Origin of the sequence: Arthrobacter rhombi, assembly GCF_039526245.1 — a bacterium.
Classification (GTDB): Bacteria; Actinomycetota; Actinomycetes; order Actinomycetales; family Micrococcaceae; genus Arthrobacter_H; species Arthrobacter_H rhombi.
In genome coordinates this window covers 177,735-222,885 of sequence record NZ_BAAAIV010000004.1, presented here as the reverse complement: position 1 = coordinate 222,885, position 45,151 = coordinate 177,735, and the positions used below count along the sequence as shown (strand labels likewise).

The window sequence follows — 45,151 nt, the reverse complement described above, 5'->3', positions numbered from 1 at the left end:
CATGGCGCGGACCGGGGTCCCTGGTTTTTGCGGGCGGCTACAGGCCCAGCGTGGCGAACTTGGCGGCCCGGCGCTGGCGCCGCGCCCCGGCGGGCACCGCAGCGGCCACGGAGAGCTCGTACTCGATGGCCGCCGCCAGGTCGGCGCAGAACCCCCGGGGATCCACTGCCGCCTCGCGCACCTCGGGGACGATGTGGTCCACCAACCCGATCCGGTGCAGCGACGCCACGTTCACGCCCTGCTCGGCGGCCAGTTGCGGGGCGTGCGCGGCGTCCCGGTACACGATGGCGCTGGCACCCTCGGGCGGCAACGGGGACAGCCAGGCGTTCTCCGCGGCGATCACCCGGTCGGCGGGCAGCAGGGCCAACGCGCCGCCGCCGGAGCCCTGGCCCAACAGGACCGCGACGCTGGGGGCGGCCAACCCGATCAGGCTGTTCAGCGAGCGGGCGATCTCCCCGGCCAGGCCGCCTTCCTCGGCCTCGGGGGAGAGGTCGGCGCCGGCGGTGTCGATGACGGTCAGCAACGGCAGTTGCAGCTCCTCGGCCAGCTGCATGCCCCGGCGTGCCTCGCGTAGCGACCCGGGTCCCATCTCGGGTCCGCCATGCCGCGGCCGCTGGTGGCCCAACACGATGCAGGATTGCGTTCCGAACCGGGCCAGGGCCAGCCCCAGGCCGGGATCGTTCTCGCCCTGGCCGGTGCCGTTCAAGGGCAGGGCATCATCCGCCCCGGCGGCCAGGAGCCAGCGCAGGTCGGGACGGCGGGGGAGCCGGGAGATCTCGATCGACTCCCAGGCATCCCGCGTCCCGGGAACCGCGCCCACGCTGGCCGGAACCGGAAGGTTCCCCGCCGGCTGGGCGGGCAACAGGATCCGCAGGGCCCGGTCGATGATTTCCGGAAGATCCTCCGGAGGCACCACCGCGTCGATGAGTCCGCACCGGTAGAGGTTCTCTGCGGTCTGCACTCCCTCGGGGAAGGGGCGCCCGTACAGGGTTTCGTAGACGCGCGGCCCCAGGAACCCGAGCAGCGCCCCCGGTTCGGCCACGGTCATGTGCCCCAGCGAACCCCAGGAGGCCATGACGCCGCCGGTGGTCGGGTGGCGCAGGTAGACCAGATAGGGCAGCCCCTTTTCCTTGTGGCGGCGGACCGCGTCGGTGATCGCCACCATGGACAGGAAGGCGAGGGTGCCCTCCTGCATGCGGGTGCCTCCGGACGCGGGCCCGGCCAGCAGGGGGAGGCCCTCGGCGGTGGCCCGCTCGATGGCCTCGGTGATCCGCTGGGCCGCGGCCCGGCCGATCGAACCGGCCAGGAAGGTGAATTCCGAGACGATCACGGCCACCCGGCGGCCCCGGATCCGGCCTTCCCCGGTGACCACCGATTCATCATGGCCACTCTTCTGGCGGGCCGCTTCCAGCTCGGCGGAATACCGGGGTCCGGACTGAGGCTGTTCGGCGGGGGCGTCCCAGGAACGGAACGAGTCCTCATCCAGCACGATGTTCAACAGGGCAGTGGCCGTCAATCTCCGCGGGGCCGTGGTGGTCATGGTCATGCCCCGGTCCCCGCGGTGGCGCCCTGCCCGGCGGAGAGCCAGGACCTGATGGACTCCGCGTCGGCGTCGAGTCCGGGAGGCGCGGTGTGCGCGGTGCGGGTCCGCTCCTCGGCGGTCTCCGCGTCGAAGAAGCGCAACGGCGGGCCGGGCAGGGTGATGTTGCCGAGCACCGGGTGCTCCACCTCCAGCAGGAGTCCCTGGGATTTCACCTGGTCCCACGCATAGACCTCGTCCAGCGTCCTGACCTTGCCGGCGGGAACCCCCGCCTCGTTGAGCTTGTCCAGCAGGCTGGCCGGATCGTAGGCGCTGAAGGCGTCCTCGATGACGCCGATGAGCTTGTCCCGGTGCGCGACGCGGTCGGCGTTGGTGGCGAAGTCGGGATCGGTGGCGTCGATGCCGAAGGCGGCTGTCAGTGCCTTCCAGAGCTTGTCGCTGCCCACGCTGATCTGGACGTTGCCGCCCCGGCAGGCAAACAACCCGTACGGTGCGATCGAGGGGTGGTGGTTGCCCTGTGCCCGGGGGACTTCCCCGGCGACGGTGGCCCGGGTGCCCTGGAACGCGTGGACGCCGACCACGGAGGCCAGCAGCGAGGTGCGCACCACCTGGCCGCGTCCGGTCTTCTCGCGTTCGAGCAGGGCGGCCAGCACGCCGTACGCCCCGTACATGCCCGAGAGCAGGTCCGAGATGGGAACGCCCACGCGTTGCGGGTCATCGGGGCCGGAACCGGTCAACGACATCAGGCCGGCCTCGCCCTGGACGATCTGGTCGTAGCCGCTGCGCTTGGCCTCGGGTCCATCGTGGCCGAAGCCGGTGATGGACAGGATGACCAGCCGTGGGTTGATCCGCTGCAGCTCCTCCATCGAGAAACCCAGCCGGTCCAGGACCCCGGTCCTGAAATTCTCCAGCAGTGCATCGGAGCGTTCGATCAGGGAGGTGAGTGTGGCGCGACCGTCATCGGACTTCAGGTCCAGGGCGATGGATTCCTTGTTGCGGTTGCAGGAAAGGTAGTAGGTCGCCTGCCGGTCATCCTCGGGCCCCACGAAGGGCGGGCCCCAGCTGCGGGTGTCGTCACCGGTGCCAGGGGTCTCCACCTTGATGACACGGGCGCCGAGGTCGCCGAGCATCATGCCGGCGTGCGGGCCGGCCAGGGCCCGGGTCAGGTCAAGGACGGTGTATCCGGCCAAGGGGCCGGTGGAGGCGGACAGGGCCGGGGTCGATGCAGTCGTGGGGTTCACGAGGGCTCCTTTCGGGGCGGGGTAGAGCGGGGAAACAGGCCCGGGAGCGCCCTGGCAGGCGCTCCCGGGCGGAGGGATTCTGGTTCCTAGAGCCAGCCGGGCACGACGAGCGTCAACCAGGCCAGGACCGGGCCGACGACGACGACAATGCCACCGTAGGCCAGGATCTGCTTGTAGAACTTGTCGGTGTCCATCCCCTCGGGGGCATTGGCGAGGACCAGGGCTCCGTTGGTGGAGAACGGGGAGACGTCGACGATGGTCGAGGCGATGGCCAGGGCGCAGACGACACCGACGGCGCTGACCGCACCGGAATCCAGGAACGGGATGGCCAGCGGGATCAGGGCCGCCAGGATTGCCGTCGAGGAGGCGAAGGCGGAAACCACGGCACCGATGTAGCAGATCATCAACGCTGCCAGCAGCGGCATGCCCATCTGGGCGACACCGTCGGAGACGTAGGTGATGGTGCCGGCCTCTTCCAGGACCCCCACGAAGGTCAGCATGCCGCAGATCAGCAGCACGGTGGACCAGCTGATCTTGTTGACGGCACCCTTTTGCGCCTGCGGGGAGACCAGGGCCAGGACGACGGCGATGGTGATGGAGACGAACCCGACGTCGACACCGAAGCCCAGGGCGACGACGGCCAGGACGATGAGGCCGATGATGGTGGCGACCTGCGGGAAGGTGACGCGGCTGGACACTGCGCTGGAGGGGCCGTCGCCGGCGGGGTCGCGGGGCCCGTAGGTGCCGCTGCCGGCACCCTTGAAGTCGACACCTGCTGCGCGGGAACCGACGGAGGCTCCCATGCGGGCCTCGGAGACGCTTGCGGCGAATTCCGCCACGCGGCTGCCAGCCAGCTTCTTGCCGCCCAGGACGAAGAAGAGGACGACGGCGATGACGGTGTTGAAGATGAAGGAGCTGAGGAACAGCGCGGTGGGACTGAAATCGAAGCCGGTGTCGGCGATGAGCCCGTTGACGATCACGCCGTAGACGGCGATGGGGGAGAACCCGCCGGCCTGGGCACCGTGGACGATGAGCATGCCCATCATCAGCGGGTTGATCTTGTACCGGGCCGCGAAGCCCAGGCCGATGGGGGCCATGATGGCGACGGCTGCCGGGCCGAGGGCACCGACTGCGGTGATGACTGCGGTGATCGTGAACATCACCCAGGGGATCAGGGCGATCCGGTTGTCCACGAGTTTCACCGCCTTGCGGATCAGCAGGTCGATGGTCCCGTTGCCCTGGGCGATGGCGAACAGGTAGGTCACCCCGACCAATGTCAGGAACAGGCCGCCGGGGAACTGGGCGAGGATGTCCTTGGTGTCCATCCCCAGGAAGAGCGCGCCGAGGACAAAGGCACCGACGAAGGCGAGCGCACCCATGTTGATGGGTAGGACCGTGGCCAGCAGGAACATCACCGCCAACACGATGATGGAAAGTATCGGAGCAGACATATGGGGTTCCTCCAGGGGCTCGGTGCGATGTGTGCGGTAGGTCACTCTCAGTGGCCTAGCCTCCTAGACCCTCTGTCACTTTGTCAATAGGATGACGTGTGTAGGCTGAGGGCAACGAAGGGCAGGTGCACGATGCGGGACCCCGGAAAGACGACGACGTTGGGCAAGGTGGCGCGTCCGCGCCTCTACGAGCAGCTCATGGAGCAGATCCTCGGCTATGTCGAATCCGAACAGTTGGGCGCGGGCGACCGGCTCCCGGCCGAGCGTGACCTGGCCGATCAGCTGGGGGTCTCGCGGGCCACCCTGGCCCAGGCGCTGGTGGCCCTCGAGGTGCTCGGTGTCATCGATGTCCAGCACGGGACCGGGGCAGTGCTGGTGTACCGGCCGAGCATGGCTGCGCTGTTGCGCAAGCTGAGGGACCACCAGAACCGGTTGCCGGAAATCGTCGAGGCCCGCAGCACCCTGGAGGTCAAGCTGGCTTCGCTGGCCGCGGAACGGCGCACCGATGAGGACCTGGCGGCGATCGACGAGGCGCTGGAGGTGATGGCGGGGGAGATCGCCCGGGGGGACCGCGGGGTCCACGGCGACGAGCTGTTCCACCAGGCCATCACTGCGGCCGCCCATTCGGCGGTGCTGGCCCAGATGATGGGCTTCATCGGCGAGATGATCCTGGAGACCCGCATCGAATCCCTCGGCCAGCCCGGACGCCCCGAGGTCTCCCTCGCGGCGCATCGGGGCATCACCGAGGCCATCCGTGCCGGGGATCCGGACGCCGCGGCAGCGGCCATGGGCGGGCACATCGCCGTCGTCTCCGACGTGCCCCTGCTGCATTAGGCCACCGGCAGCTTCCGGTCCACGACGACGGGAAGGCGGGTATCGGCGTCGTACTCCATGACCTGGCGACCGCCGATGAACACGCGCAGGGCCCGCTGCATCACGTCCAGCGGATCGCCGGACCACAACACCAGGTCGGCGTCCTTGCCTGGTTCGATGGATCCGATGCGATGCTCGAGCCCGAGCACGCGCGCGGGGTTGATGGTGATCGAGCGCAGGGCCGCCACGGGGTCCAGCCCCTCCTTGATCGCCAGCGTGCACTGGTGGACCAGGAAGTTGATCGGGATGACCGGGTGGTCGGTGATGATGGAGATCTCCACGCCGGCGTCGTGCAGCTTGCCGGGGTTGGCCAGCGAGCGGCCGCGGAGTTCGACCTTGGACTTGGTGGTGAACAGCGGGCCGATGAGCACCGGGATGTTGCGTTCGGCGATGACATCGGCGATCACATGCGCCTCGGTGCCGTGGTCCAGGACCAGGTCGTAGCCGAACTCGTCGGCCAGGCGCAGCGCGGTGGCGACGTCGTCGGTGCGGTGGCAGTGCTGGCGCCAGGGGATCTCGCGGCGCAGCACCATGGCCAGGGCCTCCATCTTCGGGTCGATGGCCTCCGGGTCGGCCTTGGCCATGTAGTTCCGGGCCTTGATGAAGGCCTCGCGGATGACCAATGCGGTGCCCAGCCGGGTGGAGGGGGTCTGCTTCTTTTCCCCGTAGATCCGCTTGGGGTTCTCGCCGAGGGCAGACTTCAGGCCGCTGGGGGAGCGCAGCACCATCTCGTCGATGTACCGCCCGTGGGTGTGGATGGCGACGGCCAGACCGCCCACCGGATTGCCCGAGCCGGGGTTGACGTTGACCGTGGTCACGCCCCCGGCCAGTGCCTCGTCGAAGCCGGGGTCGAACGGGTCCACGGCGTCGATCGCCCGCACGGCGGACATGATCGGGTCGGTCATCTCGTTCACGTCGGCGGTCGAGCCGGCCTCGCCCTCGGGATGCATGCCCAGGTGCACGTGCGCATCGACGAAGCCCGGCAGCAGCCACTGGCCCCCGCCATCGAGGACCTCGGCGCCGGCGGGCACCTGCAGGTCGGGACCGCAGGCCTCGATCTTGCCGTCGCGGACGATGACGGAGCCGTCGAAGGGCTCGGACTCGATGGGGACGACGTGGACGTTGGTGATGGCCAGCAGACTCATGGTGGGAGCCCTTTCGGAAGATCCAATGGGTTCCCCGAGCCTATCGCCGTCCGGTGACCCATCCCACATCGGGCCGGCCGCGTGGTGCGCGGCCGACCCGGGATGCCTGCGGTGGGGACGTCAGCCGTTGAAGGTCTCCGGATCGGGCCCCGTGCGCAGGCCGCGGTCCAGACCGTCGATCGCCGCGAGGTCGGCCTCCGAGAGGTCGAAGCCGAAGACGTCGAGGTTTTCACGGATGCGGGCCGGGGTGACGGACTTCGGGATGACGATGCGCCCCTGCTGGAGGTGCCAACGCAGCACGACCTGCGCCGGGGTCCTGCCGTGGGCCGCGGCGAGGCGCGCGATGACCGGGTCCGTGAGTACGGCGCCCTGGGCCAGGGGGCTCCAGGCCTCGGTGCGGATACCGTGCTCCTGGTTGTAGGCCCGGGTGGGGAGTTGCTGCAGATAGGGGTGCAGCTCCACCTGGTTCACCGCCGGCACGATTCCGGATTCCGCGGCCAGCAGCTCCAGCTGGGCGGCGGTGAAGTTGGACACCCCGATGGCCCGGACCCGGCCGCTGGACTGCAGGGCCTCGAGGGCACGCCAGGTCTCGGCATACCGGCCCTGTGCCGGGGCCGGCCAATGGATCAGCAGGAGATCGACATGGTCCAGCCCCAGGCGATCCAGGCTCTGCTGGTAGGCCGGCGCCGCACGCTCGGCCCCGTGGGCGTCGTTCCAGAGCTTGGTGGTGATGAAGAGGTCCTCGCGGCGGAGTCCGGAGGCTGCGACGGCGCGGCCTACGCCCTCCTCGTTGCCGTAGATGGCTGCCGTGTCGATGCTGCGGTACCCAGCGGCCAGGGCCTCGCCCACCGCGTCGGCTGCCCGGTCGTCGGGGACCTGGAAGACGCCGAATCCGAGCTGCGGGATGGTGGGGCCCTGGTTCAGGGAGAGGTCGGGGATGTTCATGGTGTCCCTTTCGGTGGTGGTGCTGGTGGATGGCCCGGTGCGGCGCTCAGGGGAGCGATGGTTCCGCGGCGGGGAGTGCGGTGGTGGGCCTGCGCCGACGTGCTGCGCTGGCGGCGAAAACCATGACGGCCAGGCCGGCGAGGGTGAGTGCGGATCCGGCCCACAGCGGGGAGGTGTAGCCGAGTCCCGCGGTGATCGCGATCCCGCCGAGCCAGGCACCGACGGCATTGCCCACGTTGAAGGCGGCGATGTTCGCGCTGGAGGCCAGGGTTTCGGCGGTGCCGGCAAAGTTCATGATGCGGGTCTGCAACCCCGGAACGGTCCCGAAGCCAACGGCCCCCATGGCCACCAGCAGCACGACCGCCGCGACGGGGTGGGCTGCGAACGCGGCGAATGCGGCCAGAACCACTGCCAGCAAGGCGAAGAGGACCAGCAAGGTGGCGTCCAGTTTCTTGTCGGCTGCCTTGCCGCCGACGATGTTGCCGGCGAACAACCCCACACCGAACAACACCAGCAGCCACGGCACGGCCGAGGTGTCGAAACCGGAGACCGAGGTCAAGGTGAAGGCGATGTAGGTGAAGGCGCCGAACATGCCGCCGTATCCGAGCACGGTGACCACCAGGGAGAGCCAGACCTGGCCGGAGCGGAAGGCGCCCAGCTCGGCCCGAAGCGATGTCTCGGAGCGGGCGTTGGCAGACGCGGGGACCAGGGTGGCGATCCCGGCGAAGGCGATGACGCCGATGATCGTGATGAACCAGAATGCGGCCTGCCAGCCGAAGGCCTGGCCGATGAAGGTGCCGAAGGGGACGCCGAGCACGTTGGCCAGCGTGAGCCCGGTGAACATGATGGCGATGGCGCCGGAGCGCTTGTCCGGGGCCACCATGTCAGCGGCAACGACGGATCCAATGCCGAAGAAGGCTCCGTGGCAGAGCGAGGCGACGATGCGGCCCACGAGCATGAGCGTGTAGGTATCGGCGGTGGCGCACAGCAGGTTGCCGATGATGAACAGGATCATCAGGCCCAACAGGACCCGTTTGCGCGGCTGGCGGATGACCGCCGCGGTCAGGGCCAATGCGCCGACGGCCACGCCGAGGGCATAGCCGGAGATGAGCCAGCCGGCGGCCGCCTCGTTGACGTGCAGGTCGGTGGCGACTTCGGGCAGCAAGCCCGCAATGACGAATTCGGTCAATCCGATCCCGAACCCGCCCAGTGCCAAGGCGATCAATCCGATGGGCATCGCTTTCCCCGTTTCTTTCGTATACTGATAATGAGTGCACGCGCCGTTATTTGCAGACGCAAGCATTTAGGAACAAAAGAAATAGTTGCACACGCGTTATATCCGCGCAAGCAAAGAAGGTCGGATCGCCGGCCTTCGAGAGGGAGATCACATGGGAATCAGGGACGACGCCGTCGAGATCCGCGCCCGCGGATGGCGCACCCTGGCAGGGCTCCATGCCCTGATCGAGGCCGAGCTGGAGAAGGCGCTCCAGCGCCAGGCGGGGCTCTCGGTGGTCGAGTACACGGTGATGGAGGCGCTCTCGCGGCAGGATGGGTGGCATATGCGCATGCAGCAGCTCGCCCGGGCCGCTGCTTTGAGTTCCAGCGCAGCCACCCGCCTGGTGAACCGCCTGGAGGACCGTGGGCTGCTCACCCGGATCCTCTGCCTGGACGATCGCCGGGGGGTCTATACGGAACTGACGCCCGCGGGGTGGGAACTGCTGGAGGTGGCCCGTCCCGTCCACGAGGAAGCGCTGGACCGCGCGTTGCAGGAGGCGCGGGAGACCCCCGAGTTGGCACCCGTGGCCGAGGCGTTGGAGTCGATTGCCCTACCGGAACACCTGCCGCAGGCTTGAGGTCCTAACGCCGGGGCAGGCCCTTCGCCGCACGGCGCTCCGCCTTGCGGGCCGAGCGCGCGGCGCGTGACTGTTCCTTGAAGTAGTCCATGCTCTGCGGCAGCCACAGCAGCACGACGCCGATGAGCAGGGTGGCGCCGAGGACCCCCAGCCGGGGGCCGCGCAACACCAGCGGAATGCCGCCGATCAGCCCCATGGTCGTCAACCAGGCCCGGCCCGCCAGTTGGCCGCGCAGCAGGCGCCAGGCCCCGTAGCCGACACCGACGGCCAGCACGGCCAACAGGAAGGCCAGGGCCACCAGGCCGGACCGGCTGCCGCCGACCAGCAGGCGGGAATTGCCCCAGGAGGCCAGGCCGAAGCCGAGCAGCGCCAGGGCCAGCACGGCCCACCAGATGACTGCCACGCGCAGGGTGACGGGAAGTTTCCTCACGCCTGACAGCCTACTGGGTGTGCCCAACCGCACAGGCCCCGCCTCGTCGTCGTGCCCGGTCCTCCTGTAGACTGGGATCTCACCGATATCCGGCTTCCCTCGCATCCTGCCCAATTCTTGAGGCAGGAGCTCATCGTGTGTGAGTCCGCAGTGTGCGGGCAGTTTCTTCATAGGGGAGCGGCCGGACTGGTGTTTGAGTCCGAATGTGCCGCGGATCCCGCCTCTCAATGAGTGCCGGGTTCTCCGCCCCTATGAACGAGGTAATTCTTTATGTCTTCCGACATGTCCAATAATGCGCCCGAAACCCCCGCCGAAGAGAACACGGTGAAGTTCGCCGACCTCGGCATCGACGCCCGCGTCCTCGCCGCCGTCGAGGATCTCGGCTACGAAACGCCGACGCCGATCCAGGCCGCCACCATCCCGATGCTCCTGGAAGGCCGCGACGTCGTGGGCCTGGCCCAGACCGGTACCGGCAAGACCGCTGCCTTCGCGATCCCCGCCCTCTCCCGGATGGCCGAACTGGCCGACCAGAACGGCGTCGCCCGCAACACCCAGGTCCTGGTCCTCGCGCCGACCCGCGAACTCGCGCTCCAGGTCGCCGAGGCCTTCACCTCCTACGCCAAGCACATGGGCGACTTCACCGTCCTGCCGGTCTACGGCGGCTCGCCGTACGGCCCGCAGCTCTCCGCGATGCGCCGTGGCGCCCAGGTGGTCGTCGGCACCCCCGGCCGCGTCATCGACCACATCAACAAGGGTTCCCTGGACCTGTCGCACCTGCAGTACGTCGTGCTCGACGAGGCCGACGAGATGCTGCGCATGGGCTTCGCCGAAGAGGTCGACAAGATCCTCGAGGCGACGCCCGAGGACAAGCAGGTGGCCCTCTTCTCCGCCACGATGCCCGGCTCCATCCGCCGGATCTCCAAGCAGTACCTGCGCAACCCGCAGGAGGTGTCGGTGAAGTCCAGCACCACCACGGGCAAGAACACCCGCCAGCGCTACGTCCAGGTCATGGGCGCCCACAAGCTCGACGCCATGACCCGGATCCTGGAATCCGAAGCCCACGAGGGTGTCATCGCCTTCGTGCGCACCAAGATGGCCACCGAGGACCTCGCCGACAAGCTGAAGGCCCGCGGCTTCACCACTGCCGCGATCAACGGCGACATCCCGCAGCAGCAGCGCGAGCGCACCGTGGAGAACCTGCGCAGCGGCAAGATCGACATCCTGGTCGCCACCGACGTCGCGGCCCGCGGCCTCGACGTCGAGCGCATCAGCCACGTCATCAACTACGACATCCCGCACGACACCGAGTCCTACGTGCACCGCATCGGCCGCACGGGCCGAGCCGGCCGCCAGGGTGACGCCATCCTGTTCATGACCCCGCGCGAGAAGCACATGCTGCGGGCCATCGAGAAGGCCACCCGCCAGCCGGTGGAGGCCATGACGCTGCCCAGCGTCGACATCGTCAACGACAAGCGCCTGGAGAAGTTCGCCGGCCAGATCGCCGAGACCCTGGCCTCCCAGGAACTCTCGGTCTTCCGCAACCTGGTCGAGAAGTTCGAAGCCGAGCATGACGTCTCCGCCGTGGAGGTTGCCGCCGCACTGGCACACATGGCCCAGGGCGGCCGCCCGCTGCTGATGGAAGAGCTGCCGACCCCGCCGGCCAAGCAGGCCCGCATGTCCAAGGGCGCCAAGGACGGCTTCGGCTCCCGTGGCCCGACGCGCGCGCTGACCGAGGGCAATGCCACGTACCGCATCGCCGTCGGCCGCCGCCAGCGTGTCATGCCCGGATCCATCGTCGGGGCCCTGGCCAACGAGGGTGGTTTCAACTCCGGGCAGATCGGCGGCATCGACATCCGCGCCGACCACACCCTGGTGGAGCTGCCGGCAGAGCTCTCCAAGGACCAGTGGAGCGCACTGTCCCGCACCCGCATCGGTGGCGAACTGATCCGTTTGGAGCTGGACACCGGCCGTTCCCCGCGCCGTGAGCGCGAAGGTGGCGACCAGGGCGGCTACCGCAAGGACCGCGGCAGCTTTGACGGCAACCGCGGTGGCGACCGTGGCGGTTTCCGCAGCGACCGTGGCGACCGTGGCGACCGCGGCGGCTTCGGCGGCTCGCGCAAGCCGCGTACCTCCTCGCGCAACTTCGAGGGCGGGCGCGGGCGTAGCTTCTAGCACCCCCTGGACCCCCTTGCGGGTCCGCACCGACATCACCGGAAGGCCGGGCCGTTCCCCCAGGGGAGCGGCCCGGCCTTCCGGCGTTGGCGGGGCCTTCCGAGCGGCTCCGATGGGGCCGCTGATGCCCGGCGTCCGGGGGCGTTTCGCACCCCCCGGCAGGGCGTTGATGTGGCATCGAACACAGGGGGCCACCTCGATTTCATGCGGGCGCAAATTGCTGGTAAAGTTTTTTTCCGTTGCCCCCCTAGCTCAGTGGTAGAGCGCGTTCTTGGTAAGAACGAGGTCACCGGATCGATTCCGGTGGGGGGCTCTGAGTAGGAAAGCCCGCGTCCGTGTCGACTCGCGAGAGAAACCGACGCAGACGCGGGCATTCCCATTCGTGGCGGTGTAGCTCAGCTGGTTAGAGCGCACGACTCATAATCGTGAGGTCCCGGGATCGAGTCCCGGCACCGCTACCCACAGGAATCCGTCCCGCATCGCGGGGCGGATTTCTTCATGTGGGCAGTGCCCCGGGTGCGTCCGCCTATGCTGGACGGATGGATCCAGCGGCCGACATCGTTCCCTCCCCTCCGGCCGTAGACACCCCTGCCGCCGACGGCTTCCTGCTCAGTGCAGGCATCGACTGGCCCGCCGACCGGTCCACGCCACGCTGGGCCCTGCGGGACAGCCAGGGGGCAGATGCCGGCGTGCTCCTGGAGCCCGGCACGCGCTGCTCCTTCGCGGTGGAACCCGGCCGCTGGTGCCTGGGGCACACGCGCGTGGCCGGTGCCGCTGACTGGTCCCACATCGAATGCCCCGATGCCGCCCCCGCCGAACGCGGCACCCAGTGTGCGTCCTGCCTCGCCCGGGACGATGCCCGCCACATGCACGACTTCCACCGCTCCGGCATCGCCCCGGCCGGCTTGCGCGCCTACCTCGCGAAGCCACAGTGGCTCTACGTCGCCACCTTCGCCCACGGGGCCTCCAAGATCGGCACCGCGGGTGAGGGCAACAAATGGCGTCGACTGGCCCAGCAAGGGGCCGTGAAGGCCACCTACGTGGCGCTGGCGGCCGACGGGCGCATCGTCCGGGTCCTGGAGGACCTGGTCACCGAACGGCTCGGGTTGGGCCAGGCGGTGCGTGCCTCGGCGAAGACCGCGGGGCTCACCGATCCGGGACAAGGCGGGCCGTCCCCGTCCGGGGTGTACGACGCCGGATCCCTCGCCACCGTGCACCGGGCCCAGGTGGAGCGGGTCCGCCGGCTGCTCGCCGAGGATCCGGACGCTGCAGGCCTGGGCGCCGAGGAGGCCGACGAGGACTTCGAACCCTCCTGGCTGGCCGCCCCGCTGCTCGCCGCCTAGGACGCCGGGGACCTGCACCCCTACCCGGGGTGGCTCAGTGCCAGCAGCCACGGGTTCACCGTCGAGTCCGCCCTGGGCCAGAGTCTCGGGGTGCGGTTGGACGGGTCCGAACGGCTGTATGCCGCCGATGCCTCGGTGCTCAAGGGCCGCAGGGTGGTACCCGGCGAGCATTCCACGGCGGTTCCCGTGGCGCAGGATTCATTGTTCTGAACCGATAGACTGGACGGCATGATCAGCACACCCTGGGAATCGGCGTCGGGCCTCTACAAGGTCCTCGTGTTCGCCTCCATGGCCGTTTCCGGGGTGGGGATCGTGCTGGCACTCGTCGGGGCCAATACCGGCAACCGGCCGCTGATGTACACGGCCGTCGGCATCATCCTGGTCGGCCTGCTGACCCACGTCGCCGGGCTGGTGGTCCGCGGACGTGACGTCAAGACGTACCGCAAGCAGCATCCACCCGTGCCCAAGCAGCGTCCGGGACGCTAGGGGAGCTGCTTCAACTCATCCGCCGCGCGGTTTTCCGCGACGTGATGGCGGGCGTGTGCCACTGCAGGCTCCAGCTCGTCGAAGACATGGCGGTAGTGGCGCAGGGCCCCGATGACGCCGACGGTCTCGGCCATCCTGACATGCTCGGGGCGGATGCCCTTGACCAGGACCGTGATCTTGCGCCGCTCCAGGGCCCCGATGATCTCCACGAGGGCGCGGGCGCCGGTCGCATCGAGCATCCGCAGGCGCGACAGCCGCAGGATGACCACTTCCACGCCGGTCACCGACTGCACGTCCGTGAGGATCTTTTCAGCGGCCCCGAAGAACATGGCGCCGTCGAGGCGGAAGAGGGCAATGCGCTCATCGTCGGGCTGGGCGCCACCTGGCAGTTCCTCGCGGGATGCGCCCGAGGCCTTGGCCACCGACCGCAAGGCGAAGAAGGCGGCGACCAGCACTCCGATCTGGATCGCCTCGATGAGGTCGAAGGCCACGGTGATGATGGCCGTGACCACGAACAGCGTCGCCTCCGAGCGTCCAGAGCGCAGGATCGATGCAGCAGTGTGGCGTGAGACCATGCGCGTGGCCGTGACCATCAGGATGCCGGCCAGTGCCGCCAACGGGATGCGCCCCACCAGCTGCGAACCGGCATAGACGATGACCAGCAACAGCAGGGCATGGACGATCGAGGCCAGCCGGGTGCGGGCTCCGCTGCGCACGTTGACCGCGGTGCGGGCGATGGCACCAGTGGCCGGCATGCCCCCGAAGAGGCCGGCGGCGATCGACGCGAGGCCCTGTCCGGCGAGTTCGCGGTCCGGGTGGTATTGCCCGGTGGTCGAACCATGGGGTCCCACCAGACCCGCTGCCACGCGGGCCGAGAGGAGCGATTCGATCGCCGCCAGTGCGGCCACGGCCACCGCTGGGCCGGCCAGCTCGGTCATCAGGGGCAGCGAGATGGGTGGCAACGCCGGGGCCCCCAGCGCCGAGGGCAGCTCGCCAATGCGGGGGATGTCCAGGTGCAGCCACTCGGCCACCACGGTCACCAGGGCGATGGCGATGAGGCTGGCCGGCAGGCCGGGGTGCAGGCGCGGGGCCATGACCATCAGGGTGGCGACGACCGCGACGATGGCCAACGTGATGCCCGCCGTCGGCCACTGGGCGCCGGCGGCCGAGATCCAGGCCGCGACCACGGTGTTCAGCCCCGACGGCGCGTCGGTGCCGGTGGCCAGGGGTACTTGTTGGAGGAAGATGATGGTGCCGATCCCCAGCGTGAAGCCCTCGACCACCGGCCATGGAATATAGGCGACCGCCCGCCCGACTCCGGCCAGTCCAATGGCCAGCACGATCACGCCGGCCATGATGCTCAAGAGGGCGATCGACCCCACACCATGGGCTGCGACGATCGGGGCGAGGATGACGACCATCGCCCCGGTGGGCCCGGAAACCTGTACCGGTGAACCACCCATCACGGCGGCGACCAGCCCGGCGATGACCGCGGTGACCAGCCCCGCGGCGGCGCCGACCCCGGAGGTCACCCCGAAGGCCAAGGCGAGGGGGAGCGCGACGATGCCCACGGTGACCCCGGCCAGGATGTCGACCCGCCAGGTCGAGGGGAGCAGGGCATAGTCATCGGCGGCTGGCAGGAAGGCGCGCAGTGAGGGGCGTGCCATCAGCGGGCCACCGCCGTCTGCTGCCCCGTGTTCCCGGCACCGCGGTGGGCGGCCATCCGGTCGTTGAGGAACCGGCGGGCGATGGCCAGCAATTCGGCCACCCCGGGATGGGCCAACGTGTAGTCGACGTGGCTGGCCCGGCGTTGCGAGGTGACCACGCCATGACGTCGCAGCACCCGCAGATGCTGGGACAGGTGGCTGGCCTCGATGTGCATGGCGTCCAGCAGTTGGGCGACGGTGGCGGACCGGTCCGGTGAATCCACGAGGATCTCCAGCGCACGGATGCGGGCCGGGTGGGCCAGCGCCTTGAAGAGGTTCGCCTTGATCTCATACAAGGGAAGCTGCTCGTCGTCCAGGAACATGGGGGCCTTTCGGGTGATGCGCGGAATGATGGTTCCATCATATCGGAGGTGTGGTTCGTCCCGGCACCGGCGGTGGCCGCCGTGCCTTAAGCTGGAAGCCGTGCAAGCGCAGCCATCGACCCGCCCGACAGCGAGGACACCATGAGCATCAACCCGGCCCTGGAAGGGCGCAGCTATCCGGCGGGAGAGGCCTACCAGGTCTCCCGCGAGAAGATCCGCGAGTTCGCCGCGGCCACGAAGGCGTCCCACCGGTCGCACTATGACCAGGACGCCGCAGCCGGTCTGGGCCACGCGGACCTCGTCGCACCCCCCACCTTCGCGATCATCGTCGCCCAGCGGGCCGATGCGCAGCTGATCGCTGACCCGGACTCCGGCATCGACTTCTCCCGGGTCGTGCACGCCGACCAGCGGTTCACCCTGCACCGCCCCATCGTCGCCGGAGACGAACTCGTGGCCGAACTGCACGTGGACAAGGTCCGGGGCATGGGCGGCGGCGCCATGATCACCACCCGGTCGGAGATCAGCACCACCGGCGGGGCAGCCGTCGCCACCACCATCTCGTCGATCCTCGTCCGCGGGGAGGAGGCAGCATGACCCCCATCGAATTCGCCAGCCTCGAAAAAGGCCAGGACATCGGCAGCACCACGCTGCACGTGAACCGCGCCGACCTCGTCCGCTACGCAGGTGCCAGCGGGGACTTCAACCCCATCCATTGGAACGAACGTTTCGCCACCGACGTGGGCCTGCCCGGCGTCATCGCCCACGGCATGTTCACCATGGGGGCCGCCGTCACGCTGGTCGAGGACTGGACCGGGGACCCCGGCTCGATCGTCGACTACCAGACCCGCTTCACCAAGCCGGTCGTCGTGCAGGATCCGGAGGGCACCAACCCCTCCGACGCCACCGGCACCGCACTGGAGGTCGCCGGAGTCATCGGCGCCATCGACGCCGAAGCACGGACGGCGCGCGTGGACCTCACGGTGGTCGCCGACGGCCAGAAGGTGCTCGTCAAGGCCCAGGCCCTGGTCCAGTTCTGATGCCCCATCTGCTGTCCGGGCTCACCACCACCGGAGTCGGCGGCCCCGCCGCGGACTTCATCGAGGCGACCACCGAGGAGGAGATCCTCTCGGCGGTGCGCGCAGCGGACGACGCCGGCCGGCGGCTGCTGCTGGTCGGTGGCGGCTCCAATCTGGTCATCTCCGACGCCGGATACGACGGCACCGTCCTGCGCATCGCCACCCGCGGCGTGGACATCGCCGCCGGAACAGATGGCACGCATTCCCGGGTCACGGTGGCCGCGGGACACCCGTGGGACGACGTCGTGCGCACGACCTTGGACGCGGGGCTGGCCGGCCTCGAGGCGTTGTCCGGCATCCCCGGATCCGCAGGGGCCACCCCCGTGCAAAACGTCGGGGCCTATGGCGCCGATGTGTCCAAGACCCTCGCCTCGGTCAGGGCATGGGACCGCCACGAGTCCCGGCTGGTCGAATTCACAGCCGCGGACCTGGATTTCGGCTACCGCGATTCGCTGCTCAAGCGCACCACGGTCCAGGGTTCGCCACGCTACGTCGTCCTCGACGTCGTCTTCGTCCTGGAGACGTCACCCCTGGGCGCACCCATCGCCTACGCCGAACTCGCACGCACCCTGGGTGTCACTGCCGGGGAGCGGGCTCCGGCCGCAGCGGTCCGTACCACCGTGCTGCGCCTGCGCGCCGGCAAGGGCATGGTCCTGGACCCGGCAGACCGGGACACCTACAGCACCGGATCCTTCTTCACGAATCCGATAGTGGACGCCGACACGGCGGCATCGCTGCCCGAGGACGCCCCGCGGTTCCCCGCGGATCAGGGCACCAAGCTCTCCGCCGCCTGGCTGATCGACCGGGCCGGTTTCGCCAAGGGGTTCGGGCTGCCCGGTACCGCCGGGGCCGAGCTGGCCGGCGGCCGGGCCTCGCTCTCCAGCAAGCACACGCTGGCCATCACCAACCGGGGAGGTGCCACCGCCGAGGACATCCTCGCCATCGCCCGGGCCGTCCGCGACGGGGTCAGGGAACGCTTCGGCATCACCTTGCACAACGAGCCCCTGCTCATCGGGATCGACCTCTGAGATGAGCGCAGCGCCCGCCCCACGCCTGGTCGTGGCGCGGGCGCGCCTGGCCAGCCAGTGGCTGCTCCCCGGTGCCGGGGCTCGGCCCACCCCGGCAGCCGTCGTGGGCCAGCTGGGCCTCCTCCAGGCCCAGGACCTCGGGCAGGCGTTCTGGGCGCTGGGCGTCAGATCGCCGGGCAGCACGGCATCATCCGTCCGGGCCGCATTCGACGACGGATCCATCGTGCGCACCTGGGCCGCCCGTGGCACGTTGATGATCGTCCGCCCCGGGCTGCTCGATGACCTCCTCACCGTCACCGGCCCCCGCATGCGCGCCCAGACGGCCACGGGGTTCCGCCAAGCGGGCATCAGCGAACAGGACGTCGAAGCGGTGGCCCCCGTCGCCCTCCAGCGATGCGCCGACGGTGCCACGCGCGGCCAGCTGCTGGAAGCCTTCCGCTTCGCCGGCCAGGAAACCTCGGGGCAACGTGGCTACCTGCTGCTCATGGCCCTGTCGGTGGCCCGCATCCTGGTCCAGGGCCCCCTGGAGGGCAGCGGGAGTGCACGGCAGCTCTTCGTCCCGTACCGGTCGTGGATCGGCGGCTCCGGGAACGACGGCGGTGACCGGCGTGCTGCGTTGGAACGCCTGGCGCTGTGCTACTTCGGCGGACACGGCCCGGCGACCGAAGCAGACTTCGCGTGGTGGCTCGGGCTCCCGTTGACGCCGGTGCGTGCCACCCTGGCGACCCTGCTGGACGCCGGGAGCCTGGCATCGCGGCGGGTGGAAGGCATCGACTACTGGATGGCGCCCGCCACCGCAGCTGGGCTCGACGCCGGGGTGCCGGTGCCCGGAGCCAGGACCGTACTCGCACTGCCCGGCTTCGACGAGTTCCTCCTGGGGTACCGGGACCGCCGGGCGAGCCTGTCCGCGGAGCATGCACCCCGGGTGGTTCCCGGCGGAAACGGGGTGTTCCGCAGGACCATCGTGCACGGCGGCGCGACCATCGGCATATGGGATCCGGATGCTGGAGCCGAGCCGTTCGGAACCGACCTCGGGCCAGGGGCAGCGCGTGCCTTCGCCGCCCGGATGCGTGAGTACTCGGACTTTCGGGCACGGTGAGGTCACAATTGCGTTCCCGTGCAAGTCACCGTGGACTTTTTACCGCGAACTGACGCACTATGGAGGCATGGAACACGAGACAAGCCTGGAACACGCGATGGATCTGGCCGAAGGCAACATGAAGGAAGCCAAGCGCCTGCTCGATCGGGGCAAGGCGGCCCACGCTGCCGGAGAGATCACCGACGAGCGCATGGCAGCATTGCAGCGCCTCTACGACACGGCGAACGAGGACGTGGGACGCGTCCGGCACGACAACTGAGGCCCCGGGCCAGCAGCCCGCGGACCAGACACTGCAGGGGCGCCACCGGCATTGGCCGGGGTGCCCCTGTGTCATGTGGCGGGGCGGGGCCCCGAACCGGTCAACCGGCGGTGACCTCCACCGGGGAGAAGACCGGCTGACGGTCGCGGGAGAACACGCCGATGGTCGCCGACGGGATTTCCACCCAGTGCCGTTTGCTCCAATGCAGCTCCAGGGGCTCGGAAACCACCAGCTGGGTGTCCCGGGGCAGCTCCTCCGAGTCCCCGGTGCCCGGTCCGAAACCGGCCCCCACATGGAGGCTCATCCGTCCGAAGGAGTGGAATAACGACGGCGCCACCGCCCCCGGAACATCGGGGCTGACCCAGCGCAAGACGACCAGCCGATCGCCATCGGACGCGGCAATGGTCGCGCGGAACGCCTCGGTTTGGCCCGTCTCCCGGCGGGCCCGCTCCACCCGTGAGACCATCCGGGTCAGGGCACCCACGGGATCGTCGGCCAGCCCGTAGGTCAGGGCCAGGAAGAAGCAGACCTCGGTGTCTCCGTTTCCTTCGATGAAGGGGTAGAGCGCGGGATCGACGTCAAAGGTCAGCTCGCGCTTGAGGTCGGGAAACCCGTTGATTTCCCCATTGTGCTGGAACATCCACCCCTCGTGGACGAACGGATGGCAGTTCTCCTGCGAAATGGTCCCCCCGGGTGCCGCGCGGACGTGGGCCAGGAAACACCCCGATTCGATCTGGGCGGCGAGGTGGCGCAGGTTCTGGCTGTCCCAGGCCGGCGTGATCTCCCGGTACTGCCCCAGCCTGCCACGCAACCCCGACCAGGCCAGACCGAATCCGTCCCCATTGGTGGGGAACGCACGATGGCGGAATTGGGAGCTCATCTGCCGCCGCGGCAGATACAGGTCCCGGGCGAGCAGGCTTTGGTCCAGCAATGAGTGGTTAGGCCTGGTCAGCACCGTTTCCAGCGCGATCGGCGATCCCACATAGGCAAGCCAACGGCACATGGTCCCCTCCGGGGCTCGACGCTCGGTTCCGCCTCGAGCCTAACGCCGCACCGCCCGCAGGCCTACAGCCGGCCGAGGGCGATCGCGAGCATGCGCCGCAACGGTTCGGCGGCACCCCAGAGCAGCTGGTCGCCGACGGTGAAGGCCGAGAGGTACTGGGGGCCCATTTCCAGCTTGCGCAGGCGGCCGACCGGGATATCGAGGGTGCCGGAGGCGGCGACGGGGGTCAGCTGCTTCATCGTGGCGTCCTTCGAATTGGGCACCACAGTTGCCCAGTCGTTGTCAGCGTCGATCAACCGTTCGATCTCGTCCAGGGGCAGGTCCTCGGTCAGCTTCAGGGTCAGGGCCTGGGAGTGCGATCGCATGGCGCCGATCCGCACGCACAGCCCGTCGAGCATGACGTGGTTGTCCGCGCCGGTGCCCAGGATCTTGTTCGTCTCGACCCCGGCCTTCCACTCCTCCTTGGACTGTCCGTTGCCCAGGTCGGCGTCGATCCAGGGGATCAGCGAGCCGGCGAGCGGGACGCCGAATTCGGTGGCGTCCAGGCCGCCGCGCTGGGTGGCCAGCACCTTGCGGTCGATCTCCAGGATGGCCGAGGCAGGGTCGGCGAGCTCATCGGCCACGGAGTAGTTGATGTCGCCGAACTGGTTGATCAGTTCGCGCATGTGGCGGGCGCCGCCGCCGGACGCCGCCTGGTAGGTCATCGCGGTGCCCCATTCGACCAGACCGTTGCGGAACAGCCCGCCCAGGCCCATGAGCATGCAGGAGACGGTGCAGTTGCCGCCGACGAAGTCCAGTGTCCCGGCGGCCAGGCCGGCGTCGATGACCGGGCGGTTCACCGGGTCCAGCACGATGATCGAATCGTCGTTCATGCGCAGCGTCGAGGCAGCGTCGATCCATAGGCCCTTCCAGCCGCGGGCGCGCAGCTCGGGGTGCACCCGCTTCGTGTAGTCGCCGCCCTGGGCGGTGACCAGGATGGGCAGTTTTGCCAACGCATCGATGTCATGCGCGTCCTGCAGTACTCCGGCGCCCGTGGCGAAGGCTGGTGCCGGCCCGCCCGGGTTGGAGGTCGAGAAGAAGACCGGGTCGATGCCCTCGAAGTCACCCTCGTCGAGCATGCGTTGCATGAGCACGGAGCCAACCATGCCTCGGTAGCCAATGAATCCAACGGAAGAAGTCATTCACCCATCGTAAGGTGATGACGGGGTCGAACCCCAGCCGGGTTACGCCTGCCGGGCGCTCGTGCCGGGGATCGACGGGCCGCGGCCGCCGCCCACGCCCGGTCCCGGAACTAGTCGCCGGAGAGCAGTTTGGTGCGCCGGTTGATGGCCCAGAAGGCGCCGAGCGCGAAGGCCTGCGTGATGGTCAGCAGCACGATGATGCCGCCGATCAGCGCACCGGTGATGATCATCCACAGGCCCAAGGCCGCGCAGATCAGGGCCAGCAGCGGGAAGAGCATGAAACCGAGGGCGAAGAGCGGTTCCGGCTTGGACGTCAGCTCCCTGAACGCTTCCTTCATCTAGCTGCGCTCCCAGAGTTCGTGGCGGTACTCGGTGCCGTTGGCCGCGCTGAGCCAGCCCTCGGCTGGTTCGCGCAACGCCAGCTTCCAGCCCTCGGTGAGCACCGGTGCCCGGGTATCGCCGGCCGCGTCGGAGTTGATGACGGTGACCATGGCCGTGTCGGCCAGCGGTTCATAGGCGGCGTAGACCATTCCACCGCCACAGATCCAGATCTCCTCGGATCCTGCAGCACCGGCGGCGGCGTCCAGTCCCTCCTGCGGGGAGTGCACGACGACGGCACCGGCCTGGGTTGCCTCGGCCGCGGTCGCGTCATCGGACGTCAGCACGATGTTGGTGCGCCCGGTGAAGGGACGGAACCTGGCGGGGATCGAATCCCAGGTGTGCCGGCCCATGATGACCGGGTGGCCCCAGGTGGTGTTCTTGAAATGTGCCATGTCCTCGGGCAGGTGCCAGGGCATGGACCCTTCGTTCCCGATGATGCCCTCGACGGTCTGGGCCCAGATCATGCCGATGCGTGCCGTTCCGGGGGAGGTTTCGGCGCGGTGGCCCGGCTCCAGTGAGGTGCCGGCGGCGGATGCGTGGCGGCTCATACTGCCACCGGCGCCTTGATCGTGGGGTGGTGTTGGTAACCGACGATCTCGAAATCCTCCAGGGCATAGTCCAGGATGCTCGCCGGGGTGCGCGCCAGGCGCAGCTGCGGGTAGTCGTAGGGTTCGCGGCCCAGCTGTTCGTGGACCTGCTCGAGGTGGTTGTCGTAGATGTGCACGTCGCCGCCGGTCCAGATGAACTCGCCGACCTCGAGGCCGACCTGCTGGGCGACCAGGTGGGTGAGCAGGGCGTAGGAGGCGATGTTGAACGGAACGCCGAGGAACATGTCGGCGCTGCGCTGGTACAGCTGGCAGGAGAGCTTGCCGTTGGCGACGTGGAACTGGAAGAACACATGGCACGGGGGCAGCGCCATGTTCGCCAGCTCTGACACGTTCCAGGCAGAGACCAGATGGCGACGGGAATCGGGGTTCGTCTTCAACGCCTCGACCACCTGGGTGATCTGGTCGATGTGTCCACCATCAGGGGTCGGCCAGGACCTCCACTGCACGCCGTAGACCGGTCCCAGGTCACCGTTCTCGTCGGCCCACTCGTTCCAGATCCGCACGCCTTGCTCCTGCAGCCAGGAGACGTTGGATTCCCCGCGCAGGAACCAGAGCAGTTCCGCTGCCACCGATTTGAAGTGGACGCGCTTGGTGGTGATGAGCGGGAATCCTGCTTCCAGATCGAAGCGGATCTGGCGGCCGAACACGCTGCGCGTACCGGTACCGGTCCGATCGGACTTGGGGGTGCCGTTTTCCAGCACGTCGCGCAGCAGGTCCTCGTACGGTGTAGGAATAGTCACGCCCGACAGTCTACCGGCCGGGCGCTACCCCGCACCCAGGGTGGTGGCGACGAAAATCCCGAGGGGTGCTCCGATGACCAGCAACAGGAAGATCGCCACCGCCCACTTGCCTCCAGTGCTCCCGACATTCACGGCCAGGCCCGTGCCGGTTCCCTCGCGCTTGGCGACCATGATCTGGGGATCGGCGGGATTGTTGTACAGCATGCCGCCCCACAGCCACAGCCGTTCCTCGGTTGCCTCGTCGGCATCCGGGTGGACGCCGGCCTCGAAGGCCCGGCGTCGGGCCCAGCGAGAGCCGCGGGAGGAGGCCCAGCCGATGACCAGCAGGATGACGCCGGTGAAGAACACCCCAAACCAGCCGCCGACGTTAGCCGGACGCAGCCAGCCCTCGATCGCCAGGACGGAAAACAGGGCCGCCAGCAGGACGGTGGTGGCCCCCAGACAGCCCATCGTCCCGCGGATCATTCCCTCGCGCTGGATCCTGCGGTAGGGCGAGGGCTCGGCCCGGGCGGGGGAGAGGGCCGGGACGACGGCGGTCAAGAGGGCCATCAACAGGGTCATCCCGAGTCCGACCCACAGCATGCCGAAGACCGCTGCGGGGGACTTGGCATCAAACGCGTCGGGGGCACCGGAAGGCCCCCAGTGCGTGGGCACGGGATCGGGCAGATCCGCATAGAGGGAGAGGCCGTAGACCTGGGTGCCCAGCAGGATGACCGCCGCCAACGGGTAGGCCAGCCACAGTGGTCCGCGGCCGCGCGTGAGTTCCTTCTCGGTGATCGTCCCCATGGGTACGATCCTACGGGTGGGCAGCCGGGGCCCGGAGCGGCACCGGAGGTGCCGCCGTCGTGCCCTGCTAGCCGGCCACCAGGTCCTGGTATTCCGGATAGCGGTCCAGATAGTCCTGGACGTAGCTGCACTCGGGGACGATCTGGCGGCCCGCGGCGCGCAGTTCGTCGAGCACCAGGGTGACCAGGGCACGGGCGTAGCCGCGGCGGCCGTGGGCCTCGTCGATGATGGTGTGCTGCAGGGTCACGACGCCGGTGGTCGGATCGGTGCTGTAGCCGAGGATCCCGATGAAGACGTCCCGGTGCCACAGCGAGTAGCGCCCACGGTCGGGATCGTGCTCCACGCGCAACCCCTCGTGCACGATCTTCTCCGGGCGTTGGCCGGGGATTGCCGGCTGACCTGGGTGGTCGGCGTTCACGTTACCTCCTGGAGGGGCGGATACCTGTTCCCCCGAGCCTACTCGGCGGCGCACGGGCGCGACCAGCGGTTCCGGGAGATTAGTCCTCGAACGTCTCGAAGACCTCCACGGACACCGGTTTGCGCAACTTGGCGATCGGCTGGTGGACGATCACGAGCGCTCCCGGCCGCAGGTAGGGATCGGCGGCCGGCAGGAACGCGGCCAGCCGCTCCGGCAGGCGCTCCTTCAGGGTGTCGAAGATGATCGGCAGCACGGGGCGATGGGTGCAGACGGCCTGCGGGATGCCCTTGTTCATCGCCTTGAGGATGGCCTTGCGCACGGTGCCGGGTTTCCGCAGGGCCTCGTGTTCGGTCAACGCGGGGATGAGTTTCACGCCCAGGTCCCGGCGCTTCAAGTAGGGGGAGACCGTCTGGATGCACCGGGTCCAGGGGCTGCTGCCCACCCGGTTCGGTTCCCAGGAAGCGAGCAGTGCAGCGACCTCCAGTGCCTGGCGTTTGCCCGTCGCAGCGAGCGGACGTTTGCCTTCCTCCTGGGTCCAGCTGGCGCGGGGTTTGGCCTTGGCGTGACGCACCACGATGAAGGGGACCGTTGCCAGGCGGCCGGCAATGTACGCCGCCTCGAGGGTGTCCAGCGGATCGATGTCCGGGGGGTTGGCGAGCCAACGCCGCGCCTCGGCGGGGGAGACCCAGCGGTACGAATCGACCTCGTGGCCGTCGGGCACTGCCCGCAGCCCGGTGGCATCCGCGGCCCAATAGTAGACGACCTTCTGGCCCGCGCCCACGGTGTAGCGGATCGCCGGCAGCGGGATGCCCAGGGTGATGTCCAGTCCGACCTCCTCGCGGACCTCGCGGACCGCGCATTGCGGGATGGTCTCCCCGGCGTCGAGCTTGCCCTTGGGCCAGGACCAGTCGTCGTACTTGTCGCGGTGGATCATCAGGACCTGCAGGCCGCTGTCGGCCACGCGCCAGGGGATGGCTCCTGCGGCCAGCACCTGCACTGCACCTCCGGTGACGATGGGGTCATCGGAGGATCGGAGGACGAGCGGCATCAGCGGTGTGCCACGCGTCGCTGGCGGGATTCGAGCAACCACGACTGGATGTCGTCCAGCGGTTCGCCGTCCGGGCCGATGTGGTGGCGGGTCCAGCCGCCCTCGACATCGAGATGCCAGCTGGCCGTGCGTTCGTCGAGGTACCGGTCCAGGATGCGCTGCAGCTCGGCGATGTCGTCCTTGTTGGACAGCCGGACCAGGGCCTCCACGCGGCGGTCCAGGTTGCGGTGCATCATGTCGGCGGAGCCGATGTAGATGACCTGTTCGCCGCCGTTGAGGAAGGCGAACACCCGCGAGTGTTCCAGGAAGCGGCCCAGGATGGAACGGACCCTGATGTTCTCGCTCAACCCCGGCACGCCCGGGCGCAGCGAGCAGATGCCGCGGACGATCACGTCGACCTGGACGCCGGCCTGGCTGGCGCGGTACAGGGCATCGATGATGGCCTCGTCGACCATGGAGTTGACCTTGATGACCACCCGGGCGTCGCGGCCGGCAGCCCGGTGTTGGATCTCCTGTTCGATCCGGTCCAGCAAACCGCTGCGCAGCGAGCGCGGTGCCACCAGCAACCGCTTGAAGGTGGAGCGCGGGGCGTAGCCCGAGAGCTGGTTGAACAGCCGGGAGAGGTCCTCCCCGACCTGGTCGTCGGTGGTCAGCAGGCCCAGGTCCTCGTAGTAGCGGGCGGTCCGCGGGTGGTAGTTGCCGGTGCCGATGTGGCAGTAGCGGCGCAGCCTGTCGCCCTCACGACGGATGACCAGGGAAAGCTTCGAGTGGGTCTTGAGTCCGACGATGCCGTAGACGACGTGGACGCCGGCCTCTTCGAGCTTGCGGGCCCAGGAGATGTTCGCCTGTTCGTCGAATCGCGCCTTGATCTCCACCAGGGCCAGCACCTGCTTGCCGGCCTCCGCGGCGTCGATGAGGGCGTCGACGATGGGCGAATCGCCGGAGGTGCGGTACAACGTCTGCTTGATGGCCTGTACCTTCGGATCCGCTGCCGCCTGCTCCAGGAACGCCTGGACGGAGGTGGAGAAGGAGTCGTAGGGGTGGTGCAGCAGGATGTCACGGCGTCGCATCGCGGCGAAGACGTTGGCTGCCTTGGAGGTCTCCGACTCGTTGAGGAACCGGCTGGTGTGTGCCAACTGCTTCGGGTAGTGCAGGTCGGAGCGGTCGATGCCGGCGATCACCGAGAGGCCCCGCAGGTCCAACGGTGCGGGCAGGGAGAAGACCTCGTCTTCTTCCACCCCGAGTTCGCGCATCAGCAGGTCGCGGATGGTCGGGTTGATGTCGCTGGCGACCTCGAGGCGCACCGGGGGACCGAAACGACGGCGCAGCAGCTCCTTCTCGAGGGCCTGCAACAGGTTTTCGGCGTCGTCCTCCTCGACCTCGAGGTCCTCGTTGCGGGTGACCCGGAACGTGTGGTGTTCAACGACCTCCATGCCCGGGAAGAGGTATTCCAGGTGTTGGGAGATGACGTCCTCGAGCGAAATGAACCGCGCGAGCTTGCCCGCCGAGTTCCCGGCGCGCGGACCGTCGACCGAGATCAGCCGGGGCAGCACACCCGGGACCTTCAGCCGGGCGAAGAGTTCCTTGCCGCTGACCGGGTTCCGGACGATGACCGCCAGGTTCAGTGACAGCCCGGAGATGTAGGGGAAGGGGTGTGCCGGATCGACAGCCAGCGGGGTCAGCACGGGGAAGACCTGCGCGACGAACCAGCGGCTGATCTCCTCCTGGGCGGCCTGGTCCAGCTGCTCCCACCGGGTGATCTGCAGCTGTTCTGCGGCCAGGGCCGGGCGCAGCTCCTCGGCGAACACGCGGGCGTGCCGCAGCTGCAGGTCCTTGGCTCGTTCCAGGATCTCCTGGAGCTGGTCGATGGGGCTGACGCCGGCCGCCGAGGGCACCGCCAGGCCGGTGGCAATGCGCCGCTTGAGGCCGGCGACGCGGACCATGAAGAACTCGTCGAGGTTGGAGGCGAAGATCGACAGGAAGTTGATCCGCTCCAGCAGGTACAGGTTGGGGTCCTCCGCCAATTCGAGCACCCGGGCGTTGAAGTCCAACCAGCTGGTCTCCCGGTCCAGGAACCGGTCGAGGGTGAAGTCGCCCTCCGGTGCCAACGGCGCATCGAACTCCGGTAATTCGATGCGGTCCTGGGTGGCCCGGGCGGAGGGCATGTCGCCATCGCCGAAACTCGGCGTTGTAGCGGGGGTCGTGTCCATCGGGTTCGTCCTCACATGCACGTCAACTGGGGGAGTAGCAGGAACCGTCACGCCCGCACCGTCGGCGCAGGCGCGACGATGCGTCCGAAAATACCTTACCCGGCGGCTGTGGCCCCGTGCGCGTACATCACGTCGACATCCCAGCGTGTGAAGCCCAGCTTGCGGTAAAGGGCCACTGCTGCCGTGTTGTCGGCATCGACGTAGAGCATGACGGCGGTGAGCCCGCGCGAGCGCAGGTGTTCGATGCCGGCGACGGTCAGGGCCCGGCCCAGGCCGGTGCCCTGGGCCGAGGGGACCACGCCGACGACGTAGACCTCCCCGACGGCCTGGTGCTCCCCGGTCGTGGGGCTCTTCAGGGCCGGATGGACCTTCGTCCAGTGGAAACCGGCGATCGAGGAGTCCCGCGCCTCGGCGATCAGGAACCCTTCGGGATCGAACCAGTCCTCGTCCATGCGTGCCCGTAGGTCGCTGGCCGTCAAGGATCCTTGTTCGGCGTGGTCGGCGAAGGCTGCGGCGTTGGCGGAGAGCCAGGCCTGCTCGTCCTGTCCCGGAACGAAGGCGCGCAGCCGGTAGCCGGAGGGCATCTCGGCAGGCGGCAGGCCGGCGTCGTGCACCAGGCGCATTCTCCAGAGCTCGCGCACCGGGGAGAACCCGTGGTGCTGGGCGAGCCGGGCTGCTGCCTCGTGGTTGCCGTGGGACCAGGCCTGGAGGGAATCCAGGGGTGTCTGCGCCGCGAGCGCTGCCACCAGGGCAGCACCGATGCCATCGCTGCGGTATTCGGGGTGCACGACGATTTCCAGGGTGCCCGGTTCCCCGGTGGGGGAGGCGATGGCGACTGCCACGCCCACCAGCTCGCCGGACGGAGTCCCCTCGTCGTCGGCCAGCCAGGCGGTGACGACCAACAGGGTGTCCGCCGCCTCGTCGGAGCGCAGGTCCACGAGGGTCTGTTCGCTCAGTGGCGGGTTGCCGTCGGTGTCCTCGGCACCTGAGGCCAGCGAGGTGATCCGTTCCAGCAGATCGACGTCCGGCCGGCCGGTGGCTGAGGTAATGGTCCAATCGGTGCTCTGGGTCGCGCTCATGGAACCAACATAGCCGCGCTCAGCCCCCTTGTGCAGCCGGGGCCTCGTCCTCGGCACGCACGGGAGCGAACCGGTACCCGACATTGCGGACCGTTCCGATGAGCTGTTCGTGGTCCGCGCCCAGCTTGGCGCGCAAACGGCGCACGTGCACGTCAACGGTGCGGGTGCCTCCGTAGTAGTCATATCCCCACACCTCGTGGAGCAGCTGGTCGCGGCTGAAGACCAGCCCGGGATGCAGGGCGAGGTGCTTGAGCAGCTCGAACTCCTTGTAGGTCAGGTTCAGCGGCTCACCGTTCACACGCGCCGTGTAGCTGGCCTCGTTGATGACCACGCCGCCGGCCCGGATCTCGGCGGCTTCCTGGGTCGCCGCGGCGGCCGACAGGGAGGTCACCAGTCGCAGCCGGGCCTCGACCTCGGCGGGTCCCGCGGTTTCCAGCACGACGTCGTTGGCCTGCCACAGGGGGGAGACCGCCGCCATGCCGCCCTCGGTGAGGACCAGGATGATGGGGGTCTCGATCCCCATGGTGCGGGCCAGCTGGCACAGCGAGCGCGCCGTGGCCAGGTCCTTGCGGGCGTCGAGCATGATCGTGTCGACCGTGGGCAGCTGCAACAAGGTGGCGGAGGCCGCGGGCAGGATCTTCAGATCATGCGAGAGCAGCTCCAGCGCGGGCAGCACGCCTACCGATGAGCCGGGCGCATTCGTCAGCAAGAGGATGCTGGCCATGCGGAGACCTCCTTTCCCACGTCCCTCGGACCGATGCACGACGTTGGGACCGGAAGTTGTGGACAGTATATGTGGAGCGCCCCGGCGACCCACAGCCAGCGGCCGATGAGGCAGGATGTATGACGTGAGAACCAAAACCTTTGCCGCCTCGTCGTTGCTGGCGGTTGCCGCGCTCATTGCCTCAAGTTACGCCGGACCGGGCGCCGGGGGCTGGCCCATGTGGGCGGCGCTGTGCGTCTGCATCGTGGTGTTCGCCGGGGGGTTTCCCCGGCTCATCGGCTTGCCCGCACCGCTGCCGTTGGGGATCGTCATCGCGCTCGCCGGCATCGGGTCCGCGACGACCGCCGCCGTGGCGCCCATGCCCGTGCCGCTGCAGTGGATGGGCGCGTTTTGCGCCGTGGGCGTGGTCCTGGTGTTCCTGACGCAGCTGCTGCGTGGCACCGGGGAGAGCCAACGGCTCGAATCGACGCTGGGGGGATGCGTGGGTGTGCTCATCGCAGTGTTCGGCAGCGGTTGGGTGGGAGCGGACCGGCTGGCCCCCAATGCCGCTGACGGTTCGATGATGCTGCTCTCCGGGCTCAGCCTCGCCGCCGCCGTGCTGGTGTCGTCGCTGCGCTGGCCGACCCGCATCACCGCGCCCCTGGGGCTGGTGGCGGCCATCCTCGTCGGTGGCATCGCCAGTGCCGTGTCAGCCGACGTGACCGTGGTGCCGGGCATCGTGGTCGGCGCAGTCGTCGGTGCCGTGGTGGTCTGCCTGCGCGTGATGTTGGTCTCCGAGGCCTCGGCCCTGCGGGGGAGCGCGATCACCGCGGCTGCCCCCGGGGTCCCGGGCACGCCGAAGGACCACCCCGTGACGGAGCCCGCCGCCGGGAACCCGGTGTTGGATCCCTGGGGGGCGATTGCCGGCGGCGTCGCCGCTGTGATCGCCTCGGGCGCACTCGTCTACTACACCGAGCGGCTGCTGCTGCGCTGACCCCGCGCGCCACCGGCTGTCACCGAATCCGTTTCGCGGCGGCACGGCGTTAGGATGGTGCCATGGAATCGAATTACATGGCACTCGAGATCTTCTTCATCACCCTCCTGGTGGTCGCCGGGCTCGGCATGGCCGGCTTCGCCGGCCTGGTCGTCACGCGCCTTTTCAAGGGCCAGAAGTAGCCAGGTCCGCACTGCATGCCCATTGAGATCCCCACAGACCTGACCCCGGAGCTCGTCCCGCTCTCGTGGCTCATCGGGACCTGGGAGGGGGCCGGTCGGCTGGGTGATGGAGAGGGCGATGACGCCCACTTCATCCAGCGCGTCGAGTTCATCGACGACGGCGCCCCGTACCTGTCCTACCGTGCCGCCAGCTGGCTCAGCGACGAAGAGGGCAACAAGCTGCGCGCGTTGGCCACCGAACAGGGCTACTGGGCCCTGGACCGTCCCCTGCAGGACGCCGATGGCGGCCCCGGCATGACCCCGGGAGAGATCGTGCCGGCCCTCCGCTCGGCCGACGACGTCGAGGCGTTGCGGGCTCCCGAAGGTGGATTCAACATCGTGGTGAACATCGCCCACCCGCGCGGGGTATCCGAGCTCTACTACGGCAACATCAACGGCCCACGGATTGAACTGGCCACCGACATGGTGGTCCGTGGACCCAATTCGCGGGAATTCACCTCGGCCACCCGCATGTATGGGCTGGTCAATGGCCAGTTGTTCTGGCGGTGGGATGTGGCCGCCGACGGCGAGCCACTCTCGGCGCACGCCTCCGCAGCCCTGACGAAGCAGGCCTGAGATGACGTGGCGATCACCCCTGCTGGACCGGCCCGGCGCGGTGGAAGGCACCGGTAGCGATGCCGGGGTCGCGGCCCACTATGGCGAACCCCTTCCGGAACAGCGCCGGCTGGATCGCGGTGAAGCAGTCGCGGACCTGTCCCAGCGCGGCGTGGTCACCGTCTCCGGTCCGGACCGGTTGTCCTGGCTGAACAGCCTCTCGAGCCAGTTGGTGCTGGGGTTGGAACCGGGCCAGAGCACCGAGGCCCTTTTCCTGACCGTGCAGGGCCGGGTGGAATACGACTGCCGTGTCATCGACGACGGTGAAACCACCTGGTTGCTCGTCGAAGGCGATGAGGCAGCCCCACTGGCGGCCTGGCTGGATTCCATGCGTTTCATGCTCCGCGTCGAGATCCATGACGCCACGGCTGACTGGGCCATTGTCGGTGCCGGGGCACAGATCCCCTCGCTGGCAGGGTACCCCTCCTGGCAGGACCCCTGGCCCGGTGTGAGCCGTGGCGGGTACGCCTATTCCGTCGGCGAGCACCCGGCGACCGGACGGGTCTGGATCGAATACATCGTTCCCCGCGCCGACCTGGAATCCGCGGTCGGAGACCTGGCCCTGGCCGGGACCATGGCCGTCGAGGCGCTGCGCATCGCCGCCTGGCGCCCGCGGATCGGCACGGACGCCGACGAGAAGTCCATCCCCCACGAGTTGGACCTGCTGCGGACCGCGGTCCACCTCGAAAAGGGGTGCTACAAGGGCCAGGAGACGATCGCCCGGGTCCACAACCTGGGGCATCCGCCCCGGCGGATCGTCTTCCTGCACCTGGACGGCAGCGTCCACACCCACCCTGCGGTCGGCAGCGAGGTCCGTCTGGGGGAGAAGGTCGTCGGGAAGGTCACCTCGGTGGCCCTGCACTACGAGGCGGGTCCGATCGCGCTGGCCACCATCCGGCGCAATACCGATCCCGCAGCGACCCTGACCGTGCGCGACGGCGACGAGGACTACCCGGCGAATCAGGAGACCATCGTGGCCACCGACGCCGGACAGGTCGTCGGCCGCGCCACTGGTTTCCTGCGCCCGCCGCGCTAGCAGCGGTTGGCGGCCAGCCGCCGTCGTGCGCTTTTAGCCCTCTCCCACACTGGCACGCGTCAGCGAGCCGGTGAGGGCGAAGCCCAGGGCATCGGCCATGAGCTGGGCCGCCTTGTTGCTGACGTCCGCCGCGCATTGCGCGACGAATCCTTCGGCCAATGCGTCGTCAGCGGCCAGCGCCGCACTGTAGGTCCCCAACCCGTGGCGTCGCAGCGCGGGCGCGGTGATCACCGCCAGATCGGCAACGAGCCCCTCCCACACCGTGTATCCGGCACCGGCCAGGGGCGCGTGCCCCTCCTCGGCGACCAGCGTGAACGTCTTGCCGCGTTCTGCCAGGTGGACTCCGGCCAGGTCATCACGGGGACACAGGGCTTCCAGCTCGAGGGCGGTGGCCGGATCATGGGAGACCAGGGTGGTGGTGGACTCCTCGAGGACCGGCGGCTGGTCGGCGTAGTACAACAGGGATTCGCCCAACCCGCGGGCGGCGACATCACCGTGGGCACGGATCAGCCCGAGCAGCGTCGACTCGGCGGCGAGCTCCTCGTCGTGGATGCCGTCCGCCGCGCGCAGCAGCCATGCGGGTCCGGACAGGACCGAGCCACCCATGAACCGCACGAACGTCGCCTCGGTGGCAGCGTCGTCGCGGTGGTTGATGCGTACTTCATCCACGCCCAGCGCCACGGAGGCCAGCGCCGAGTCTTCCATGCCCAACCGCCGCGCCCACGCCAGGGCAATGATGGCACGCGTTCCGGTCTCCAATTCCATGGTCTCCAGCCTACTGACCTGTGGGCCGCCGGGACCACCAGCGGCTATCCGAAGAGGACCGCGGCCTCGTCGTAGCGGTGCTGCGGGACGCGTTTGAGGTTGTTCAGGGCCGCCTGGAAGGGCACCCGGTGGATGTTGGTGCCGCGCAGGGCGACCATGTTCCCCCAGGCGCCGTCGTGCACTGCGTCGACGGAGGCCATGCCCAACCGGGTCGCCAGGACCCGGTCGAACGCACTGGGGACACCGCCACGCTGGATGTGCCCGAGGACGGTGGCCCGGGTCTCGATGCCCGTGTCGGTCTCGATCCGGTAGGCCAGCTGTTCACCGATGCCGCCGAGCCGCGGACGCCCCACGGCGTCCAGGCCCCGGTCGGAGTAGGCCTCGTCGGCGCCTTCGGGGACGAAGCCCTCGGCCACGACCACCAAGGGGGCACGCCCACGATCCAGGGCCTCGCGGACCCAGGCGTTGATCTGTTCCATGCCCACGCCCTGCTCGGGGATGAGGATGGCGTGCGCGCCGGCTGCCATGCCGCAGTGCAAGGCGATCCAGCCGACGTGGCGGCCCATGACCTCGGCGACCATGCAGCGGTGGTGGGACTCGCCCGTGGTGCGCAGGCGGTCGATGGCCTCGGTGGCGATGGCGACTGCCGTATCGAAGCCGAAGGTGTAGTCGGTGGCGTCGAGGTCGTTGTCGATCGTCTTGGGGACGCCGACGATCTTCAGCCCGGCGTCGGTGAGCCGCTTGGCGGCGGCCAGGGTCCCCTCGCCGCCGATGGCGACCACCGCGTCGATCCCCAGGCGTTCGAGTGTGGCGGAGATCCGTTCCGGACCGCCCTGCTCGCCCTCGAACGGGTTGGTGCGGGAGGTGCCCAGGATGGTGCCGCCCTGTTTGGAGATGCCGCGGACGCGTTCGCGCGGCAGTTCGACCGTTTCGCCCTCCACGACACCGCGCCAGCCGTCCAGGAAGCCGACGAATTCGTGGTCATAGCTCTTGATGCCGTTGAGGACCGCTCCGCGGATGACGGCGTTGAGGCCCGGGCAGTCTCCGCCGCTGGTGAGGATTCCGATGCGCATGGTGATGGTGTGTGCTTTCGTCAGGTTCACGTCCCGTCAGGGGGACCTTGCTCGGAGCGCGACACTGGGCTCATCACCGTTGATGCTAGCAACTGGCAGATGAGACGGCCACCACAACTGCTGTGGTGGCCGTCATCTGCGGGGTTGGTGTGCCCGGGGGCGGGTCCCTACCGGCGGGTTTGTCCGCCGATGATGCGTTCCAGCGGGATGGAATCGTCGTGGAACGGCAGCACCAGCCACAGCACCAGGTACAGGGGCAGCCCGATGAAGGGCAGCAGGAAACTGAGCAGGATGGCGATGCGGACGATGCTCACGTCCCAGCCGGTGGCCCGGGCGATCCCTCCGCCGATGCCGCCAACGATGCGCTGGGGGCCGCGGCGGAAGGAGACGGAGCGGAGGGTGCGGTACACGGATTCCATGGGAAGTCCTTTCGAGGAGTGGATGGGGGGAAGCTGGGGAGTGGGGACCGAGGCTATCAGGACCGCGACGGGGATTTTCCCGACGATCGGCGTGCCGCGACCAGGCCCCCGATGATCAGGACCAGCCCGGCACCGAGGAAGAGCGAAATCGCGACGGCGCTGCCGCTGAGGGTGATGCCGTAGAAGACCGACACCAGGATCAGCAGGCCCAGGGCCACGACCACCAGGCCGAAGACCAGTGTCCCCATCGGCACCGTCCGGGGTTCGGCAGGAAGGTCGGCAGTCGCGGGGCCGTCCGTGGGGACGTCCGCAGCGGCGCCGGGCCAAGCGCTTCCGGAGGGGGCAGCCAGGGGCTCGGCCCGGGTGTCCGGCGCCGGGGCATCGAGGCGTTCGGTGGGGTGGTCCGCCGGTGTGGTTTCCGGCGGGACGGGACGTTCCGGGGTGTTCCCGGTGGTGGGCTCGCTCATGGCGTGACCTCCTCGGAGGTGATGGAGATGGAGTTGAAGGCACCGTCGATGTTCAGGCGCAGGACGGGGCCGGTGGCGTCGGGATTGATGTCCAGGGTGTCGTCGCGGGCAATGCCGGAGTACTTCTGGACCCCATCGCCGGTGTGCACCTCCATCGAGTAGAACGCCGAATCACCGGTGATCTGGACGGGGATGTCATCGGGAACGGTGATGTCGAGGCTGCCGAACACGTTGGTCACCGACAGCGTCGTGTCCTGCGTCAGATCCCGTGAATAGTGGGTCAGGTCCAGATGGCCGTTGTTGAACGCGTAGGTGTAGTCGTTCCCGGAGCGTTCCGAGACCGGGCCCGGCCAGCCGCGATCGATCGTGCCGCCGTAGTTCAGGCCGCCCACCAGGATGGTGGGCACCAGCAGGGCGATGGTGAAGCCGGTCAGCGCCCCGCCACGAAGCCTGCGGATCGCCGCGCCGATCAGGCCCGCGCCCAGGACCGTGACTGCAGCGGCCAAAGCGACGGTGACCTCGCGTCCCTGGTAGTCCAGCAGGGAGTTCATCGACGTCAGGATGACGGCGCCGGCGACCAGGACGGCAAGGCCCAGGACGATCGCGACGGTATGCCCGGGCAGGGCCGGCCGCGGAGGCGCCGGTGGCCGGCGCGGTGCGTGGGGCGTGTGGGGGGCCGGCCGACGGCCCGTTGCCTGCGTCGCGCCGGGGACGGACTCCGCAGCCGGTGAGGCGCCCGCTCCGGTGCCCTGTCCCGGCCCCCAGGTGGGGGCCGAGGTGGCCCCGGTCCCCGCAGCGCTCCACGCGGGGGCGGCATACGGGTTGGCGGGGGTGCCGTCGTCGTACCCGGTGCCCGGGTCCCGGCGCCGGGACTGTCGGGAGGAGACAAACCAGATGACGGCCCCCACGACCAGGACGGTCCATACGAGCTCGCCCCACCAGGAATCGCCGTTGTCGAAGCGCCAACCGCCGAGCACCAGCGGCCCGTTGAGGAGCCCGATCCCCGCGAAGACCACGGCACCGGTCATGCCGGAGCTCCAGCGCCCGCGCCCCGCCTCCTGCAGGTGGATGCGGCCATCCGGGCCGGGCAGCAGTGCCCAGGCGGCGCCGTAGAGCAGCAGGCCGACACCGGAGAAGATGACGATGAGCAGCACCAGGCCACGCGAGAGTGCGGTGTCGATGCCGAAGCGCTGGCCCAGTCCCGAGGAGACGCCGCCCATCCAATGACGTTCGCCGCGCTGGACGCCCAGGCCCCGGATCCAGCGGAAGAAGGAGTTCTCTGCAGGTGCGTTGTTCATGTCTTCCATCCTTCCGCGCCGGCGGCATGCCCGCCATCGGGGTCTGCCCTGAACGACCCCTGATCCTTGCCCCCAAAACCCCGGTTCCCGGTCCCGGACGGGGGCGGGCGTGCTTGGATGGACCCATGACCGACATCCCCACCAGGCCCCCGCTCGTGCGCGCCGAACCGCGTGTGCTGGCGGGTGTCTGCGCCGGGCTCGCGCTCCATCTGGGCCAGCCGGTGCGCACCATCAGGATCGGCATGGCCGTGCTGACGCTGGTCGCCGGCGCCGGAATCCTGCTCTACGCCTGGCTTTGGGTCATGGTGCCCTCCAGCGAGGACGCCCTGCAGGATGCCGAACGCGGCAGGGCCGGGCGGCCCGTCTCGCTGCAACGCGCAACCGATGACCAGGGCACGACGGCGGAGCCATCTGTGGGGGCCGGGCACCCACCGCGGGGCCGGCCTGGGCTCCGGTTCGGCAGCCTGGCCGGCCGGGAGATCCTGGCCGGTGCCGGGCTGTTGCTGCTGGGCCTGCTGATCTTCGCGCAGATGCAGGGCCTGCCCGTGGCCTGGGGCCTGATCTGGCCGGCAGTGCTGATCATCGCCGGCGCGGTGCTGGCCTGGCTGCAGCTCGATGCGGTGAGCCGGCGCGGGCTGCGCAAGGCGGCCGGGGCGGACCGGGCCGCCGGCATGGTCCGGCTGATCGGCGGCGTTGCCCTGGTGGTGTTGGGGTTGATCTTCCTGGTGTCCGGTGCCGTGAGCCTGGAGGCCCTGTGGAACGGGGCGTTCGTCGCCGTGATCGTCCTGGGCGGCGTGGTCCTGGTCCTGGCCCCCTGGGGGCTGCGGTTCTGGAGGGACTACGAATCCGAACGGGCCAACCGCATCCGGGTCGGTGAACGGGCGGAAATCGCCGCCCACCTGCACGATTCTGTCCTGCAGACCCTGGCCCTGATCCAGAAACGGGCCGGCGACGAGGCCCAGGTCCTGCGGCTGGCCCGCGCCCAGGAACGCGAATTGCGCCAGTGGCTCTACCGGGAGACACCGGTGGCCGAAGGCGATATCTGCGAGGCCATCCGGGCCGAGGCCGCACGGCTGGAGGAATCGCATGACGCGGTGATCGACGTCGTCAGCGTCGGGGAGCGTGAGGGCCTCGAAGGCCATGACGCAGTGGTCCAGGCAGCCCGCGAAGCCATGCTCAATGCGGCCAAGCACGCCGGGGGGACGGTGTCCGTCTACGTGGAGGCCTCCGACGCCGGCGTCGACGTCTTCGTCCGCGATCGTGGCGTCGGCTTCGACCCGGACGCGCTGCCCGGGGACCGGATGGGGGTCCGTGAATCGATCGTCGGGCGCATGCAGCGCAACGGGGGATCGGCGACGATCAGCAGCAACGGCAGGGGCACCGAAGTCCACCTGGCCATGAAGCACGAGGCAAGCGAGGAGCAGAGCCGATGAACAACGGTGAACCGCAGGCAGCACCCCAGCAGATCCGGGTGGTGGTCGTCGACGACCATGCCATCTTCCGGTCGGGCCTGAAATCCGACCTCGACTCCCGTCTGCTGGTCGTGGGGGAGGCGGCCACGGTGGACGGGGCAATCCGTGCCGTCACGGAGCTGCGTCCCGACGTCGTGCTGCTCGATGTGCACCTGCCCGGCGGGCGAGGTGGTGGCGGCGCGGAGGTGGTCGCCGGTTGCGCGGGAATGCTCGGGGATGTGCGATTCCTGGCATTGAGCGTCTCCGACGCCGCCGAAGACGTCGTCACGGTCATCCGTGCCGGCGCCAGGGGGTACGTGACCAAGTCCATTTCGGGGCAGGACATCTCCGACGCCGTGGTGCGCGTGGCCGCCGGTGATGCCGTCTTCTCGCCGCGCCTGGCAGGTTTCGTGTTGGACGCCTTCGGCACGCAGGCCGCCGTCAGCGCGGACGACGAACTGGATCTGCTCTCCGCCCGCGAGCTGGAGGTCATGCGGTTGATTGCCAGGGGCTACACGTACAAGGAGGTCGCCAAGGACCTCTTCATCTCGGTGAAAACCGTCGAGACGCATGTCTCCAAGGTGCTGCGCAAACTGCAGCTCTCCAATCGGCACGAGCTCACGCGGTGGGCGGTGGACCGCCGCATCCTCTAGAAACAGGTCTGCCCCGGGGCCAGGACACGTGACGGTGTCGCGGCCCCGGGGCAGAACCCTGCCGGTCGGCGGGCGAACCGCTACTGGGCCCGGCCCAGCAGCTGGGCGATCCGGCCCACGCCTTCGGCGAGGTCGTCATCGCCCAGGGCGTAGGACAGCCGCAGGTAGCCCGAAGGACCGAAGGCCTCGCCCGGGACGACGGCCACTTCGGCCTTGTCCAGGATCAGCGCGGCGAGTTCGGCGGAGGTCGCCGGACGTACGCCGTCGATGTCGCGACCGAGCATCCCGCGCACGTCCGCGTAGACGTAGAACGCGCCCTGCGGAGTCGGGCAGTCCACCCCGTCGATGGCGTCCAGCGCCGAGACGATGGCCTTGCGGCGACGGTCAAAGGCGGTCCGCATCTCGGCCACGGCATCCAGCGGGCCGGAGACGGCGGCCAAGGCGGCCATCTGCGAGACGTTCGCGACGTTGGAGGTGGAGTGTGACTGCAAGTTGGTGGCGGCCTTGATGACATCGGCCGGTCCGGCCATCCAGCCCACCCGCCAACCGGTCATCGCATAGGTCTTGGCCACGCCGTTGAGGATGACCACGCGGTCCCCGAGCTCGGGGGCCGCGGTGGCGATCGAGGTGAACTTCGCGTCGTCGTACGTCAGGTGCTCGTAGATCTCGTCCGTGACGACCCACAGGCCCCTGGCCGCGGCCCACCGGCCGATCTCGGCCACCATCTCCGGCGGGTAGACGGCGCCGGTCGGGTTGGAGGGGGAGACGAAGACCAGGACCTTGGTCCGGTCGGTGACCGCCGCCTCCAGCTGCTCGATCGTGACGAGATAGCCCTGTTCGGGCCCCGCGAAGACCTCCACCGGCATGCCACCGGCGAGGCGGATCGATTCGGGGTAGGTCGTCCAGAAGGGGGTCGGGACGATCACTTCGTCACCCGGATCCAACAAGGTGGCGAAGGTGTTGTAGACGGCCTGCTTGCCGCCGTTGGTGACCAGCACCTGGGAGGGCTCGATGGCATAGCCCGAGTCCCGTTGCGTCTTGGCTGCAATGGCCGCCTTCAGATCCGGCAGGCCGGCGGCGGGGGAGTAGCGGTGGAACCGCGGATCCCGGGCCGCGGCGACGGCTGCTTCCACCACGTAGTCGGGGGTCGGGAAATCGGGTTCGCCGGCGCCGAACCCGATCACCGGCCGACCGGCGGCCTTCAGCGCCTTGGCCTGGGCGTCCACGGCGAGGGTGGCTGATTCGGCGATGGATCCGATGCGTCGGGAGATGCGTGACATGGGGTCGCTTCCTGGGGTCGGGGGCGTGGAGCGTGGCTGATTCCAGCTTAGCGGCGTCATGGCGCGCCGCCCAGAATGCGTCCGCGCCCGGAACCTCGGCTGCGGCTGGCCCCACGGGGGCGCCGTTCGGTTCGACTTGTGGAGATCGAATGCGTAGACTGTTTCCTCGGTGTTGGAATACGCCTCGATGCGGTGTGCTTGAAAGGCAAATCGCGACGGGGAGGACCACCAATCCCGAAGGGTAGTGGCGCAATTGGTAGCGCAGCGGTCTCCAAAACCGCAGGTTGCAGGTTCGAGTCCTGTCTGCCCTGCGCAGTGGCATCCCCCACCGGTGGTGTGGGAAGCTCGGCGAAATCCACGTCACGGTGTGTTGCGGCCGACAGGCTGCGGTACACCGTGATTGTTTCAAGAAGCGAAGAACGCGAATCGAGGCACAGTGACCGAAGCAACAGCGGGAAGCTCGAAGGGCTCCCCCCGCGGCCGGAAACCGGCTCAGGGTGGCTTCTTTGCGCGTATCGCCTTGTTCTTCCGCCAGGTCATTTCCGAGCTCAAGAAGGTCGTCACACCGACCCGCAGCGAGTTGGTGAACTACACGCTGACCGTTCTGGGATTCGTGATCCTGGTGATGCTCATCGTCAGCGGGCTGGACCTGCTGTTCGGCAACGGCGCGATCCTCGTCTTCACGAACCCGCCGGAGCAGTAGGACCGACCGGCGCCCCAGGGGGCCGACGGCCCGTGACCGAGCCACGATGAAATGTTCTGGTTTACCAGTCAAAGAAAGCAGGAACCGCAGTGTCCGAGCAGGAACTCGAACCGCAGGCCAACGACGACGCCGTTGAGCAGGCAAGCGAGGCCGACGCCGTAGAGGTGTCGGCCCATTCCGTCGTGTCGGAGGAGCCATCGGCCGCCGACGCGTCTGAGGACACCGCGAACAACGAAGCAGACGATGCACCGGCCGAGGCCGAGGCAACGCCCGCCGCAGGCGAAGAGGTTGCGGAAGGCTCCGAGGGCGATGCCCCGGAGCTGTCCCCCGAGGAGGCCGTTGCGGCCGCCAAGGACGAATTCCGCACCCAGCTGCGCCGCCAGCCCGGCGACTGGTACGTCATCCACTCCTACGCAGGTTACGAGAACCGCGTGAAGGTGAACCTCGAGACCCGCGCCCAGACGCTGGGCATGGAGGAGTTCATCTACGAGATCCAGGTCCCCATGGAAGAAGTCGTGGAGATCAAGAACACGGCGCGCAAGATCGTCCGCCGCGTGCGCATCCCCGGCTACGTGCTGGTGCGCATGGAGTTGACCGACGCGTCGTGGGGCACCGTCCGGCATACCCCCGGTGTCACCGGCTTCGTCGGCAATGCCCACGACCCGGTGCCGCTGAGCCTGGACGAGGTGTACTCCATGCTTGAGCACACCATCGTGACCGAAGAACCGGCGCAGGCCGGTGGCTCGTCGAAGCCGGGCCGCCAGCCGATCTCCGAGGTCCACGTCGACTTCACCGTCGGCGAATCGGTCACCGTCAACGACGGCCCGTTCGAGACCCTGCCGGCAACGATCAGCGAGATCAAGCTCGAATCGCAGCAGCTCGTGGTCCTCGTGTCGATCTTCGAACGCGAAACCCCGGTCACCCTGTCGTTCAGCCAGGTCACCAAGATCCAGTAGGGATCACCGAAGACTTCGTCTCCCGCGCGGCCGCTTTCCGCCGCGGGAAACGATCCGGCCGCCGCGCCACGGCGGCCACCAGCCCCGGACACGCTCCTGTGTTCCGAGGAAAACGCATTGAGTAGAAGGACCCGAAATGGCCCCCAAGAAAAAGGTCACCGGCCTCATCAAGCTGCAGATCCAGGCAGGTGCCGCCAACCCGGCACCGCCGATCGGTCCCGCACTTGGTCAGCACGGTGTCAACATCATGGAGTTCTGCAAGGCGTACAACGCCGCCACGGAATCCCAGCGCGGCAATGTCGTACCGGTGGAGATCACGGTCTACGAAGACCGCTCCTTCACCTTCATCACCAAGACCCCGCCGGCAGCCGAGCTGATCAAGAAGGCTGCAGGCGTCGCCAAGGGCTCCGCCACCCCGCACACCGACAAGGTTGCGAAGCTGAGCCAGGCACAGGTCGAGGAGATCGCCAACACCAAGATGGAGGACCTGAACGCCAACGACATCCAGGCCGCCGCCAAGATCATCGCCGGCACCGCCCGCTCCATGGGCATCACCGTCGAGGGCTAATAACCCCCACCGTTTCCGCCACCGGCGGGAACACCCACAACATCAAAGAACGACGACGGAACCTCCACCGGAGGATGCCACCGGCGTCGTAGTGGCAGGGTCCAGCGCGATCCACGAATGACCACGACTGCATAAGGAGAACAAGCAGATGGCAAAGCGCAGCAAAGCATTCCAGGCGGCTGTCGCCAAGATCGATGGCGACAAGCTGTACACCCCGACCGAGGCCATCGCCTTGGCCAAGGAAACGGGTTCGGCCAAGACCGACTCGACCGTTGAGGTGGCCTTCCGCCTCGGCGTCGACCCCCGCAAGGCCGACCAGATGGTTCGCGGCACCGTGAACCTGCCGCACGGCACCGGCAAGACCGCCCGCGTGCTGGTCTTCGCCAACGGCGACAAGGCAGAAGCTGCCATCGCGGCCGGCGCCGACTTCGTGGGCTCCGACGACCTGATCGCCAAGATCTCGGCCGGCTGGACCGACTTCGACGCCGCTGTGGCCACCCCTGACCTCATGGGCAAGGTCGGTCGTCTCGGCAAGGTCCTCGGGCCGCGCAACCTGATGCCGAACCCGAAGACGGGCACGGTGACCATGGACGTCGCCAAGGCCGTCAATGACATCAAGGGCGGCAAGATCGACTTCCGCGTCGACAAGCACTCCAACCTCCACTTCATCATCGGCAAGGTGTCCTTCGACGCCGAGAAGCTGGCGGAGAACTACGCGGCAGCCCTCGACGAGGTCCTGCGCCTGAAGCCTTCCGCTTCCAAGGGCCGCTACATCTCCAAGGCCACCGTGGCCACCACCTTCGGCCCCGGCATCCCGGTGGACCCGAACGTGACCAAGGTCGTTGTCGGCGCCTAGCGTCAGCCCCGTCCGGTCACCGGACGACGTGAAGATCCCCGCATCCTGCTTTGGCAGGGGCGGGGATCTTTTTTGCCTCCCGGACGGCACTCTTCCTCAAGCAGTCCTGCCATGCCCCTTTACGCACGACACAGGGGCACGTACTGTATTGATTGATAAGTCCCAATCGGTCGAGAAGTGACCAGTCACTTCCCGGATCACCCACGGAGGGTGCCATGACCAGCCAGCTCGCCATCGAGGATCTTAAGGTCCCGGCCGCGCTTGACACGCCCGAAGGAACCGCCTTCGCGCAGATCCAGCAGCTGTTCCGCGACGCCGCACTGCAAGAACTGGGGCACGACGACCTGGTGTCGCCCGATGCCGTGCAGCTGGCCCGCATGCAGCCGAGCCCCTACGGGCGGAATCTGCTGCTCGTAGCGCGCTCCGGCGCGGACGCCACCGCGCCCGTCATCGCCGCGGCGATGGTCTTCCTGCCGCAGGCCGAGAACCTCGAGGCCGCGGATATCGACCTCGTGGTCGCCCCGCAGTGGCGCCGCCAGGGGGTCGGGACCCGCTTGCTGGACCACGCGGCCTCGGTCTGTGCCCGGGAAGGGCGCACCATTCTCAACGGCTATTCCGAATTGTCCCTGTCGTTCGGGGACTCGGTGGGGGCTCCGGGCCCCGGGGTCTCGGCCGTGGCCCCCGAATCGGGGGCCGGGTGGGTGGATGCCTCCTCGGCTTCGACGGCGTTCGCGCGCAGTTGCGGGTTTGTCCTGGGGCAAATCGAGCGGGGCAGCCGCGTGGAGATCGGGCCGGCGGATTTCGCCGTGTGGGACGGGCTGGAGCGTGAGGCACTCGCTGGGTCTGACGGCTACGAGACGATCTCGTGGACCGGGCCCGTCCCCGAGTGGGCGGTCGATGACTATTGCCGCATCATCGAGCGGATGGATACCGACCCTCCCGCGGGAGGCCTGGAATTCGAACCGTCCCGATGGGACGCCACCCGCTTGCGCACGATGGAGGATCGGCGCCGGCGGCAGGGGACCGGCAACGTGGTCACCGTGGCCCGGCATGAGGCGACCGGACGGCTGGTGGCCTATACCGAATTGGTGGTCTTTGCCGGCCGGAAGGACCTGGCCTTCCAGGAAGGGACGTTGGTGCTCCCGGAGCACCGGGGACATCGTCTCGGCCAGTTGGCCAAGGCACGAAATCATCGTGAACTGGTGCGGCTGCAGCCGGCAGTGGAACGGATCTACACCTGGAACGCGGCCGAAAATGCCTACATGCTGCGGATAAATGAAGCGTTGGGCTTCGCTGCCTGCTTGGTGGAGCCTGGCTGGATCCGAAAATAGGCCGGTGGCGTCGGAGATGGGCCGGCTCGATTTGGCCGAGCCGGTCCGGGCGGGATAAGCTAAACGAACCAAAGACCGTCGGTCGGTGGTGTCCCGTGTCCGCACGGACTCCACCCGAAAGTCCCAGCTAAGGGGCGGCCTACGCAGGTGAACGAAGTTTTCCTCCCCAGGGTGGCATATGCCGCCCAGGGTTGAGAAGCCCCGTGCATCTGCGCGGGGCGTTTTTTATGCCAGCCCCTCCGGGGTGTGTGGACCGGGTAGGCCGACTCAGAGACAATCCCCGGAAGGAGGGTTATGGCAACGCAGATCAAGATTTCCGCAGTTGAGGAAATCATCAACGACTTCAAGGAGTCGGGCGCCGCTGTCCTGACCGAATACCGTGGGCTCACCGTTGCACAGCTCAAGGAGTTGCGCCGTTCACTTGGTCAAGACACCAAGTTCTCGGTCGTGAAGAACACTCTGACGGGCATCGCAGCCAAGGAAGCCGGCATCGAAGCATTCGATGGCCAGCTGGCCGGCCCGACCGCTATCGCCTTTATCAAGGGCGATGCAGTGGCCGCGGCCAAGAGCCTGACGGATTTTGCCAAGGCCAACGAGAAGCTGGTCATCAAGACCGGTTACTTCGATGGCAAGGCCATGGACGCATCCGAGGTGGCCGCACTGGCCGCACTCGAGTCCCGCGAGCACCAGCTGGCCCGCGTGGCCGGTGTCCTCCAGGCTCCGGCATCCGCCGCAGCCCGCATCATCGAGGCACTGCGTGCAAAGCGTGAAGAAGAAGGTGGTGCAGCGTCGGCTCCGGCCGAAGCTCCCGCCGCTGAGGCCGAGGAAGCACCTGCTGCCGACGCTGCCACCGAAGAAGCCTAAGGGCCCTTCACACCACCAAACATCTCGCGGCACCGAATCGTGCCGCCCCATGGAAAGGACGCCACATCATGGCGAAGCTCACCACCGAAGAGCTCCTTGAGGCTTTCAAGGAAATGACCATCATCGAGCTCTCCGAGTTCGTTAAGACCTTCGAGGAGACCTTCGAGGTCACCGCCGCTGCTGTCGCCGTTGCCGGCCCGGCCGGCGGTGCCGCCGAGGCCGCCGAAGAGCAGACCGAATTCGACGTCGTGCTCGAAGCAGCCGGCGACAAGAAGATCGCAGTGATCAAGGAAGTTCGCTCCCTGACGTCCCTCGGACTGAAGGAAGCCAAGGACCTCGTGGACGGCGCCCCCAAGGCCGTTCTGGAAGCTGCCACCAAGGAAGCTGCCGAGAAGGCCAAGGAGGCCCTCGAGGCCGCCGGCGCGACCGTCACGGTCAAGTAGCCTCACCTCGTTTCAGGCGGAACCCCGCACA

The 45,151-nt window shown here is 68.6% G+C and carries 48 protein-coding genes and 3 tRNA genes; 25 read left to right on the top strand and 26 right to left on the bottom strand.

The annotated features are described in order from the left end of the window. Positions 1-37: 37 nt before the first annotated feature. The 3 genes from ABD088_RS03520 to ABD088_RS03510 all read right to left on the bottom strand — a co-directional run bounded on the left by ABD088_RS03520 (position 38) and on the right by ABD088_RS03510 (position 4,232). Entirely contained in the window at positions 38-1,540 is a 1,503-nt protein-coding gene (locus tag ABD088_RS03520) for a carboxyl transferase domain-containing protein (protein ID WP_343900380.1), read from the bottom strand. Positions 1,541-1,542: 2 nt separating this feature from the next. Further along, the gene (locus ABD088_RS03515) at positions 1,543-2,781 is read right to left on the bottom strand and encodes a CaiB/BaiF CoA transferase family protein (RefSeq protein ID WP_343900103.1); all 1,239 of its coding nucleotides are present in this window, start codon (positions 2,779-2,781) and stop codon (positions 1,543-1,545) included. An 86-nt stretch (positions 2,782-2,867) separates the two neighbouring features. Next, complete coding sequence (locus ABD088_RS03510) at positions 2,868-4,232, bottom strand: SLC13 family permease (RefSeq protein WP_343900101.1); 1,365 nt, start codon at positions 4,230-4,232, stop codon at positions 2,868-2,870. 132 nt (positions 4,233-4,364) lie between these two features. On the opposite strand from ABD088_RS03510, the gene ABD088_RS03505 reads away from it, so the two are divergent. After that, positions 4,365-5,066 (top strand): FadR/GntR family transcriptional regulator, encoded by a 702-nt coding sequence (locus ABD088_RS03505; protein WP_343900100.1) that lies wholly within the window; start codon positions 4,365-4,367, stop codon positions 5,064-5,066. Here the strand turns inward: ABD088_RS03505 and ABD088_RS03500 are convergent. The 3 genes from ABD088_RS03500 to ABD088_RS03490 form a co-directional block, all read right to left on the bottom strand. Next, the gene (locus ABD088_RS03500) at positions 5,063-6,250 is read right to left on the bottom strand and encodes an amidohydrolase (protein WP_343900099.1); all 1,188 of its coding nucleotides are present in this window, start codon (positions 6,248-6,250) and stop codon (positions 5,063-5,065) included. The genes ABD088_RS03505 and ABD088_RS03500 overlap by 4 nt on opposite strands. Positions 6,251-6,370: 120 nt before the next feature. Beyond that, positions 6,371-7,195 (bottom strand): aldo/keto reductase, encoded by an 825-nt coding sequence (locus ABD088_RS03495; protein ID WP_343900097.1) that lies wholly within the window; start codon positions 7,193-7,195, stop codon positions 6,371-6,373. 46 nt (positions 7,196-7,241) lie between these two features. Further along, on the bottom strand, positions 7,242-8,432 hold the full coding sequence (locus tag ABD088_RS03490) for an MFS transporter (protein WP_343900096.1): 1,191 nt from the start codon (positions 8,430-8,432) through the stop codon (positions 7,242-7,244). A gap of 151 nt (positions 8,433-8,583) precedes the next feature. Between ABD088_RS03490 and ABD088_RS03485 the strand changes: the two genes are divergently transcribed. Then, a complete protein-coding gene (locus ABD088_RS03485) occupies positions 8,584-9,048 on the top strand; it encodes a MarR family winged helix-turn-helix transcriptional regulator (RefSeq protein ID WP_343900094.1) in 465 nt (154 codons plus the stop codon). Positions 9,049-9,052: 4 nt separating this feature from the next. Here ABD088_RS03485 and ABD088_RS03480 read toward each other — a convergent pair whose 3' ends face one another. Beyond that, positions 9,053-9,478, bottom strand: a complete 426-nt coding sequence (locus ABD088_RS03480) for a hypothetical protein (RefSeq protein WP_343900093.1) — start codon at positions 9,476-9,478, stop codon at positions 9,053-9,055. A gap of 282 nt (positions 9,479-9,760) precedes the next feature. Here ABD088_RS03480 and ABD088_RS03475 point away from each other — a divergent pair, with 282 nt between their 5' ends. The 5 genes from ABD088_RS03475 to ABD088_RS03455 all read left to right on the top strand — a co-directional run bounded on the left by ABD088_RS03475 (position 9,761) and on the right by ABD088_RS03455 (position 13,479). Then, entirely contained in the window at positions 9,761-11,650 is a 1,890-nt protein-coding gene (locus tag ABD088_RS03475) for a DEAD/DEAH box helicase (RefSeq protein WP_343900091.1), read from the top strand. Between the two features lie 241 nt (positions 11,651-11,891). Further along, positions 11,892-11,963, top strand: a tRNA-Thr gene (locus ABD088_RS03470). 71 nt (positions 11,964-12,034) lie between these two features. After that, positions 12,035-12,108: transfer RNA gene (locus tag ABD088_RS03465), tRNA-Met, on the top strand. A gap of 81 nt (positions 12,109-12,189) precedes the next feature. Continuing rightward, positions 12,190-12,993: a DUF2797 domain-containing protein gene (locus ABD088_RS03460; protein WP_343900090.1), complete on the top strand. Its 804-nt coding sequence runs from the start codon at positions 12,190-12,192 to the stop codon at positions 12,991-12,993. Between the two features lie 228 nt (positions 12,994-13,221). Continuing rightward, positions 13,222-13,479, top strand: coding sequence for a hypothetical protein (locus tag ABD088_RS03455; protein WP_343900088.1), 258 nt, complete (start codon positions 13,222-13,224; stop codon positions 13,477-13,479). Here the strand turns inward: ABD088_RS03455 and ABD088_RS03450 are convergent. Both ABD088_RS03450 and ABD088_RS03445 read right to left on the bottom strand, forming a co-directional pair. Beyond that, positions 13,476-15,146: a SulP family inorganic anion transporter gene (locus tag ABD088_RS03450; protein WP_343900087.1), complete on the bottom strand. Its 1,671-nt coding sequence runs from the start codon at positions 15,144-15,146 to the stop codon at positions 13,476-13,478. The genes ABD088_RS03455 and ABD088_RS03450 overlap by 4 nt on opposite strands. Then, positions 15,146-15,508: an ArsR/SmtB family transcription factor gene (locus ABD088_RS03445; RefSeq protein ID WP_343900086.1), complete on the bottom strand. Its 363-nt coding sequence runs from the start codon at positions 15,506-15,508 to the stop codon at positions 15,146-15,148. Before ABD088_RS03445 ends, ABD088_RS03450 begins: the two co-directional genes overlap by 1 nt. 141 nt (positions 15,509-15,649) lie before the next feature. Between ABD088_RS03445 and ABD088_RS03440 the strand changes: the two genes are divergently transcribed. From ABD088_RS03440 to ABD088_RS03420, 5 genes are all read left to right on the top strand, one after another. Beyond that, positions 15,650-16,102: an FAS1-like dehydratase domain-containing protein gene (locus ABD088_RS03440; RefSeq protein ID WP_343900085.1), complete on the top strand. Its 453-nt coding sequence runs from the start codon at positions 15,650-15,652 to the stop codon at positions 16,100-16,102. Next, entirely contained in the window at positions 16,099-16,545 is a 447-nt protein-coding gene (locus ABD088_RS03435; RefSeq protein ID WP_343900084.1) for a MaoC family dehydratase, read from the top strand. The genes ABD088_RS03440 and ABD088_RS03435 overlap by 4 nt, the downstream gene beginning before the upstream one ends. Further along, positions 16,542-17,612, top strand: a complete 1,071-nt coding sequence (locus ABD088_RS03430) for a UDP-N-acetylmuramate dehydrogenase (RefSeq protein ID WP_343900378.1) — start codon at positions 16,542-16,544, stop codon at positions 17,610-17,612. The genes ABD088_RS03435 and ABD088_RS03430 overlap by 4 nt, the downstream gene beginning before the upstream one ends. A gap of 1 nt (position 17,613) precedes the next feature. Then, positions 17,614-18,711: a winged helix DNA-binding domain-containing protein gene (locus ABD088_RS03425; protein ID WP_343900083.1), complete on the top strand. Its 1,098-nt coding sequence runs from the start codon at positions 17,614-17,616 to the stop codon at positions 18,709-18,711. Between the two features lie 67 nt (positions 18,712-18,778). After that, positions 18,779-18,970 (top strand): hypothetical protein, encoded by a 192-nt coding sequence (locus tag ABD088_RS03420; RefSeq protein ID WP_343900081.1) that lies wholly within the window; start codon positions 18,779-18,781, stop codon positions 18,968-18,970. A gap of 100 nt (positions 18,971-19,070) precedes the next feature. On the opposite strand, the gene ABD088_RS03415 is transcribed toward ABD088_RS03420, so the two are convergent. From ABD088_RS03415 to ABD088_RS03365, 11 genes are all read right to left on the bottom strand, one after another. Next, entirely contained in the window at positions 19,071-19,973 is a 903-nt protein-coding gene (locus ABD088_RS03415) for a class II glutamine amidotransferase (RefSeq protein WP_343900080.1), read from the bottom strand. A 62-nt stretch (positions 19,974-20,035) separates the two neighbouring features. Continuing rightward, positions 20,036-21,154: an aspartate-semialdehyde dehydrogenase gene (gene asd, locus ABD088_RS03410; RefSeq protein WP_343900079.1), complete on the bottom strand. Its 1,119-nt coding sequence runs from the start codon at positions 21,152-21,154 to the stop codon at positions 20,036-20,038. Positions 21,155-21,264: 110 nt separating this feature from the next. Further along, positions 21,265-21,492 (bottom strand): NF038396 family protein, encoded by a 228-nt coding sequence (locus tag ABD088_RS03405; protein WP_343900078.1) that lies wholly within the window; start codon positions 21,490-21,492, stop codon positions 21,265-21,267. Next, positions 21,493-22,083 carry a dihydrofolate reductase gene (locus ABD088_RS03400; protein ID WP_343900076.1) on the bottom strand — a complete coding sequence of 197 codons (591 nt, stop codon included), beginning with the start codon at positions 22,081-22,083 and terminating at the stop codon, positions 21,493-21,495. Next, positions 22,080-22,883: a thymidylate synthase gene (locus ABD088_RS03395; protein WP_343900074.1), complete on the bottom strand. Its 804-nt coding sequence runs from the start codon at positions 22,881-22,883 to the stop codon at positions 22,080-22,082. The genes ABD088_RS03400 and ABD088_RS03395 overlap by 4 nt, the downstream gene beginning before the upstream one ends. 24 nt (positions 22,884-22,907) lie before the next feature. Beyond that, entirely contained in the window at positions 22,908-23,669 is a 762-nt protein-coding gene (locus ABD088_RS03390) for a DUF1648 domain-containing protein (protein ID WP_343900073.1), read from the bottom strand. A gap of 67 nt (positions 23,670-23,736) precedes the next feature. Beyond that, on the bottom strand, positions 23,737-24,087 hold the full coding sequence (locus tag ABD088_RS03385) for a GNAT family N-acetyltransferase (RefSeq protein ID WP_343900072.1): 351 nt from the start codon (positions 24,085-24,087) through the stop codon (positions 23,737-23,739). Positions 24,088-24,166: 79 nt separating this feature from the next. Then, positions 24,167-25,135 carry an NUDIX hydrolase gene (locus tag ABD088_RS03380; RefSeq protein ID WP_343900071.1) on the bottom strand — a complete coding sequence of 323 codons (969 nt, stop codon included), beginning with the start codon at positions 25,133-25,135 and terminating at the stop codon, positions 24,167-24,169. After that, positions 25,135-27,345, bottom strand: coding sequence for an RNA degradosome polyphosphate kinase (locus ABD088_RS03375; RefSeq protein ID WP_343900069.1), 2,211 nt, complete (start codon positions 27,343-27,345; stop codon positions 25,135-25,137). Before ABD088_RS03375 ends, ABD088_RS03380 begins: the two co-directional genes overlap by 1 nt. Positions 27,346-27,440: 95 nt before the next feature. Further along, positions 27,441-28,424, bottom strand: a complete 984-nt coding sequence (mshD, locus tag ABD088_RS03370) for a mycothiol synthase (protein ID WP_343900067.1) — start codon at positions 28,422-28,424, stop codon at positions 27,441-27,443. 19 nt (positions 28,425-28,443) lie between these two features. Further along, positions 28,444-29,148, bottom strand: coding sequence for a winged helix-turn-helix domain-containing protein (locus tag ABD088_RS03365; protein WP_343900065.1), 705 nt, complete (start codon positions 29,146-29,148; stop codon positions 28,444-28,446). Between the two features lie 124 nt (positions 29,149-29,272). On the opposite strand from ABD088_RS03365, the gene ABD088_RS03360 reads away from it, so the two are divergent. The 3 genes from ABD088_RS03360 to ygfZ all read left to right on the top strand — a co-directional run bounded on the left by ABD088_RS03360 (position 29,273) and on the right by ygfZ (position 31,993). Beyond that, positions 29,273-30,121: a hypothetical protein gene (locus ABD088_RS03360; RefSeq protein ID WP_343900063.1), complete on the top strand. Its 849-nt coding sequence runs from the start codon at positions 29,273-29,275 to the stop codon at positions 30,119-30,121. A 197-nt stretch (positions 30,122-30,318) separates the two neighbouring features. Beyond that, complete coding sequence (locus ABD088_RS03355) at positions 30,319-30,918, top strand: heme-binding beta-barrel domain-containing protein (protein WP_343900062.1); 600 nt, start codon at positions 30,319-30,321, stop codon at positions 30,916-30,918. A 1-nt stretch (position 30,919) separates the two neighbouring features. Continuing rightward, entirely contained in the window at positions 30,920-31,993 is a 1,074-nt protein-coding gene (ygfZ, locus tag ABD088_RS03350) for a CAF17-like 4Fe-4S cluster assembly/insertion protein YgfZ (protein WP_343900060.1), read from the top strand. A 33-nt stretch (positions 31,994-32,026) separates the two neighbouring features. Here ygfZ and ABD088_RS03345 read toward each other — a convergent pair whose 3' ends face one another. The 5 genes from ABD088_RS03345 to ABD088_RS03325 all read right to left on the bottom strand — a co-directional run bounded on the left by ABD088_RS03345 (position 32,027) and on the right by ABD088_RS03325 (position 36,015). Beyond that, a complete protein-coding gene (locus ABD088_RS03345) occupies positions 32,027-32,758 on the bottom strand; it encodes a GNAT family N-acetyltransferase (protein WP_343900059.1) in 732 nt (243 codons plus the stop codon). Between the two features lie 44 nt (positions 32,759-32,802). Continuing rightward, positions 32,803-33,831 carry a 6-phosphofructokinase gene (locus ABD088_RS03340; RefSeq protein ID WP_343900377.1) on the bottom strand — a complete coding sequence of 343 codons (1,029 nt, stop codon included), beginning with the start codon at positions 33,829-33,831 and terminating at the stop codon, positions 32,803-32,805. A 167-nt stretch (positions 33,832-33,998) separates the two neighbouring features. Beyond that, positions 33,999-34,250, bottom strand: coding sequence for a PspC domain-containing protein (locus ABD088_RS03335; RefSeq protein ID WP_343900057.1), 252 nt, complete (start codon positions 34,248-34,250; stop codon positions 33,999-34,001). 56 nt (positions 34,251-34,306) lie between these two features. Continuing rightward, positions 34,307-34,717, bottom strand: coding sequence for a TIGR04086 family membrane protein (locus ABD088_RS03330; RefSeq protein ID WP_343900056.1), 411 nt, complete (start codon positions 34,715-34,717; stop codon positions 34,307-34,309). Continuing rightward, complete coding sequence (locus ABD088_RS03325) at positions 34,714-36,015, bottom strand: PspC domain-containing protein (RefSeq protein WP_343900054.1); 1,302 nt, start codon at positions 36,013-36,015, stop codon at positions 34,714-34,716. Before ABD088_RS03325 ends, ABD088_RS03330 begins: the two co-directional genes overlap by 4 nt. 125 nt (positions 36,016-36,140) lie before the next feature. Here ABD088_RS03325 and ABD088_RS03320 point away from each other — a divergent pair, with 125 nt between their 5' ends. Continuing rightward, positions 36,141-37,448, top strand: a complete 1,308-nt coding sequence (locus ABD088_RS03320; protein WP_343900053.1) for an ATP-binding protein — start codon at positions 36,141-36,143, stop codon at positions 37,446-37,448. Beyond that, the gene (locus ABD088_RS03315; protein WP_343900051.1) at positions 37,445-38,119 is read left to right on the top strand and encodes a LuxR C-terminal-related transcriptional regulator; all 675 of its coding nucleotides are present in this window, start codon (positions 37,445-37,447) and stop codon (positions 38,117-38,119) included. Before ABD088_RS03320 ends, ABD088_RS03315 begins: the two co-directional genes overlap by 4 nt. An 80-nt stretch (positions 38,120-38,199) precedes the next feature. Here the strand turns inward: ABD088_RS03315 and ABD088_RS03310 are convergent, their stop codons facing one another. Then, entirely contained in the window at positions 38,200-39,399 is a 1,200-nt protein-coding gene (locus ABD088_RS03310; protein WP_343900050.1) for a pyridoxal phosphate-dependent aminotransferase, read from the bottom strand. A 238-nt stretch (positions 39,400-39,637) separates the two neighbouring features. Between ABD088_RS03310 and ABD088_RS03305 the strand changes: the two genes are divergently transcribed. The 8 genes from ABD088_RS03305 to rplL all read left to right on the top strand — a co-directional run bounded on the left by ABD088_RS03305 (position 39,638) and on the right by rplL (position 45,120). Beyond that, positions 39,638-39,710, top strand: a tRNA-Trp gene (locus ABD088_RS03305). Between the two features lie 125 nt (positions 39,711-39,835). Beyond that, on the top strand, positions 39,836-40,102 hold the full coding sequence (gene secE, locus ABD088_RS03300) for a preprotein translocase subunit SecE (RefSeq protein WP_343900049.1): 267 nt from the start codon (positions 39,836-39,838) through the stop codon (positions 40,100-40,102). An 89-nt stretch (positions 40,103-40,191) separates the two neighbouring features. Then, entirely contained in the window at positions 40,192-41,058 is an 867-nt protein-coding gene (gene nusG, locus ABD088_RS03295; RefSeq protein ID WP_343900048.1) for a transcription termination/antitermination protein NusG, read from the top strand. Between the two features lie 136 nt (positions 41,059-41,194). After that, positions 41,195-41,626, top strand: coding sequence for a 50S ribosomal protein L11 (rplK, locus tag ABD088_RS03290; RefSeq protein ID WP_343900046.1), 432 nt, complete (start codon positions 41,195-41,197; stop codon positions 41,624-41,626). Between the two features lie 148 nt (positions 41,627-41,774). Beyond that, positions 41,775-42,482, top strand: coding sequence for a 50S ribosomal protein L1 (gene rplA, locus ABD088_RS03285; protein WP_343900044.1), 708 nt, complete (start codon positions 41,775-41,777; stop codon positions 42,480-42,482). 215 nt (positions 42,483-42,697) lie between these two features. Continuing rightward, the gene (locus ABD088_RS03280; RefSeq protein ID WP_343900043.1) at positions 42,698-43,813 is read left to right on the top strand and encodes a GNAT family N-acetyltransferase; all 1,116 of its coding nucleotides are present in this window, start codon (positions 42,698-42,700) and stop codon (positions 43,811-43,813) included. Positions 43,814-44,107: 294 nt separating this feature from the next. Continuing rightward, a complete protein-coding gene (rplJ, locus tag ABD088_RS03275) occupies positions 44,108-44,677 on the top strand; it encodes a 50S ribosomal protein L10 (RefSeq protein WP_343900042.1) in 570 nt (189 codons plus the stop codon). Between the two features lie 68 nt (positions 44,678-44,745). Continuing rightward, positions 44,746-45,120 carry a 50S ribosomal protein L7/L12 gene (rplL, locus tag ABD088_RS03270; RefSeq protein WP_343900040.1) on the top strand — a complete coding sequence of 125 codons (375 nt, stop codon included), beginning with the start codon at positions 44,746-44,748 and terminating at the stop codon, positions 45,118-45,120. Positions 45,121-45,151: the final 31 nt, after the last annotated feature.

Coding starts and splice junctions, on each gene's coding strand:
- ABD088_RS03440 (WP_343900085.1), top strand. CDS start 15,650: ATGAGCATCAACCCGGCCCTGGAAGGGCGCAGCTATCCGGCGGGAGAG.
- ygfZ (WP_343900060.1), top strand. CDS start 30,920: ATGACGTGGCGATCACCCCTGCTGGACCGGCCCGGCGCGGTGGAAGGC.
- ABD088_RS03390 (WP_343900073.1), bottom strand. CDS start 23,669: ATGGGGACGATCACCGAGAAGGAACTCACGCGCGGCCGCGGACCACTG.
- ABD088_RS03475 (WP_343900091.1), top strand. CDS start 9,761: ATGTCCAATAATGCGCCCGAAACCCCCGCCGAAGAGAACACGGTGAAG.
- ABD088_RS03280 (WP_343900043.1), top strand. CDS start 42,698: ATGACCAGCCAGCTCGCCATCGAGGATCTTAAGGTCCCGGCCGCGCTT.
- ABD088_RS03325 (WP_343900054.1), bottom strand. CDS start 36,015: ATGAACAACGCACCTGCAGAGAACTCCTTCTTCCGCTGGATCCGGGGC.
- ABD088_RS03335 (WP_343900057.1), bottom strand. CDS start 34,250: ATGGAATCCGTGTACCGCACCCTCCGCTCCGTCTCCTTCCGCCGCGGC.
- ABD088_RS03330 (WP_343900056.1), bottom strand. CDS start 34,717: ATGAGCGAGCCCACCACCGGGAACACCCCGGAACGTCCCGTCCCGCCG.
- ABD088_RS03520 (WP_343900380.1), bottom strand. CDS start 1,540: ATGACCACCACGGCCCCGCGGAGATTGACGGCCACTGCCCTGTTGAAC.
- ABD088_RS03310 (WP_343900050.1), bottom strand. CDS start 39,399: ATGTCACGCATCTCCCGACGCATCGGATCCATCGCCGAATCAGCCACC.
- rplK (WP_343900046.1), top strand. CDS start 41,195: ATGGCCCCCAAGAAAAAGGTCACCGGCCTCATCAAGCTGCAGATCCAG.
- ABD088_RS03320 (WP_343900053.1), top strand. CDS start 36,141: ATGACCGACATCCCCACCAGGCCCCCGCTCGTGCGCGCCGAACCGCGT.
- ABD088_RS03460 (WP_343900090.1), top strand. CDS start 12,190: ATGGATCCAGCGGCCGACATCGTTCCCTCCCCTCCGGCCGTAGACACC.
- ABD088_RS03445 (WP_343900086.1), bottom strand. CDS start 15,508: ATGTTCCTGGACGACGAGCAGCTTCCCTTGTATGAGATCAAGGCGAAC.
- ABD088_RS03365 (WP_343900065.1), bottom strand. CDS start 29,148: ATGGCCAGCATCCTCTTGCTGACGAATGCGCCCGGCTCATCGGTAGGC.
- ABD088_RS03380 (WP_343900071.1), bottom strand. CDS start 25,135: ATGCCGCTCGTCCTCCGATCCTCCGATGACCCCATCGTCACCGGAGGT.
- ABD088_RS03315 (WP_343900051.1), top strand. CDS start 37,445: ATGAACAACGGTGAACCGCAGGCAGCACCCCAGCAGATCCGGGTGGTG.
- asd (WP_343900079.1), bottom strand. CDS start 21,154: ATGACTTCTTCCGTTGGATTCATTGGCTACCGAGGCATGGTTGGCTCC.
- ABD088_RS03510 (WP_343900101.1), bottom strand. CDS start 4,232: ATGTCTGCTCCGATACTTTCCATCATCGTGTTGGCGGTGATGTTCCTG.
- ABD088_RS03495 (WP_343900097.1), bottom strand. CDS start 7,195: ATGAACATCCCCGACCTCTCCCTGAACCAGGGCCCCACCATCCCGCAG.
- ABD088_RS03490 (WP_343900096.1), bottom strand. CDS start 8,432: ATGCCCATCGGATTGATCGCCTTGGCACTGGGCGGGTTCGGGATCGGA.
- ABD088_RS03505 (WP_343900100.1), top strand. CDS start 4,365: ATGCGGGACCCCGGAAAGACGACGACGTTGGGCAAGGTGGCGCGTCCG.
- rplA (WP_343900044.1), top strand. CDS start 41,775: ATGGCAAAGCGCAGCAAAGCATTCCAGGCGGCTGTCGCCAAGATCGAT.
- rplJ (WP_343900042.1), top strand. CDS start 44,108: ATGGCAACGCAGATCAAGATTTCCGCAGTTGAGGAAATCATCAACGAC.
- ABD088_RS03450 (WP_343900087.1), bottom strand. CDS start 15,146: ATGGCACGCCCCTCACTGCGCGCCTTCCTGCCAGCCGCCGATGACTAT.
- ABD088_RS03425 (WP_343900083.1), top strand. CDS start 17,614: ATGAGCGCAGCGCCCGCCCCACGCCTGGTCGTGGCGCGGGCGCGCCTG.
- ABD088_RS03500 (WP_343900099.1), bottom strand. CDS start 6,250: ATGAGTCTGCTGGCCATCACCAACGTCCACGTCGTCCCCATCGAGTCC.
- ABD088_RS03435 (WP_343900084.1), top strand. CDS start 16,099: ATGACCCCCATCGAATTCGCCAGCCTCGAAAAAGGCCAGGACATCGGC.
- ABD088_RS03415 (WP_343900080.1), bottom strand. CDS start 19,973: ATGTGCCGTTGGCTTGCCTATGTGGGATCGCCGATCGCGCTGGAAACG.
- ABD088_RS03405 (WP_343900078.1), bottom strand. CDS start 21,492: ATGAAGGAAGCGTTCAGGGAGCTGACGTCCAAGCCGGAACCGCTCTTC.
- mshD (WP_343900067.1), bottom strand. CDS start 28,424: ATGAGCGCGACCCAGAGCACCGATTGGACCATTACCTCAGCCACCGGC.
- ABD088_RS03375 (WP_343900069.1), bottom strand. CDS start 27,345: ATGGACACGACCCCCGCTACAACGCCGAGTTTCGGCGATGGCGACATG.
- ABD088_RS03355 (WP_343900062.1), top strand. CDS start 30,319: ATGCCCATTGAGATCCCCACAGACCTGACCCCGGAGCTCGTCCCGCTC.
- ABD088_RS03485 (WP_343900094.1), top strand. CDS start 8,584: ATGGGAATCAGGGACGACGCCGTCGAGATCCGCGCCCGCGGATGGCGC.
- ABD088_RS03455 (WP_343900088.1), top strand. CDS start 13,222: ATGATCAGCACACCCTGGGAATCGGCGTCGGGCCTCTACAAGGTCCTC.
- rplL (WP_343900040.1), top strand. CDS start 44,746: ATGGCGAAGCTCACCACCGAAGAGCTCCTTGAGGCTTTCAAGGAAATG.
- ABD088_RS03400 (WP_343900076.1), bottom strand. CDS start 22,083: ATGAGCCGCCACGCATCCGCCGCCGGCACCTCACTGGAGCCGGGCCAC.
- ABD088_RS03420 (WP_343900081.1), top strand. CDS start 18,779: ATGGAACACGAGACAAGCCTGGAACACGCGATGGATCTGGCCGAAGGC.
- ABD088_RS03340 (WP_343900377.1), bottom strand. CDS start 33,831: ATGCGCATCGGAATCCTCACCAGCGGCGGAGACTGCCCGGGCCTCAAC.
- ABD088_RS03345 (WP_343900059.1), bottom strand. CDS start 32,758: ATGGAATTGGAGACCGGAACGCGTGCCATCATTGCCCTGGCGTGGGCG.